The sequence below is a fragment of the Clostridium sp. 2218st1_F5_2218SCRN_220325 genome (genome assembly GCF_039062665.1).
GTDB lineage: Bacteria > Bacillota > Clostridia > Peptostreptococcales > Peptostreptococcaceae > Intestinibacter.
Genome location: NZ_JBCLNH010000024.1, coordinates 1 through 44,426, shown reverse-complemented (window position 1 = coordinate 44,426; position 44,426 = coordinate 1). Strand labels below are relative to the sequence as shown.

General features: G+C 27.9%; 44 protein-coding genes and 1 tRNA gene. 4 read left to right on the top strand and 41 right to left on the bottom strand.

Features of this window, described 5'->3' with window-relative positions; all coding sequences use genetic code 11:
• Nucleotides 1-229: 229 nt before the first annotated feature.
• From ABCM86_RS12855 to polA, 28 genes are all read right to left on the bottom strand, one after another.
• Nucleotides 230-1,342, bottom strand: a complete 1,113-nt coding sequence (locus ABCM86_RS12855; protein ID WP_295571572.1) for an FtsW/RodA/SpoVE family cell cycle protein — start codon at nt 1,340-1,342, stop codon at nt 230-232.
• 134 nt (nt 1,343-1,476) lie between these two features.
• Complete coding sequence (gene minE / locus ABCM86_RS12850) at nt 1,477-1,761, bottom strand: cell division topological specificity factor MinE (RefSeq protein WP_195931196.1); 285 nt, start codon at nt 1,759-1,761, stop codon at nt 1,477-1,479.
• Between the two features lie 13 nt (nt 1,762-1,774).
• Nucleotides 1,775-2,572 (bottom strand): septum site-determining protein MinD, encoded by a 798-nt coding sequence (gene minD / locus ABCM86_RS12845; RefSeq protein ID WP_195931198.1) that lies wholly within the window; start codon nt 2,570-2,572, stop codon nt 1,775-1,777.
• A gap of 27 nt (nt 2,573-2,599) precedes the next feature.
• Nucleotides 2,600-3,283, bottom strand: a complete 684-nt coding sequence (locus ABCM86_RS12840) for a septum site-determining protein MinC (RefSeq protein ID WP_195931200.1) — start codon at nt 3,281-3,283, stop codon at nt 2,600-2,602.
• A 63-nt stretch (nt 3,284-3,346) separates the two neighbouring features.
• Nucleotides 3,347-6,415 (bottom strand): penicillin-binding transpeptidase domain-containing protein, encoded by a 3,069-nt coding sequence (locus ABCM86_RS12835; RefSeq protein WP_295762302.1) that lies wholly within the window; start codon nt 6,413-6,415, stop codon nt 3,347-3,349.
• A gap of 10 nt (nt 6,416-6,425) precedes the next feature.
• Nucleotides 6,426-6,908 (bottom strand): rod shape-determining protein MreD, encoded by a 483-nt coding sequence (gene mreD, locus ABCM86_RS12830; protein WP_295733547.1) that lies wholly within the window; start codon nt 6,906-6,908, stop codon nt 6,426-6,428.
• Between the two features lie 13 nt (nt 6,909-6,921).
• Complete coding sequence (mreC, locus tag ABCM86_RS12825) at nt 6,922-7,806, bottom strand: rod shape-determining protein MreC (RefSeq protein WP_195931204.1); 885 nt, start codon at nt 7,804-7,806, stop codon at nt 6,922-6,924.
• Nucleotides 7,807-7,815: 9 nt separating this feature from the next.
• Nucleotides 7,816-8,826 (bottom strand): rod shape-determining protein, encoded by a 1,011-nt coding sequence (locus ABCM86_RS12820; RefSeq protein ID WP_195931209.1) that lies wholly within the window; start codon nt 8,824-8,826, stop codon nt 7,816-7,818.
• A gap of 88 nt (nt 8,827-8,914) precedes the next feature.
• Entirely contained in the window at nt 8,915-9,622 is a 708-nt protein-coding gene (gene radC / locus ABCM86_RS12815; protein ID WP_195931205.1) for a DNA repair protein RadC, read from the bottom strand.
• A complete protein-coding gene (locus ABCM86_RS12810) occupies nt 9,619-10,203 on the bottom strand; it encodes a Maf family protein (protein ID WP_195931207.1) in 585 nt (194 codons plus the stop codon). Before ABCM86_RS12810 ends, radC begins: the two co-directional genes overlap by 4 nt.
• Nucleotides 10,204-10,516: 313 nt before the next feature.
• Nucleotides 10,517-11,521 carry an RnfABCDGE type electron transport complex subunit B gene (locus ABCM86_RS12805; RefSeq protein WP_195931655.1) on the bottom strand — a complete coding sequence of 335 codons (1,005 nt, stop codon included), beginning with the start codon at nt 11,519-11,521 and terminating at the stop codon, nt 10,517-10,519.
• 19 nt (nt 11,522-11,540) lie between these two features.
• On the bottom strand, nt 11,541-12,116 hold the full coding sequence (rsxA, locus tag ABCM86_RS12800; protein WP_343004108.1) for an electron transport complex subunit RsxA: 576 nt from the start codon (nt 12,114-12,116) through the stop codon (nt 11,541-11,543).
• A gap of 19 nt (nt 12,117-12,135) precedes the next feature.
• A complete protein-coding gene (locus tag ABCM86_RS12795; RefSeq protein ID WP_007286595.1) occupies nt 12,136-12,729 on the bottom strand; it encodes an electron transport complex subunit E in 594 nt (197 codons plus the stop codon).
• A gap of 19 nt (nt 12,730-12,748) precedes the next feature.
• Nucleotides 12,749-13,324, bottom strand: coding sequence for an RnfABCDGE type electron transport complex subunit G (locus tag ABCM86_RS12790; protein WP_195931653.1), 576 nt, complete (start codon nt 13,322-13,324; stop codon nt 12,749-12,751).
• Nucleotides 13,324-14,307: an RnfABCDGE type electron transport complex subunit D gene (locus ABCM86_RS12785; protein ID WP_195931652.1), complete on the bottom strand. Its 984-nt coding sequence runs from the start codon at nt 14,305-14,307 to the stop codon at nt 13,324-13,326. The genes ABCM86_RS12790 and ABCM86_RS12785 overlap by 1 nt, the downstream gene beginning before the upstream one ends.
• A gap of 19 nt (nt 14,308-14,326) precedes the next feature.
• Complete coding sequence (gene rsxC, locus ABCM86_RS12780) at nt 14,327-15,685, bottom strand: electron transport complex subunit RsxC (RefSeq protein ID WP_195931651.1); 1,359 nt, start codon at nt 15,683-15,685, stop codon at nt 14,327-14,329.
• A 231-nt stretch (nt 15,686-15,916) separates the two neighbouring features.
• Nucleotides 15,917-16,879, bottom strand: coding sequence for a hypothetical protein (locus ABCM86_RS12775; protein WP_295677393.1), 963 nt, complete (start codon nt 16,877-16,879; stop codon nt 15,917-15,919).
• A gap of 70 nt (nt 16,880-16,949) precedes the next feature.
• Nucleotides 16,950-18,113 (bottom strand): SH3 domain-containing protein, encoded by a 1,164-nt coding sequence (locus tag ABCM86_RS12770; RefSeq protein ID WP_295677395.1) that lies wholly within the window; start codon nt 18,111-18,113, stop codon nt 16,950-16,952.
• Between the two features lie 37 nt (nt 18,114-18,150).
• Nucleotides 18,151-18,525, bottom strand: a complete 375-nt coding sequence (locus ABCM86_RS12765) for a VOC family protein (protein ID WP_195931787.1) — start codon at nt 18,523-18,525, stop codon at nt 18,151-18,153.
• A 48-nt stretch (nt 18,526-18,573) separates the two neighbouring features.
• Nucleotides 18,574-19,293, bottom strand: coding sequence for an endonuclease/exonuclease/phosphatase family protein (locus ABCM86_RS12760; RefSeq protein WP_295733544.1), 720 nt, complete (start codon nt 19,291-19,293; stop codon nt 18,574-18,576).
• Nucleotides 19,294-19,424: 131 nt separating this feature from the next.
• Nucleotides 19,425-20,030 carry a hypothetical protein gene (locus ABCM86_RS12755; protein WP_295677157.1) on the bottom strand — a complete coding sequence of 202 codons (606 nt, stop codon included), beginning with the start codon at nt 20,028-20,030 and terminating at the stop codon, nt 19,425-19,427.
• A 343-nt stretch (nt 20,031-20,373) separates the two neighbouring features.
• Nucleotides 20,374-21,222 (bottom strand): DegV family protein, encoded by an 849-nt coding sequence (locus ABCM86_RS12750; protein WP_195931882.1) that lies wholly within the window; start codon nt 21,220-21,222, stop codon nt 20,374-20,376.
• Nucleotides 21,223-21,451: 229 nt separating this feature from the next.
• Nucleotides 21,452-22,636, bottom strand: a complete 1,185-nt coding sequence (locus tag ABCM86_RS12745) for a M20 family metallopeptidase (protein ID WP_195929990.1) — start codon at nt 22,634-22,636, stop codon at nt 21,452-21,454.
• Nucleotides 22,637-22,893: 257 nt separating this feature from the next.
• The gene (locus ABCM86_RS12740; protein ID WP_195929991.1) at nt 22,894-23,106 is read right to left on the bottom strand and encodes a heavy-metal-associated domain-containing protein; all 213 of its coding nucleotides are present in this window, start codon (nt 23,104-23,106) and stop codon (nt 22,894-22,896) included.
• Between the two features lie 93 nt (nt 23,107-23,199).
• On the bottom strand, nt 23,200-25,008 hold the full coding sequence (locus ABCM86_RS12735) for an ABC transporter substrate-binding protein (RefSeq protein WP_295762289.1): 1,809 nt from the start codon (nt 25,006-25,008) through the stop codon (nt 23,200-23,202).
• 14 nt (nt 25,009-25,022) lie between these two features.
• Nucleotides 25,023-25,562, bottom strand: a complete 540-nt coding sequence (locus ABCM86_RS12730) for a lytic transglycosylase domain-containing protein (protein ID WP_195929993.1) — start codon at nt 25,560-25,562, stop codon at nt 25,023-25,025.
• Nucleotides 25,559-26,158 carry a dephospho-CoA kinase gene (gene coaE, locus ABCM86_RS12725; RefSeq protein WP_295778729.1) on the bottom strand — a complete coding sequence of 200 codons (600 nt, stop codon included), beginning with the start codon at nt 26,156-26,158 and terminating at the stop codon, nt 25,559-25,561. Before coaE ends, ABCM86_RS12730 begins: the two co-directional genes overlap by 4 nt.
• Before the next feature lie 8 nt (nt 26,159-26,166).
• The gene (gene polA, locus ABCM86_RS12720; RefSeq protein WP_343004109.1) at nt 26,167-28,818 is read right to left on the bottom strand and encodes a DNA polymerase I; all 2,652 of its coding nucleotides are present in this window, start codon (nt 28,816-28,818) and stop codon (nt 26,167-26,169) included.
• 280 nt (nt 28,819-29,098) lie between these two features.
• Between polA and ABCM86_RS12715 the strand changes: the two genes are divergently transcribed.
• Nucleotides 29,099-29,183 (top strand) — tRNA-Leu (locus tag ABCM86_RS12715).
• Nucleotides 29,184-29,262: 79 nt separating this feature from the next.
• Here the strand turns inward: ABCM86_RS12715 and ABCM86_RS12710 are convergent.
• The gene (locus tag ABCM86_RS12710; RefSeq protein WP_195930008.1) at nt 29,263-29,535 is read right to left on the bottom strand and encodes a hypothetical protein; all 273 of its coding nucleotides are present in this window, start codon (nt 29,533-29,535) and stop codon (nt 29,263-29,265) included.
• A gap of 88 nt (nt 29,536-29,623) precedes the next feature.
• The gene (locus ABCM86_RS12705) at nt 29,624-30,256 is read right to left on the bottom strand and encodes a DUF3786 domain-containing protein (RefSeq protein ID WP_343004106.1); all 633 of its coding nucleotides are present in this window, start codon (nt 30,254-30,256) and stop codon (nt 29,624-29,626) included.
• Nucleotides 30,257-30,479: 223 nt separating this feature from the next.
• Between ABCM86_RS12705 and ABCM86_RS12700 the strand changes: the two genes are divergently transcribed.
• Nucleotides 30,480-31,028 (top strand): hypothetical protein, encoded by a 549-nt coding sequence (locus ABCM86_RS12700; protein ID WP_007286613.1) that lies wholly within the window; start codon nt 30,480-30,482, stop codon nt 31,026-31,028.
• Between the two features lie 180 nt (nt 31,029-31,208).
• Here the strand turns inward: ABCM86_RS12700 and clpP are convergent, their stop codons facing one another.
• From clpP to ABCM86_RS12680, 4 genes are all read right to left on the bottom strand, one after another.
• Nucleotides 31,209-31,811, bottom strand: coding sequence for an ATP-dependent Clp endopeptidase proteolytic subunit ClpP (gene clpP, locus ABCM86_RS12695; RefSeq protein WP_343004105.1), 603 nt, complete (start codon nt 31,809-31,811; stop codon nt 31,209-31,211).
• Nucleotides 31,812-31,886: 75 nt separating this feature from the next.
• Nucleotides 31,887-32,789 carry an AraC family transcriptional regulator gene (locus ABCM86_RS12690; protein WP_195930010.1) on the bottom strand — a complete coding sequence of 301 codons (903 nt, stop codon included), beginning with the start codon at nt 32,787-32,789 and terminating at the stop codon, nt 31,887-31,889.
• A gap of 241 nt (nt 32,790-33,030) precedes the next feature.
• Complete coding sequence (locus tag ABCM86_RS12685; protein WP_195930808.1) at nt 33,031-33,285, bottom strand: hypothetical protein; 255 nt, start codon at nt 33,283-33,285, stop codon at nt 33,031-33,033.
• Between the two features lie 133 nt (nt 33,286-33,418).
• On the bottom strand, nt 33,419-34,444 hold the full coding sequence (locus ABCM86_RS12680) for an IS1595 family transposase (RefSeq protein WP_195930809.1): 1,026 nt from the start codon (nt 34,442-34,444) through the stop codon (nt 33,419-33,421).
• A 197-nt stretch (nt 34,445-34,641) separates the two neighbouring features.
• Between ABCM86_RS12680 and ABCM86_RS12675 the strand changes: the two genes are divergently transcribed.
• Complete coding sequence (locus tag ABCM86_RS12675; protein WP_022072611.1) at nt 34,642-34,965, top strand: hypothetical protein; 324 nt, start codon at nt 34,642-34,644, stop codon at nt 34,963-34,965.
• Nucleotides 34,966-35,039: 74 nt separating this feature from the next.
• Here the strand turns inward: ABCM86_RS12675 and ABCM86_RS12670 are convergent, their stop codons facing one another.
• The 7 genes from ABCM86_RS12670 to ABCM86_RS12640 all read right to left on the bottom strand — a co-directional run bounded on the left by ABCM86_RS12670 (nt 35,040) and on the right by ABCM86_RS12640 (nt 43,309).
• On the bottom strand, nt 35,040-36,053 hold the full coding sequence (locus ABCM86_RS12670; RefSeq protein ID WP_195931329.1) for a sensor histidine kinase: 1,014 nt from the start codon (nt 36,051-36,053) through the stop codon (nt 35,040-35,042).
• Complete coding sequence (locus ABCM86_RS12665) at nt 36,050-36,721, bottom strand: response regulator transcription factor (protein ID WP_343004104.1); 672 nt, start codon at nt 36,719-36,721, stop codon at nt 36,050-36,052. Before ABCM86_RS12665 ends, ABCM86_RS12670 begins: the two co-directional genes overlap by 4 nt.
• A 43-nt stretch (nt 36,722-36,764) precedes the next feature.
• Nucleotides 36,765-38,765 (bottom strand): ABC transporter permease, encoded by a 2,001-nt coding sequence (locus tag ABCM86_RS12660; protein ID WP_343004103.1) that lies wholly within the window; start codon nt 38,763-38,765, stop codon nt 36,765-36,767.
• Nucleotides 38,755-39,522, bottom strand: coding sequence for an ABC transporter ATP-binding protein (locus ABCM86_RS12655; RefSeq protein WP_024037551.1), 768 nt, complete (start codon nt 39,520-39,522; stop codon nt 38,755-38,757). Before ABCM86_RS12655 ends, ABCM86_RS12660 begins: the two co-directional genes overlap by 11 nt.
• A 206-nt stretch (nt 39,523-39,728) precedes the next feature.
• The gene (locus ABCM86_RS12650) at nt 39,729-40,430 is read right to left on the bottom strand and encodes an arginase (protein WP_343004102.1); all 702 of its coding nucleotides are present in this window, start codon (nt 40,428-40,430) and stop codon (nt 39,729-39,731) included.
• Nucleotides 40,431-40,562: 132 nt separating this feature from the next.
• The gene (gene mcrC, locus ABCM86_RS12645; RefSeq protein WP_343004101.1) at nt 40,563-41,615 is read right to left on the bottom strand and encodes a 5-methylcytosine-specific restriction endonuclease system specificity protein McrC; all 1,053 of its coding nucleotides are present in this window, start codon (nt 41,613-41,615) and stop codon (nt 40,563-40,565) included.
• 11 nt (nt 41,616-41,626) lie between these two features.
• Nucleotides 41,627-43,309 (bottom strand): AAA family ATPase, encoded by a 1,683-nt coding sequence (locus ABCM86_RS12640; RefSeq protein WP_343004100.1) that lies wholly within the window; start codon nt 43,307-43,309, stop codon nt 41,627-41,629.
• Between the two features lie 166 nt (nt 43,310-43,475).
• Here ABCM86_RS12640 and ABCM86_RS12635 point away from each other — a divergent pair, with 166 nt between their 5' ends.
• Complete coding sequence (locus ABCM86_RS12635) at nt 43,476-44,120, top strand: lactate utilization protein (protein WP_343004099.1); 645 nt, start codon at nt 43,476-43,478, stop codon at nt 44,118-44,120.
• Nucleotides 44,121-44,426: the final 306 nt, after the last annotated feature.

Here is a 44,426-nt window from a genome sequence, read left to right as displayed (position 1 = left end):
GTATACTATTTATCTTCTTATATATAATATTCATTTTTTATCTTTTAAATAAAAGTTTTTTATTCTAAATACTTTTAACTAGATTAATTATTTTAAAATTTATCTACAAAAATCATCTTCATTTATAATTTAAAATATGTATAATTTCCAATAAAAAAATCTATGGAAATTATATTTTATTTCCATAGATTTCTAGACATATATTTATTGAATTCTATTTTACTGTTTATTAGAAATTAATCTTTTTACGTCTCATACCAACATTCAAGACTATTCCTATAATCGCCAAGGATGTCATAACGGCACTACCACCATAACTTATAAACGACAGTGTTACCCCTGTTACTGGAATTAATCCCATCGTCATCCCTATATTTTGTATTATCTGGTATGAAAACATGCATACGACTCCAATTACTATAAAGGACCCATAAACATCTTTTGCCTCTCGTGCAATTTTTATCATTCTAAGCAGGAACATAGCGTATAAAACAACTAATACAGTTCCTCCTATTACACCTAATTCTTCAACTCCTACTGCAAATATGAAGTCACTATCTTGTATAGGTAAGAAGTCTTCTTGATTTTGAGTACCATTGTATAGCCCCTTACCAGTCATTCCACCAGAGCCTATTGCTATCATCGACTGCATAAGCTGGTAGTTTCCTTCTATAGATGTATCTTCTGGATCCATAAAACCTAAGATTCTATTTTTTTGGTATTGGTCCATACACATATACATTATAGGCAATAATATTAAAACAATTGTCCCAGCTTTTATAAGTATTTTTTTGTCTATACCTGCTGAGAATATCATCCCGAATACTATACAACAGAATATAATAGCTCCACCTAAGTCTGGTTCAACTATTATAAGACCGATAACTGGTATTGCATATAATACAACATCGAAAATTTCTTTTAAAGAGTTTAATTTTCCTCTGTATGTCTCTACTATTTTGGCATAACTCAGTATAAAAGTTATTTTTACTACTTCGATTACTTGTAAATCAAGTATACCTAAGTTGAAAGTAGATTTTGCTCCACCTCTACTGTCTCCAAATATTAAAACTAATGTCAATAAAGCTATACTAACAATATAAAGCTCTTTGTAGTATTTGCCCATTACATTGTAGTCTATCATTAAAATAAATATTATAATAACAGAGCCTATTCCAAACGCTAAACTCTGTACTATTAACCTTTTATATTGTCCCGTTTGATTTGCATGTGTAGCACTACTTAGTATTACTAAACCATAAGCAAATATGACCATTACTAGTAAAATTAGTTTCCAATCTATTTTCTTTATAAGCTTTATAGTATTTTTATAATCTATCAATTTCTCACCATCTTTCTAATATACTCTCAAAAACAAATTTAATGTTTAAAGGGATATACTTGCGTATATCCCCATAAAGAAAATCTCTATTTAAATTCTTTTAAAAGGTAGGTTTTCCCCCTCGTATTATAAATTTAAATTTTTCTCTCTTTTATATTTTTAAGTGGTATATTTGCAACTAAGGCTGATACTGGTTTATCATCTGTTTCGCTTCTCGTCTTAGACATTTTTATTTCTAAACCTTCTTCATCTATTTCTGCATAACTAGATATAACCTTTAATATATCATCTTTTATAGCTTCTAATAATTGTGGAGAACAATCTATTCTATCATGTACTAATACTAATTTTAGTCTTTCCTTTGCCACATTCTTACTTGTCTGCGAATTATTATTGAATGGCCTAAAAAAATCGAACATAATATCCTCCTATCTATTTGGCTGCTCCAAACATCTTTTTAAGTTTACTGAAGAACCCATCTTGAGTTTGAAGTTCCATAATTGGAACATCATGACCTAAGATTCTATCAGCTATATTTCTATAAGCCTTACCAGCTAATGATCTTTCATCTAAAATAGCAGGTTCACCTTTATTAGTTGAGATAATTATACTTTCATCATCTGGAACCATACCGATTAAATCTATCGATAATATTTCAACTATATCTTGCTTGTCCATCATATCTCCACGTTTAACCATGTCTTGTCTTATTCTATTTATTATAAGTTGAATATTATTGATTTCATTAGCTTGTAATAAACCTATTATTCTATCTGCATCTCTTACTGCTGAAACTTCAGGATTAGTTACTACTATAGCCCTATCTGCTCCAGCCACTGCATTTTTAAATCCTTGCTCTATCCCAGCAGGACAGTCAATTATTATATAATCAAAAGATTCTCTAAGCCTTTCACATAGCTCTGCCATTTGTTCTTCTGTTAATGCATTTTTATCTCTTGTTTGAGCTGCTGGCAATAGATATAAGTTTTCAAATCTTTTATCTTTTATTAAAGCTTGTTTTAATTTACAAGTACCTTCAACAACATCTACTATATCGTATACTATTCTATTTTCAAGACCCATAACTACGTCTAAATTTCTAAGTCCTATATCAGCATCTACTACTACTGTTTTTTTATTTTGAAAGCTTAATGCTGTACCTAAGTTGGCAACTGTAGTCGTTTTTCCGACTCCACCTTTACCTGATGTTATAACTATAACTTCACTCATTTTTCTACCCCCTATAGATTTCCTTCTTTATTTTACATTTTTAGGTAAGTAACTCTCTATTACTATTCGTCCTTCACTTACAAAGGCTATCTCCGGGCTGATTTCTTTAATTTCCTTGTTACTTTCATCATCATCAGGCGCCTCAGCTATATTATCGGCAATTTGTAAAATTTTTGGACATAGACAGTTACCAACTATATATGCTCTATCATTTCCATTGGCACCTGCATGAACAAATCCTTCAACTTTACCCATAACGGTTATGTTTCCTGCTGCTATAGCTCTCGCTCCAGCACTTATATTACCCATAATAACTATATCTCTTATAGAAGTTAATTGTGAACCCGGATTCATATCTTTCATGACAACTATATCACCATCGTATACTACTATTTCTCCAGATCTTAAGCTCTCCACATATTTAGTGTCAAATAATCCTAATTGTTTTTTCTCTTCATCTTCCGTAAATTCTATATCAAACCTAGATGTAAGTTCTTCTTTTATCATTATTATTTGAATATCACTTAAGTAATCACAATTAATTTCACAGATTTTGGCTCCATTAAAAAATCCTACATATTCTTCTAACCTGTTAATTATTGAATCTTTCACAACATCAAAAGGGGCTACTCTTTTTATATTTATAATTATACCTTTTTTATTGCCTTTAAATTCAACAAGTTCACTGGCTGAAACTTCTTTTAAAGACATAACAACCTCCAGAGTGATATCAATTTATTTACTATATTCTTCATAAATATATTAATCACCTTTTTATTTTTTTATTTGAACATTAAAATTTAGTTTGTTGTCACTACCTGTACTGTCGCTTATGTTTTCTTCAGAGTCAGAATTTTTATTGTCAGATGTAGAGTCACTATCTGAATCATTTTTATTTGAGTTATTCTTTTGACTCGAACTATCTGTTTGGTTATTAGATGAACCTAATAAGTAATATCCTATTACGTCTTTTATTGGTAAGAAAGCATAAGTACTTGTAGTACCTTGAGGTATTACTGCTGCTACGGCTATTTCTGGGTCATCTGCTGGTGCAAATGCTACTGCCCAAGCAAAATCTCCATATGTTTCTTTATACTTATCTATATCATCATCTGTAATAGAAGGATTTACTTTCTTTATAGCTCTTCTTAAATAAGCGGCATTTATTTTATCTGTATCAGCTAATTTTTCATTAACTCCATCTTTTAATTCTTTTTCTAACTCTGCTCTTGTCTCTTCATCTAAATCTTTGTCTTTTAATTGTTCTTTAATTTCTTTGATTTTATTTTTAGTTAATTCTGCTTCCCTATCTTTTCTTAATTGTTTATAAACTTTTAAGACTTCTTTTTCTTCAACGCCATAACTAGATAAATGATCCATTAAGTAGTTATATTCGTCAGCTGTAGGTATTTTATCTTTTCTCTCCGCCGTACCACTCTTTGCTGCTACTTCTATAGGGAAGTTTACGAAGTATTTAGCAGCAGTACCTTGGCTTGTAACTAATTTCATACCTTTTGTTAATTCTTTTAAATTGTCACTATTTTTAAAGTCAATTTTTTTAGATACTACTTCATTTTCATAAGTTATTTCATAGTCGCTATTTACAATTTTTTTAGTTAAAGTCAGATCTGTTAAATATCCTCCATTTGCAATAGCCATTACATATCTTACTACTTGAGATGGTGTATATGCATTTTCACCTTGTCCTATAGCTAAGTTTAAGTTGTCTGATAATGTCCATCTAGCAAATTTTAAGTATGTAAATAGTATAGAGTCAGTTAAGTCTTCTATTCTATCTTCTTTTACATTTAATTTAGCTAATCTAGACATAACTTCACCCCTACCTGGAGTAGGATCTTCATCTATCCAACTTACAATCTCATCTATTCTTTTATCCATTTCTTCATCGTCATTTTCATCGATATCAGTAAAACTATCGATTATATTTAGATTTAAATAAGATCTAAGTGAGATTTTAGTTGAATTTACTTTATCTTCTTCACTAGGTACTTTTCCGACTACTTCAGTTATTTCGTCTTCAAGACCTGTATGTTCATCTAAACCAAATAATTTCGCATATTCTAGTATCGTTTCGGAATTAACATCTGCACCTGGGTCTTTTCCACCTAGCCAGTTAGTTCCTGTACCTACTATACCGAAGTATACGTTACAAGATTCCTGTAATGCTTTATATAAATTTACTGCCCCATGGTTACTCTTTGATTTATTCCAAACGGCATCTGCGAAAGTCTGTCCATTTAATTTTATAACACCTGGGTCATTTATAGTATAATTTGGATCCAATCCATTTTCTAATGCAGCCATACCAGTTATCATTTTGAATGTTGAACCTGGCTGGAATACACCTTGTGCTACTAAATTTAGAAGTGGACTCGCCGCTAGTGTATCGTTTGGATTTTCAGGTTGTAGCTTTTCATAATCTTTTGATGATATACCTGTTACGAATAAATTCGGGTCGTAATCAGGATAACTAGCAGATGCTAATACTTCACCTGTTTTTACATCTACAGCGATGATAGCTCCTGTTTTAGCATTTTTAGCTCCACCACTTGTAGCTACATCTCCATATTCACTTTTATAAACTCCACCGTTATTTGCAACTTGTATCGTTTTTTCTAAACCTTCTTCAGCAACTTTTTGTAAATCCATATCTAGTGTTAAGTATACCGTATCTCCTGATACAGGCTCTTTAACTTCTAATTCATCTGTTATCTTACCAGTTGCATTTACTTTAACTTTTTTATATCCGTCGATACCTTTTAGGTGGTCTTCTTGAGTTGCCTCAATTCCTGTAAGACCTACAATATCATCTGATTTATATGATTTTTCTTTATTATTTAAATAATCATCTAATTGTGTAGATGGTATTTTACCTACATATCCAAGTACATGTGATGCTAATGCTCCATTTGGATAATGTCTAATAGGTTCGTTAGATATTGATATTCCTGGCATATTAGTTGTATTTTCCTCTACAAAAGCTACTGTCTCTTCTGATACATTTGATGCTAATGTAATTGGGTAATAAGTTCTATATCCTTGAGATTTTATAAGATTTCTTACAACAAGTATTTTTCTTGCATCTTGATCACTTAAACTCTCATCAATTCCATAGTATTGTCTTATTTTTTGGAATGCAACCTTTGCACTATCTGTACTTTTGACTTCTAGCTTTGTTCCATCATCTAGTTTTTTGACAAAACTCTTTAGCCAGTCGTTTTTATTTTTAATATCTGTAAACTCAAAACTCTTAACTAATATAGGAGGATAATATCCATTATTATTAAGCTTTTTTTGAAGTTCAGCTGGTTCTAAATCCCTATCTGATTTTTTTAATGTTCCATCTTCAATAAGACTATCTACTAGATAGTAGAATGTTTCTTTTGCATTAAGGTTTGATGGGATATTATTCTTTTCTTTATATTCTCTTACATTTTTATCATATGTATAAGAAAAGTTTCCATTTTTACTTATTGTAATAGGGAAATCATCTTCATAATCTTCGCCGTTTTCTATTAATTTATTTATTATTTTTAAAGCAACAGCGTTAGGATCATTTCCTTTAGCAGTTAATTGGTCACTTGATACCTCAACTACAAAGGAATTTGTATTTCCTGCTAAAAGCCTTCCGTATCTATCTCTAATCTCTCCTCTTGCAGCTTTTATTGTAACTTGTTTATAAGTTTTATTATCTGCAAGATTTGTATAGTATTCATGTTGTACTGTATTCATGTATAACATTTTTAATATGATTACTCCAAAGGCGCATAACAAGAAGATTTTTATAGCTTTAAATCTCTCAATAATTTTATTTTCTTCCATTAAATCACCACTATTCTTCTTCTAGTCTTAATATTGGTTTTTTAAATATTTTGTATACTAATATTCCCACTAAACTATTTAAAATTGGAACTATTAATATTTTTATAATTGATGTAAATGTACACACATTATACAGTACTCTCGCAAGTAAAAAACTAATTCCGCAATATATAAATGTTGTTCCTAAAATAATAGTAAATATCATTATAGGGCTTTCTTTATATACTTTGTCTTTTATATAACTTACCATATATGCTATTGCAAAAAATATTAATGCATTTGCTCCAAAAATACCACCTACACTAGAATCTAGTATAAGTCCTAAAATAGCTCCTATAATTCCACTTTCTAGTTCGTCTAAATAAAGTGAAATTATAACCAAATATATTAAAACTATATTTATAGTCATTCCAAAAACAGATAAATAATTAATAATACTATTTTGAAGTATTATTATAAAAAAACCCAATATACAAAGTAATACTTTTTTCATAATAGTTACCTCTCTAATTCATATTTCTTGGTTCTACTATTACTACATTGTCGATACTTTTGAAGTTTACGTTAGGTTTAACTACTACATATTTTAAAGATTTACTCTTATCTTCTGTAACCTTAGTAACTTCTCCTATAACGATATCTTTTGGATATAAACCAAGTCCAGATGTAACTACACTATCTCCTGGAAGTACATCATAATCTGAATCAAGCATATAACCTTGTAGGAGACCTTTATTTCTATTTACTTCTTCGTTTTTTATACCTGTCCCAGTTGTAATAATTCCCTTGCAATTAGAATCTCTAGATAATTTAAAACTAACTGATGATGTTGTGTCTAATAGAGTAATTACTTTTGAATAATTTGATGATACTTCAGTTACTATTCCGACTAAACCATAGCCATTCATAACTAAACTATTTTCTTTAACTCCATCTTCACTCCCTGCACTTACTACCATAGATGTGTACCAAAGACCGTCATTTTTACTTACAACTTTTGCTGATACTTGGTTTGCAATATATTTTTCATCTACGAATTTAAGTGATTTTTTTAGTTGTTCTAATGAGCTAGTATCTTCTAACTCACCTTTTAATTCTGTTATTTGTTTTTTTAGTTCTTCGTTTTCTTCTTCTAATTTTGTTACTTTTTTAGCATTAGATTTAAAGTTTAAAATATCAGAAAATCCACCCGTAAAGAATTGTACCCCTTTACTTACACCATTTTCTAATGTAGATGATACATTTAATATTATGTTTGAGTTAAAGGGACTCTTTCCTGAATTTGATCCAATCGATATGCCCACAATTCCAATTAAAGTGATAGCAACTACACCAGTTGCTATCACTTTAAAATTTATTTTACGTTTATTTTTGTCTCTTTTCAAACTCATCACCAGCTTCTATCTTCTTTTGTTTGCTACTAGAACTTTCTCAAATATTTCTTGATCTTCTACTGATTTTCCAGTTCCTATAGCTACACAATCAAGTGGATATTCAGCTATAAATACTGGCATACCAGTTTCTTCTTTTACTAATAAATCAAGTCCTTTTAATAAAGCTCCCCCTCCTGTTAACATTATTCCGTTTTCCATAAGGTCAGCAGCAAGCTCTGGTTTTGTTTTTTCTAGAGTTATTTTTATTCCGTTAACTATAGTATTGATAGGATCTTTTAATGCATCTCTTATCTCTGAAGAAGATATATCAATTTTCTTAGGAAGCCCTGTTACTAAATCTCTACCGCTTATTTGAGAAGTTACTTCTTCTCCATCTTTGTATGCTGAACCTATGTTTATTTTAACATCTTCAGCAGTTCTTTCACCTATTAATAGGTTGTATTCTTTTTTAACGTAATTAACTATAGCTTCATCTAATTTGTTACCACCTATTCTTATAGATTCAGCAGTATCTATTCCACCTAATGAGATTACAGCTATTTCAGAAGTACCACCACCGATATCAACTACCATGTTTCCTTCTGGCTCTTCGACTCTAAGACCTGCTCCTATTGCAGCTGCCATAGGTTCTTCTATTAAGAATACTTCTTTAGCTCCTGCTTGTTGTGCAGCCTCTTCGATTGCTTTTTTCTCTACTTCAGTAACACCATATGGTACACATATAGCTATTCTCGCACTAACTACACCTTTTTTAGCTGCAGATTTTTGTATGAAGTAAGTTAACATTGATTGTGTTATATCAAAATCAGCAATAACACCATCTTTCATCGGTCTTATTGCTTTTATGTTTCCTGGTGTTCTACCTATCATTCTTTTTGCTTCTTCACCAACTGCTAAAACATCTTTGCTGTCATCTCTTATTGCAACAACTGATGGTTCTCTAAGTACTATACCTTGACCTTTAATGTATACTAAAGTATTAGCAGTACCTAAGTCTATTCCCATATCTTTTGTCATTTTTCCGAATCCGAATAAAGATCCTTTTTGTTTTTTTTGTTTCTTTTCACTTGCCATTTTTAAACGCTCCCTTCAATCTTACACTATATCAAATCAACATATTTTCTTTAAAACTAAAATACAATCCATCACCTATAATTATATGGTCTATTACCTCAATGCCTATTATTTCTCCACATTTGACAAGTCTATTTGTAACAACTTTGTCTTCTATAGATGGTGTGGGACATCCTGATGGGTGATTATGTATGAGTATAATCTTATTGCTGCTTCTTCTTATCGCCGCTCTAAAAACTTCTCTTGGATGCACTAAAGATGAATTTAAGGTTCCAATCGAAATATCTACATCTGTTATTATTTCATTTTTTGTATTTAAAAGTACTATTTTAAATATTTCCTGTGATTCATATCTAAATATATCCATATAATATTTATAGATATCCCAAGGCTGATTTATTTTATATTTAGGCGGCTTATAACTGGATGCTCTTACACCTAATTCTATAGCTGCCTTTATTTGGCTTGCTTTTGTAAGTCCAATACCGTCTATACTACATAGCTCTTCTATACTTATATCATATAAATCTCTAATATTTATTAATTTTTCCTTAAATATTTGGTTAGAAAGCTCTATAGCATTATATTTTTTATTTCCAGTTCTAATTATAATAGCTAACAATTCTGCATCAGTTAATGATTTCACACCTTTTGTCAGCATCTTTTCTCTCGGTCTTTCTTCTATTAACATATTTTTTATGTTTAGACCTTTACCTAAAGTATCTTGCAGATGAATCATCCTCCATAAAATAGATTTATATCAAAGTGATTCTTTAGTAAATCGCTAAGTCTTGAAATAGGGAGTCCAACTATATTAAAATAATCACCTTGTATATTTTTAACTAATAAAGCTCCATATCCCTGTATTCCATATGCACCTGCTTTGTCTAAAGATTCATTTGTATTTATATAATCTTTAATAGAGTCCTCACTTAAATCTTTAAATGTAACGAAACTAACTACATAATCTTTTATAATTTTATTTTCTTTCAAGTTAATTAAACTGATTCCTGTTATAACTTTATGTGTTTTATTAGATAGTCTTTTTATCATTTGATATGCCTCATTTTGATCTTTTGGCTTACCTAAAACTTCGTTATCTAAAGCTACAATTGTATCTGCTCCTATAACTAATCTATCTGTATTTCTCTTTGCTACATCAAATGCTTTTTCATATGCAAGTCTAACTACCATATCTTCTGGAGATTCATTTTCCAAAATCACTTCTTCAATATCACTTTTTTGTATATCAAAATTAAGCTTAGTATTTTGCAAAATCTCTTTTCTCCTCGGTGAAGCTGATGCTAATATTACTTTCATTTGTTCACCTTCTTGTACTCAAATTTTGTACTAATTAAGTTTATCACTATATTATAAAAATTTCAATCTTAATGTATACTGTTTTCTTGTTTAAATCTTATATTTCGAGAAAAAATTTACTTTATTTAAATAAATACTAAATATTATTACAAATTTCTTATTTTTATTAAGGATTTTGTAATAATATTTATATTGATATTTTTATAATCTGAACATTTATATTGTACTTTAAAAATTCAATTTATATGCATAATAAAATAAAGGTATAGAAATCTATACCTTTATTCTATCCACATTTTATATTTTAATATCTTTAATTAACCAATTTAATTGATGCTTTCTTATCATCAACTAATTGCATTGCGCCTTTTTTACATTTTTTCATGCATAAATGGCATCCTTTGCATTTTTCAACATCGACTTTATGTGGTTTTTTCTTTTCTCCTTCTATAGCTCCAAATGGACAAGTTCTAGCACATGCTGTACATCCTATACATTTTTCTTCATCTATAGTTACTTTACGTCTGTCTGATAATTCTGCTTCTATAACTTTCTTTGGACAAACCTCTGCACATACTTTACATCCTATACATTTAGAATAATCTATTGTAGCTAAGTTGTTTTCTACTGTTATTGCTCCAACTGGACAAGATTTTTCACATTTTTTACATCCTATACATCCAGCCTTACATTTATCTTTTACATCTTTACCTTTATCTTTAGAGCTACAGTCAACTACGACTTCTTGTTTAGCTGGTTTTTTCTTTATTAATCCTTTTGGACATATATCTATACATTTTCCACAAAGAACACATTTTTCTTCATCTACTACTGCAACACCATCAACTACTGATAATGCACCAAATGCACAGACAGATACACAAGTTCCAAGTCCTAAACAACCAAAACTACATGATTTTGCTCCTCCAATTAATGCCGCTGCTGCTCTACAATCTTGTATCCCTTGATATTCATATTTGTTTGCTGCACTTGAACAACTACCTTTACACATAACATGTGCAACCTGTCTTTCCCCTGTTTCTGCTGCAACGCCCATTATTTCACCGATTTTTGCAGCTACTGCTGCTCCACCAACCGGACATGCATTGACAGGTGCTTCGCCTTTTACTATTGCAGCTGCTACACCACCACAACCTGGGTATCCACAACCACCACAGTTTGCTCCAGGAAGTACTTCAAGTATTTTGGCTTCTCTTTCATCAACTTCAACTGCAAATTTTTGTGCAGCAAAAGCTAATACAGCACCAAATATTAATCCCATGATTCCCAATAATATTACTGCTTTTAATATTTCCACAATACTTCACCCCCTGTTTTTATAATTTTATTAATCCTGTAAATCCTAAGAAAGCTATTGACATTAATGCTGCAGATATTAATGTTATAGGAAATCCTTGAAATGCTTCTGGAATATCTGCAAGTTCTAATCTTTCTCTGATTCCTGCGAATAAAACTATTGCTAATGTAAAACCTAACCCTGCACCAGTACCGTTTATTAATGTTTCTAATATATTGTAGTTTTTTTGAACATTAACAAGTGCTATACCTAAAACTGCACAGTTTGTAGTTATAAGAGGTAGATAAACACCTAATGCTTGATATAAAGATGGACTCATTTTTTTAAGTGCCATCTCAACAAACTGAACTATTGAAGCTATAACAAGTATAAATGCTATAGTTTGTAAATATTCAGTTCCTGTTTTAACTAATATCATTTGTATAAAATATGTTATTAAAGAAGCTAGGGCTAAAACGAATGTAACCGCAGCTCCCATACCTGATGCTGTATCTACTTTCTTAGAAACACCTAAGAAAGGACATATACCTAAGAATTGTGATGTTATAACGTTGTTAACAAGGACAATGCTTAGTAATAAAAGAATATAATTCATAATATTTCCCTCCTAAAAATTAAGCACTTTTCTTTGTAACTTTATTAAATATTGCCATCAAGATTCCTAATGTTAAGAATGCTCCTGGAGGTAATATGAATAATAAAGCTGGTTGATAAGAAGCTCCAAATAAGCTTACTCCAAATATTGCACCTGCTCCTAATATTTCTCTAACTGCTCCTAATATTGTAAGAGCTAAAGTAAATCCAAGCCCCATACCTAAACCATCTACTGCAGAAGCAACAGCTCCATTTTTAGATGCAAAACTTTCGGCACGAGCAAGTATTATACAGTTAACAACTATTAACGGAATATATAATCCAAGTGCTTTATCAAGTGATGGTATATATGCTTTTAAAAGCATTTGTACTATTGTAACGAAAGTAGCTATAACAACTACGAACGCTGGTATTCTTATTTTATCTGGTATTACTTTTCTAAGTAATGATATCGCTACATTTGAACAAGCTAAAACTACTGTTGTTGAAAGGCCCATCCCTAATCCATTTATTGCTGCACTTGTAACTGCTAAAGTAGGACACATCCCTATTACTTGTACAAAGGTTGGATTCTCGTCGATAATACCATTTTTAAAAACTTTTCCTAGATTCATCTTAAAATCCCCCTATCGATTATTTTAAAGAGTTATTGTAAACTTCGATTGCTGCATCTACACCGTTAGTTACTGCTGTAGAAGTTATAGTAGCTCCAGATATTGCTTTTATTTCAGTATCACCAGGAGTTCCATTTTTAAGAACTGAAAGTTCTTCAAGTGGTTTTCCTTTATATTGATCACTAAATTCTGGGTCAGTTGCTTTAGCACCAAGACCTGCTGTTTCTGAGTTACTTACAACATTTATACCTGATACTTGACCATTAGCAGAATCGATACCTACCATTAATTCTATTGTTCCACCATAACCAGATGGTAAAACTTTTAGAGTATATCCTACAGTATTTCCAGATGCATCTTTTGCTTCATATATTTCTGAAACTTTAACTCCTTTAGAGTTATCAGTCTTTGCATCTTTTACTTCTTCAAAATCTTGAGCAGATTCTAAAACTAATTTTCTAGCTTCTGCATTTGCTTGTTCATTTCTTTTTGCTATTGTATCTGCTGTTACGTTATTAGTAAATGCTAATAATAAAGCCGCTATTGCACTTATTATTAATAAGTTTAGTCCTAATTTAAACATATCTTTGCCCATTATTTAGCCACCTCCCCAAATACTCTGTTATTAACGTACTTGTCTATAAGTGGTGTCATAACGTTTGCTAATAATATTGAATATGAACATCCTTCTGGATATCCACCATATAATCTAATTACTGAACATATTATACCAGCAAGAACTGCATATATAATTTGTCCCTTTTTAGTCATTGGAGATGTTGTATAGTCAGTTAACATAAAGAAACCACCTAGCATAACACCACCTGCTAATATTTCACTTACTGCAAATTGAATATTAAATCCACCTAATAAGAAAGTTAATATAAATATTGTTGCTAGATAACATAGCGGCATAATATAACTTATAATTCCTTTATATATTAAATAAATACCACCTAGTAATAATAAGATTGCACATGTTTCACCAACGCATCCACCTATATTACCTACTAGTAAATCCATCATAGATATATTATTGTCTGCTAATCCTTGTAGACCTGCTGCCCCTGATTTTAAGAAGCTAAGTGGAGTTGCTGTTGTCACTGCATCTGCTGCAGATGTAGTACTTACCCAGTTAACTCCTGTTTGAGTCCATTTAGTCATTGGAACTGGGAATGATGCAAGTAAGAATGCTCTTGCTGCTAAAGCTGGGTTGACAAAGTTGTTACCTATTCCACCAAACATCATTTTTACAACTACTATTGCAAATACTCCTCCTAATAGACACATCCACCATGGAAGTGAAGCTGGAACGTTAAATGCTAATAATAATCCTGTTACTACTGCTGAAAAATCTCCAATAGTACTTTTTTGTTTAGTTATTTTTTCCCATATATATTCAGAACCGACTGTCCCTAATATACAGAAAAACATAACATATAATGCGCTTGCTCTAAAATACCACAATCCAGCAAGTGCTGCTGGTACAAGAGCGAATATGACTTGTTTCATTATATAAGAAGTATCTTCATTACTTCTAATATGAGGTGATGATGACACTATAAACTTATTTTCCATGTTTATTTCCCCCCGTTATTTATTTTGCTGCTTTTGCTTGAGCTTGTGCTTGTGCTTTTCTACGTTTTGCTTGAATTTGACGTTTAGCATTTCTTATTGATTCAACTAAAGGTCTTCTAGCTGGACATATAAACGAACATGAACCACATTCTATACAATCAAGTGCTCTATGTTCTTCTGCTTTATCAAAATCACCTTTAAGCGAGTTGGCACTTATATATAATGGTTGTAAAAATGCTGGACAGACTTCTGTACATCTACCACATCTTAAACAATTTGTTGGCTCAGGTAATCTAGCTTTTTCTTCTGATAAACATAATATACCTGAAGTACCTTTTGTACTTGCAGCCTGAGTAGTATATTGAGTGTTACCCATCATAGGCCCACCTAATATAACTTTACCTACTGTTATACCATCTTTAAATCCACCACATTGATCTATTATTTCACATATTGGTGTCCCGACTTTAGTTATTAAGTTTTTAGGTTCTTTTATTGCATCTCCTGTGATAGTAGTTATTCTTTCTACTAAAGGTAGTCCTGTTTTTATTGATTTGGCTATTTGTGCTGCCGTACCAACATTTGTAACTACTGCTCCTGCAGCTGCTGGTAATGCACCTGATGGGACTTCTCTTCCGCCTGTACATGCATATATAAGTTGTTTTTCTGCACCTTGTGGATATTTTATTTCTAAACCAACTACTTCTACTTCTGAATATCCTTCAGCCGCTTTAGTAACTGCTTCTATTGCATCTGGTTTATTTACTTCTATACCGATATATCCTTTATGCACATCTAATGCTTTCATAACTGCTCTTATACCAAATACTACATCTTCTGGATGTTCAACCATTAATCTGTGGTCAGCAGTTAAGTATGGTTCACATTCAGCACCATTTAATATAATAACGTCTATTTTTGAATCTGGTGGTGGAGATAATTTTACATGTGTTGGGAATGTTGCACCACCCATACCAACAATACCTGCATCTTGTATAATTTTTATAATTTCTTTTGGTTGTAGATCACTTAAATCTCCATGTGGTTTAACGCTTTCATGAAGTTCCTCTTTAAAGTCATTTTCTATTACAATACACTGTCCCATTCCACCTGGAACTTCATGCATTGCTATGTCTATAACTTTACCAGAAACTGATGAGTGAACATTTGCCGAAACGAAGCCACCTGCTTGCCCTATCATTTGACCTTTTTTAACCTCATCACCTTTTTCTACTATAGGTTTTGCTGGAGCACCTATATGTTGTTGAAGAGGAATGTAAACAATCTTTGGAGCCTCGGCCTTTGCTAGAGCCACTTTGTTTGTATACTCTTTGTTATATGGAGGATGTATCCCTCCTTTAAATGTTAAGAGTCTCATTGTATTTACCCCCTGTCTTTTTATATTTTTTATTGTTTTTATACATATAGTATACTATATTTATTGCTAAAATTTAACAATTGTTAATTATTTATCCCAATTATTAGCATTTTTTAAGTATTATATAAAAAGTGTATCTCATAAATAATATTTATTTTATATAATTATTTAAATTTTTATTTATGATATATTTTAATTTTAATTCAAAAAAAGGTTGAAAAATTCAACCTTTTAAGCAGCTTTAATTTCGTTTATAAACTCATAATACATTTGTATTGAAGATATTAATAAAGTCTCATATTTATATTCATTTTTTGTATCAATTTTATCTCCATACTTAGAAATATTATCTCTTATTTGTGAAGTATAAGACAATAAATTAGTCTTAAAGCTATCTAATTCTTTATAGTTTATTTTATTTACTTCATTTTCTAATTTATCTAAAATATTTTCTCTTTTTGTAAGTATTATTTTATATTCTCCACTATCTAAATTATCTTTATTTTTATTTAAATAATTTGATTCCTCTTCATAATTTTTTAATAATGAGTTCAAATTATCGGCAATATCTTTTATATAAGAATATTCTTCTGTATATTCCAAAGACAATACCGGTATTTCTAATTTTGTCAAGAATGCATCATCTACTATTTTCTTTGTTTTTTCTAAATTATTTCTTACATCATCTTCATTAAATGATATATATGCTTGTACTTTATTTGCGCCGTCTATTTTTATACTTGAATTTGGAATCTTATTTTCTTTTAATCTAGCTGTAATTTTATTTAAGTCTTTATTGTTATCAAAAGATCCCACTTGTATTAGATAAACATCAATTCCATCTACTACTGCTACTTCTGTATTTGTTGATGAGTTATCTGCTGTTGAACTTTTTTGTGATTTTTCTTCATTAGATTTATCAGTTACATTTTTTTGTGATGAGTTGTCTATTTTTTGAGTACTTGTCGATGCTAAGTTGAATATTTCAGATGCTGGGTCTTGCCAAAAATATAATTTATTTACTAAAGAAGATACGTTTTTAGATATATCGATATTTTTAAATACTTCGTCCAACTTAATTTTCTTATAACCATATCCGATTATTAAAGCCATACAAAGTATTATTGTTATATATTTTCTAGGGTGAAATCTTCGTCTTTTATTTAAACCTTTGTATATCTTTTTATTACTCATTAGTTAAGCCCCCTTAAATATTATTTATACAATTATATTTAAAGGGTTTGCTTTTTATGAATATATTTATTTAAAATCTTCTAGCTCCTAGTAATACTCGTCCATAATATCCACTTAAGCTAGATACAATGACTTTGTCTGGTTTAGATGCACTGCCACTTGCATGTATAAATGTGTTATTTCCAACATAAATACCTACATGACTCGTTCTTCCTGTACCGGTTGTTGCAAAGTATAGTAAATCTCCTGGAAGATAATTTCCTCTTGCTACTGCTGTTCCTATTTTTGCTTGTTCATAAGATACTCTTGGTATAGATTTACCTTCTGCATGTAGATATACATATCTAGTAAATCCTGAGCAATCAAAACTATTTGGACCATTAGCTCCCCAAACATACGGCTTTCCAAGCAATGAGTACGCTAAGTTTACAACAGCAGATCTATTACTATTATTTGATGATGTGTTACTATTATTTAAAGTTGTACCACTCGGCTTACTTACAGCTTCTGTAGTTATTTTTATATAGTCGCTATGTACCCATCCATCTGAACCATTTGATAAGGTAATTTTATACCATCCATTGGATTTTTCAGTTAATTTGACTACTTGTCCATAAATAAGTCTTGTCTTTATAGTATAATTTGTACCAGGTCCACTTCTTACATTTAAATTTGCATAACTTGTAACCTTTCCATTACATGGAGTAAAGTTGTTATATGTATTGCTGCTTTGATTGCTGTTTTGATTATTACTTATGGTAGATATGTATTTTCCACTTATCCATCCAGTAGTACCGTTTTCTAATTTTACATTATACCACCCATTGGATTTACTTATTAATGTAAGCTTTGTACCATAGGGCACGACTGTCTTTATAGTGTTATTAGTTCCTGCTCCTATTCTAATATTTACATAACTAGCAGTTACACTAACTTGTCCAGATACATTATTTGCTATATTATTTGATGATGAAGTGCTATTTATATATTTTGAACAAACCCATCCTTTTTCACCATTATCTAAGGTAACATGTGACCATTCTCCATTTGTTTCAATTATATTTAAAGAGGCCCCTTTATAAACTACTCCTTTTTTTGAATAATTTATCCCTGGGCCACTTCTTATATTTAATGCGCTTACATTGACTGTTGCATTAGAATCAGCATAAGATTTATTTACATTTAAAGATACAGCTACAGCCCCTACTCCTATCGCTACTAATACCTTATTCATAATCTTATTCCCCCGTATTATTTATTACTAAATTTTATTATCCTCTATTTGCTGGTAATATTTCTATCCAATAATTATCTGGATCACTTATGAAGTATATTCCCATTGCTTTATTTTCAAAACAAATGCATCCCATTTCTTTATGGTGTTCATATGCTTTATCAAAATCATCTACTTCTAAAGCTAGGTGGAATTCATTATCACCTAAATTATATGGTCTATCCCAATCTCTCAACCATGTAAGTTCTAAAGTGTGATTTGTCTTTCCATCAGATAAATATACAAGTATAAAACTTCCATCATCTGCAACTTTTCTTCTTGCTTCTTTAAGACCTAAAGCTTCTTCATAAAATTTAAGACTTTTTTCTAAATCTAATACGTTAAAATTATTGTGACAAAATGTAAAATTCATACATTACCTCCTCATTAAGTTAACTATTTCTTATTTATTATAACATAATTATATCAATATTTTAGCAACTATTGGATAATGATCTGACATATTTTTTATTAATACTTCATAAGACTCCACTTTTATATTGTTTGAGACAAACATATAATCGATTCTATCTAATCCAATAGAAAATGTTAGTATGTTTGATTTATTTAATTGTTCTGCTGCATCTATCATCATATCGTTGTTTAATGATAAATTTCCTTCGTTAAAGTCACCTAAAATGATAAAGTAGCTATTTTTTAGTTTTCTTAAATATTCTTCTAATTCTTTTATTTGTTTTTTTCTTTCTTTATCATTTAGTCCTAGGTGAACATTTATTATATGTACTTTTTTATTTTTTACTTTTATAGTAGTATCTAAAAATCCCCTCTGCTCCTTAGTGCTACTTAGGTAAATATGTTTTTCATCTATTATTTTATATTTTGAATAAGTTGCCAATCCATAATTAGTGTTGTTAGCAACAACATTTGCTCCAAAATGTAGATTCATATTTAATTCTTCTTTTAAACTGCTGACTTGAAATCCAATTTTAGATGACTCATTGACTTCTTGCAGACATATAATATCTGCATTGCTCTTTTTTAAAAAATTTATTGTATCAAATAATGTCGGCGCCATATTTTTATCAGTACCACTATGTATATTGTAACTAATAATTTTTATCTCTATCGTTTCTAAATTTTTCTCTTGACTAGTGCCAAGATAAGTAAAAATTAAGAACATAAATATTAAAAGAAAAATTTTTCTTAATTTAATATTAATCACATCCTTTTTTATTAAAAATTAAAGACGCTTTTTAGCGTCTTAATATATATTATTATTTATTATTTTTATATATTTATTTATATTTATTATTATTTATTTTTTTTAAGTTTTTGCTTTATTATATTGTTTATTATTTTTTTTCTTATATCTTCTGCTCCTTCATCTTCATCTATCTCAACATCTAAAAGCTTTGCTATTGACTTCATTTCTTCTCTTGTTTTTGATTTATAACTTTCAATTAAATCTTCCTTTACTATTTCAGGATTTACAATATAGTCTTTATCAGACTTTCTATAAATAATATACTTATGTGAATATAAATCTCTGTTATCATAAATATATTTTGATATAATTCTTAACATTTGATTATAAGAAAGTTTTTTATTTACATTTAGATTGAGATATTTTGCAAAATTATAAATTTCTTGTTTAGATCTGAAAAACTCTTGTTTTTTAATAAGTTTCGCTATTGATACGATATTTTCTTGATATGAACCATAAGTTAGTACTCTTAAATACAGATTTTCATTATTCTTTCTAGTTTGAACTCGTTGTATATTTTCATCTATTACTCTATCTACATTAGCTTCAAAAAATTTTTTTGCACCCCTTTGTGATACATAATTATCAAATTCTTTTTGTACCATATCGAGTATCAAATTTCTAAAATTATCTTTATATGTTCTAGATTCCATGATACCTCCACCTCATTTATTTTATTATATTCATAGGAATATAAAATGTGAGTTCATAAATATTGTTAAGATATTTACTTAATTATATGATTTTTATAAAAAAATATTAAATGTATGTATATTTTTTTATAATATGCCAATAATATAAGTGTAAAATCAAATATACTCAATCTCCCCCATTTAAGATCTCTATTTTAATAATAGAGGTCTTTTTTTACAATATATAATATTTTATGTCTTATATATTTGTTTTAAGTTTTATATAAAGACTTATTTTATAAAATATATATTCTTAATTAAAGCAAATTATAAAAAGGACGATAAATATCGTCCTTTTTATAATTTATTTTGTATAATAAGCCAGTCCGATACTTCCAGGTCCAACATGAAGTCCTATAACAGGTCCTATTGATTGCATTTTTACTTCTCTTCCCAACTTTTCTTCTAAAAGCTTTGCTAGTTTAGCACCTTCTTCTTCACAATTGATATAATGTACTATTACATCGCCAAGCCCTTTTTCTTCGATATCTTGTAAAAATGTTTCTACTAAAGTATCTACTGCTTTTTTTCTAGTTCTAACTTTTTTAAATACTGATGTTTCACCATCTTTTACGGTTAAGATAGGTTTTATTTGTAATATTCCACCTAATAAAGCCGATGCCCCTCCTATTCTTCCACCTTTTTTTAGATATGCTAAGGTTTCTGGAGTGAATAAGAAACGACTATTATTTATAATATAATTTGCTCTTTCTACAACTTCTTCTATAGATTTACCTTCACTTGCAGCACGAGCTGCTTCTATAACTGTAAATCCCATCTGCATACAGTTAGTAGTAGAGTCTATTATTTCTATATTAGCATTTGGATAGTCTTGTAATAATATGTTTTTCATCATGCATGCATTTGAATATGTACCACTCATTTTTGAAGATAAGAAAATACCTACTATAGAATCTCCATTATCTAGTATTTCCTTCATAGTATTTAACATTTCTTCTGGGATAGGTTGTGATGACTTTGGAATCTCACTAGCTTTATCCATTTCATCGTAAAAAGTTATATTATCTATATCTAATTCCCTTCTACTATCAAGATCCATTACAACATTTAGTGATATTACTTTTATATCGTATTTATCAATATATTCTTGTGGAATATATGATGTACTATCAGTAATAATTTTTATGCTCATATTTTCACTTCCTTTATAATTTGTACTAATCATATAAAATTTAAATTAACTTTTTAGATTTTATAATTTTAAGTAATATTTTTAGAATAGATTATATCTTTTAATTTATATATAACTCTACAGTAATTATATGTATTTATTATTACAAAAACCTGCAAAGTCTAATATAAAATTTGCAGGTTTTGTATTATTTTTAATAAGTATTTTATATTTTATTATTTAAATAAGCTTATTTGTGGTTTTTTAACCAGTTTATAGCTCCATATGTGTGAATTGCTGCTCCAGTTACAAGTACATCTTCATTGAATACTACTTTAGTGTTGTGCATTGGTTCACCATATAAAGGATTTTCGTTTTTAGCTCCTGCTCCTAATATTAAGTATAAACTTGGAACTTCATAAGAATAAGAAGCGAAGTCTTCAGAACCCATTCCGCCACCTTCAAATAAGAATACGCCTTGTTCACCTACTATGTCTTTTACATAACCAGTAACTTCGTTAGCTAAATCTTTGTCGTTTGCTAGTGGTGGTACAGAAGATAATTCTATTAATTCAGCTTCTCCTCTGAACATTTTAGCAGTAGAAGTAACTATTTCACCCATTCTTTTGAATACATATTCTCCTACTTCTTTGTCTAATGTTCTTATAGTACCTTCCATAATAACTTGACCTGGTATTATGTTTGGTGCATCTCCACCAACAAATTTACCTATTGTTATAACAACTGGTTGAGTAGCAACTATTTCTCTGTTAGTTATTTCTTGTATAGCAGAATATATTTGAGTAGCTATGAATATTGGGTCTACACCAGTTTCAGGCATAGCTCCATGGCATCCAGTTCCATTTACAACTATTCTGAATCTATTACATCCACCTATACTAGTACCTAATCCGCATACTACTAAGTTAGAAGGAGTTCCTGAGTTTACGTGCATTGCCATAGCAGCATCAACTTTAGGATTTTCTAAAACGCCTGCTTCTATCATTTTTTTAGCACCTGTAAATCCTTCTTCATCTGGTTGGAATACTAATTTTACTGTTCCTTCTATTTGGTCTTGGTTTTGTCTTAATAATTTAGCAGCTCCAAGTAACATAGCTGTATGCATATCATGTCCACAAGAGTGCATTGCTCCGTTTTTAGATGCGAAGTCACAATTTGGAGTTTCTTCCATTGGAAGTGCATCCATATCAGCTCTTAATAAGAATGTTTTTCCTGGTTTTGGACCTTCTATTGTAGCAACTATTCCACTTTCGCATATTTCTTTTGGTTCATAACCAAGTTCTCTTAATTTATCCATTACATATGCTTTTGTTTTAGGTAGTGTATCTCCAACTTCTGGATTTTCATGAATAGTTCTTCTATATTCTACTATGTCATTTTTTATAGCCTGTGCTTGTTCTAGTATATTGTTCATTATTACACCTCGTTTAATTTTTTCCTTTAATATATTTATTTCCTATTCTATTTCAAATTATGCTTTTATATTATTTATTACATTGAATTTATACCCACAAAAATTCCAATGAATCTAGTTTACTACTCTAATAAGAATTGAATATGTATTAATATAAAAAAACGACCTATTTAAGGCCATTTTTTTATAGTTTTTTGTAAAAAATCATAAAATTGATCTTTTAATTTTATTTTTAAACCCTTATAGATAATATGTATCTATTGTATTGCCTTTAATTCAAATCCTAAATCAGCTATTAAAGCTTTTAATTCATCTTCGTTAACTCCATCAGCCATATCTACTAAAGCATATTTGCCATCTAGATTAACTTCTTTTACGTCTATACCTTTTATGTCTTCTGTTAGTGCTGTTTTTACATGGTTAACGCAATGATTACAACTCATTCCTTCAATTAATAATTTTTTTTCCATTGTTTACACCTCCATATATACCCTGTATGGGTATATTATAGCATATAATATAAAAAAACTCTACTAATAATAATTTTCAATTTAAAAATAATATTAGTCCATTTTAATTTTATCTATACCAGAGTATACATCAAAATCATTAGAGTTTAATTCACCTTTTAGTCGTCCATTTAATACAACATAATCATTTAATATACCAAAACTTATAAAGATAGCTTTTTCTTTTACATATTTTTGTATAGTTTTATATATGCTTTTTATTTCTTCTTCTGAAGTTGCATTTTGAAGTTGTGTGATGTATTTATCTAATTTTTTATCGCTGTATCCAAGTTTGTTAAGTACATATGTAGCATCAGAAACAGCAGGTAATTCACATCCTATAAGAGCTAAGTCATAATCTTTTTCTTTTAATGCTTTTTGCATATCATCTTCAGTTAGATCTTTTATTTCTGTTTTTATTCCTATTGCTTCTAAATTATTGCTTATGATATTAGCTGCTTTTACTCTTTCAGTATTGTTTTTGTTTACTATTATTTTAAATGTAATGTCTTTTAACATTTCTTTTACTTCAGAGTGTGTTACATCTTTGAATGTTCTTTTTTCTTGTTTGTTAGTTTTGTCAGTTGATGTATTATTTTTAGCAGTTGTATCTTCAGAATTATTAGAAGTTTGCTCTGTATTATTTTTAATATTACCATCTGAAGCAACTTTATTCGTATCTTCTGATTTAGTGTTTTCAATAGAATTTACATCATTTTTATTGTTGTCTGTAGAATCTGCTGAATTTGTATCATTACTTTTGCTAGAAGCAGTGTTGTTATCTGTATTATCTAAAGATAATACTGCTTTCTTTAAATAATTTTGAGCATTTTCAGTATTATAAGATAGAGGTTTTAAGTCGCTATCATAGTATTCTGATGTAGAGTTTAAAGGGAAATTACTTAATTTCGCCCTATCAGAATAAGCATCTTTTATAATAGACTCTCTATCTACTGCAAATGAGATAGCTTTTCTTATATCTAGATTATTCAAGTACTTGTTGTCGTAGTTAAACAGTACATAGTCATAATTTCTTCCTTGATATTTATTTATTACAAAATTATCATTGTCTGTGAATTTACTTATACTACCTAATGTAACCTTACTTATATCACTATCTAAAGATAAAACCATTTCTGTTTGTGATTCAGTATCTGGAACCATTTTAACATATACTTCTTTTTTGTTATTATCTTTATTTAAATCATAATAGTCACTATTTAATTCTAAAATCATATAATCTCGGTCTTCGTATTTTTTTATTTTATAAGCACCTGAACCAACTAAATTATTTTTGGCTAATTTTAATTCATCAGTTTTTAATCCATCTAATTTATCTTTTGATACTATTGGAAAAATTAAAGTTTCTAATGAAAATGCATAGCTGTCTTTAAAGTTTATAGTTAGTTTTTTGCTTCCATGTACTGTTATTCCACTTATATTTGATACTAAACTATTATAAGCACTATCTTTATTTTCATTTATTAATTCATATGTATACTTAACATCTTTAGCTGTAAGACTTTCCCCATCATGCCATTTTATATTGTCTTTTAGGGTTATATCTATTTTTTTGTTGTTAGATGAAATACTATAAGACTCTACTAGTTTAGGTTGAATATTATAATTTTCATCTAATTCAAATAGGCTATCATACACTAAATCTAATACATAACTTACTGATTTATCCGTATTTAAAATAGGATTAATTGTACTCGCCCTTATCATTGTTAAGTTTATATATTCTGAAGTCTTTTTCGATGTCTTTACCTCATTGCTTTTTACATCAGTATCTGATTTACACCCTGTAACAAATACCATCGTAGCTAAAAGTAGACTTATTAATTTTACTACCTTCTTCATCTTATTGTACCTTTCTAGTTATAGATTTTTTTATACATTTCGTAATTATGTTTTACTTTTTCTACATAAGCAGATGTCTCTTTAAAAGGAATAGTATGTAAATTTTCTCCGTCTTGACTATATGCCTCATCAGCTAACCATTTCTTTACATTACCTGATCCCCCATTATAAGCTGCTATAACTAAATCTATATCTCCGAATTCTCTATATAGCTTATTTAAATACCAACATCCTATTCTTATATTATCTTCAGGTTCAAAAATATCTGCGTCTTTTATATCAAGTTCTTCCATGGCCCAATCTCTCGTTCCATCACCAATTTGCATAAGACCTTTTGCACCTCTTCTTGAAACTGCGTCCTTTTTAAATTTACTTTCTGCTTTTATTATGCTGTAAACTAAATCTTCATCTATATTATATTCTTTTGAATAAAATTCTACGTAATCTGAGTATTTTTTAGGATAAAGATATTTATATACTTCATCTTTTCCTATATATAAAGCTGCCCCCAATACTATTATAATAAATAGAATTAAGATTAATTTTTTTTTCACTCTCTTTCTCCTTGTAAAACGCTTATTAGCTCTAAAACTTTCTTTTGTAATTCTTCAAATGAATTTGAATTATCGATAATATAATCTGCAAACTTTACTTTTTCTTCTTGACTCATTTGAGAATTTATTCTACTAATCGCCTCTTCTTTTGTACAGTTATCCCTAGCTATAATTCTATTAATCTGTATCTCTTTTCTACAAGTTATTAAAATTAATTTTTGTATATATGGAATATAATCGTCTTCTATTAATAATGCAGCATCTATCACGACAATTTTTTCGCCTTGATTTTTATATTCCTCAACTTTAGATAGTATTTTCTGTTTTATTTTTGGATGAGTTAAATTATTTAGAAGAATTAATTTTTCGTCATCGTTAAATACGATATTTCCTAATGCTCTTCTATTTAAACTTCCATCTTGATTTCTAATACTCTTACCAAAAGTTGAAAATACTTCATTTAATAAGTTTTTATCGTCAAATATTTGCCTAGCTACTATATCGGCATCTACTACTTTTATGTTATTTTCCATAAAAATAGTAGATACACTACTTTTTCCACATCCAATATTTCCTGTAAGCCCCAATACTAACATATTTTCACCTACTTTGTTTCGTACCAAGAGTTACCTGTATTTAAATCTACATCTAATTTTACATCCATAGATTGTGCATTTTCCATTTCTTCTCTTACTATCTTTTCAGCTAATTCTAACTCTTCATCTACTGCTTCTACGATAAGCTCATCGTGTACTTGAAGTATAAGTTTAGATTTCATTTCATTTTCTTTTAATTTGTTGTATACATTTACCATAGCTACTTTTATTATATCTGCAGCACTACCTTGAATAGGTGCATTCATAGCAAATCTCTTACCTTGATTTCTTACAATAAAGTTGCTAGCTTTTATTTCTGGTATATATCTTCTTCTGTTTAGTATAGTTGTTGCATAACCTGTTTCTGTAGCAGTTTCTACTGCATTATCCATAAATTCTTTTATTTTTGGATATTTGCTGAAATAACTTTCAATATATGCTTTTGCAGTAGGTACTGGTATATTTAAATCTTGAGAAAGACCAAAATCAGTTTTACCGTAGATTATACCGAAGTTTATAGCCTTAGCTTCTATTCTTTGTTTACTTGTAACGTCTTTTATATCTACATCAAATATTTGAGATGCAGTTTTTGAATGTATATCTTCTCCATGTTTAAATGCATCTATCATATTTTCGTCGCCACTCATATGAGCTAAAACTCTAAGTTCAACTTGAGAATAATCGGCATCGACTAATTTACAATTATCATCTGCTACAAATACTTTTCTTATATCTCTACCCATTTCAGTTTTAACAGGTATGTTTTGCATATTAGGTTCAGTAGAAGAAATTCTTCCTGTAGTTGTTATAGTTTGGTTAAATGAAGAATGTATTCTTCCTGTTTTAGGATTTATTATTTTTAATAATCCTTCAACATAAGTTGAATTTAACTTAACAATTTGTCTATAGTCTGTTATTTTATCTATTATTTCATGTTTATCTCTTAGTTTTTCTAAAACTTCTGCATTTGTTGAATATCCTGTTTTAGTCTTTTTAATTACTGGAAGTCCTAATTTTTCAAATAATATTACACCTAATTGCTTTGGTGAATTTATATTAAAAGGCTCTCCTGCTAATTCAAATATTTCATTTTCTAATTCATTTATTATTGTTGTGAATTTTTCTTTTAATTCGTTTAGTTGATCTTTATCGACTTTCATTCCTATGTATTCCATAGAACCTAAAACTTCAACAAGAGGCATTTCAACATGATAGAATAAGCCATCCATTTCAGTTTCTTTTAGTTTTTCTTCCATTTTTGGATATACACAGGCTATTGTATTTATTATATCTGCTGTATATGCTGAAAGTTCATCAAAATCTATTTCATCGAATTTTTTCGCTTTTGCACCTTTTCCAAGTAAATCTTCTTTTGATTTTATTTTTCTAGTTAAATATTTCATGGCAATTGCACTACATTCATATGAAGTAGAAGATTTAGAGTCAATTAAATACTCTGCTATAGTTATATCAAAGTCCATAGCATTTAATTCTATTTCATAAGGTTTAAGTAGTATATAATCTTCTTTTAAGTCGTATCCATGTTTTTTAATTTCAGAGTCTGATAGTAGACTTTCTATTTTTGATAGTTCATCTTCATTTATATAGTATATTTCTTCTCCATCTAAACTTAAAAATACGTTTATGACTTTTTTATCTAGTATATTACCTTCTCTACCTATAACATCTATTATTACTTTTTTATTTTCTTTTGCTTTTTCAATAAAATCTTCTACGTTGTCTAGATGTTGTACTTTTAAATTTACTTCTTCTTTTATGCTAGTTTCCCCACCATCCATTTCAAGTAATTTTGAAATAAGACTTGTGAAACCAAATTCCTTGAATTTTTCTATAACATCGTCTTTATTATAATCACCATATTCTAAATCTTCTAATTTAATATCTAGTGGAACATTTGTTATTATAGTAGCTAATTCTTTACTCATTAAAGCTAGCTCTTTATTTTCTTCTATTTTCTTCTTTATACTTCCTTTTAATTCATCAGTATGTTCTATAAGATTTTCTATAGTTGAGTACTGTTTTAGAAGTTTTATTCCTGTTTTTTCACCTACACCTGGTACACCTGGTATATTATCAGATTTATCTCCCATAAGACCTTTTAAATCGATAAACTGTGTAGGTGTCATTTCATATCTTTCTACTACTGAATCGTAGTTGTATTCTTCAACTTCACCAACACCTTTTTTAGTTATTAAAGTTGTTGTTTTGTGTGATGCTAATTGTATCGCATCTTTATCTCCTGTAACTATGTAAACTTTGAAGTTGTTTTCTTCTCCTAATTTTGCAACTGTACCGATTATATCATCAGCTTCATATCCTGCAAGTTCCAATCTATTTATATTGAACTTATCTAATAATTCTTTTAAAGGTTCCAATTGTTGACCTAATTCATCAGGCATTTTTTTTCTACCAGCTTTGTAATCAGCATATTGTTTATGTCTGAAAGTTGGTGCCTTTTTATCAAATGCCACACTCATATGAGTCGGTTGATAATCTTCTATTATTTTAAACATCATACGCACGAATCCAAATATAGCGTTTGTTTTTAGTCCATCACTATTACTCATATCTGGCAATGCATAAAATGCTCTATTAATTATCGAGTTTCCATCTATAATTATTAATGTATTTTCCAAAATTTATCACTCCTACTGTTTATCTTATTTGCTCGTGTACCCTATCATTTAATCATAACATACTTATTCTAATCTATTAAGATTAAAATCTCAAAATCCATAAATATATTTCAGTTTATATTATATCCACTTTATTATTTACTTTTTTTACTTTTTTCATAAGTTTTTTTAAATCCTTATGATATTATAATTTTTATCAACCCATTCTTTTTTCCAATATATATAAATTGTGCTTGATTAATTCAATTTGTGTTGATATAATATAAAAGTAGCAAATTTATTGGCCGATGTGGCGGAATTGGCATACGCACACGACTCAAAATCGTGCGGAGAAATCCATACGGGTTCGACTCCCGTCATCGGCACCATTTTTCGTAAAATGAGTACTAAACGCATGAAAACCTAGGTTAATACCTAGGTTTTTCTTTTTATAGAAATAATTTATATTTATTGTAAATGAGAAATTATAAACTCAATATACTTCTCAAAATCACCTTCATCATCTGGTAAATTATTTTCTTCTACATATTCCATAGTTTTATCTAAAATAAATTTATACATATCTTTTTTATCTTCTTCATCTAACTCTACTTTTTCTTCAGTATCTGGATCTACTAAACAATCTATTAAGTTATTTGTGCAATCTTGTGCTAATTCTGTAATTTGTTCTATTTCACGAAGTTCTTCGTCTGTTATATTAAATTCATTTATATCTGTCATTTTTAAAAATTCCTTTCTTTCTTAACTGCCTTTGTAATATATCACAAACAAATTTATATAACAAGACTATTTATATTTATAACTTTGTCTATTTTTTACAATATAATTTTTTATATCTTTCATTTATAATTTTTATCATAAGCTCGCCAACTCCTACTGCATCTTCTATTGTAAGATAATAGTCTGCAGTTTTGTCGAGAAACATTTTGCCTGTTGGTGGAAATTCTTCATCTTCAAACCATATGCTTATTGTAACTGGATAATATGGATAAATATAAAATACGGCACTTAAATCTGCTTTTGAATCGATAAACTTTGCATCTAAAGATTTAAAAACTTCTATAACTTGTTTTTCATCTTTATTTTTTAAAAAACGTTCTAGTTCCACTTCAACAGTTTTGTCAAATCTTGCCCCTCTTATAAGTCCGTCTTTTAATTCTCCAAATTTAATTTGTTTTGATAAAATCGGTGTATTATCTGCCAAATCTAGATAATGAAGTAAAGTTAGTATCTGCCAGTCATCTCTTTTTTCTTTCATATCGTAAGTTGGATATTCTAATTCGAATATAGCATCTAAACTTTTGATTTTTAAAATTGATTTTTCTTCATCAAATTCTGCCCCTGAATTCTTCGCAATTTCTGTTGGATTTTTTCCCTCAAGACGTTTTTTCGCAGCTATGTACATTTCATTAAATGCTCTGTTTTCCTTTTTATTTTCCATAGTATTATCCCCCATATTATTTTTAAATTTTTAAGTAGTTATTAATATTTTAAATTATTATTGATTAGATTTCTATATTTTTGTTTATCTATCTTGCACACATCACTTCCCCATTATCGTTTTAAAATATTTATTTATTGTTTTTCAATAAATAAATATTGACATTCATAAAATACCTTGTTAATCTATAAAATATAGGACTAAAAAGGGGGTAAATTATAGAATGTCTAGGGTAAAAAAATTAGGATTATTTTTTATTTTATTATTTATTTTTATATGCGTCGCAATTGGTGTTCTCATATTAAAAATAGAATATTTTGATCCTTATAATTCAGTTAACTATAGTGAAATGATAGATACAGAAATTCCTAAAAACGCTAAAGTCTTGGATTATAAAGATACTCACGGGGGATTCTTAGGAGATGGCGATTTATATGCAGTTATACAATTTGATAAAAATGAAAAAAACTCATTTTTGAAAAATATAGAGAAAAATAAAAAGTGGAAGAAAACCCCTTTGCAAAAAGATTTAAAACTCATTATATATGGCGGAGAGTTAAAAAAAGATGGAAATTATTATGTGTACGAACCTTTACCTGATTACAATATTCCTAAAACAAAAAACGGAATTTATTATTTTAAAGATAGATTTGCTGAAAATTATCCTGAAGAGGCAGACACTAACATAAATGATAGAGCAGCATATAACATAACATTTGCCCTATTTGATTTGGACACAAATAAGCTTTATATTTATAAATTAGATACTTAACTCATAAAAACAAAATAGGATTAATACTTTAGTTTAAGTATTAATCCTATTTTACGTTATGTAAATTTTAAACAACTTTACTATGTAATAAAATTTTATTTACAAATAATAAATTTCATTTAGAAAGTCTATAACTTCTACTGTTGTAATATTAAAAGTATTTCCTATAAAATCAACAATTTATTTTATAGAATCACTTCTAGTTATAATCGAATCGATTAAGCCATAATCTAAGGCTTCTTGAGCACTCATAAAGTTATCTCTATCTGTGTCTCTATATATTTCTTCTATGCTTTTGCCTGTATTTTCAGCTAAAATTCTATTTAGTCTTTCTTTAGTTTTTAGTAAATTTTCGGCTACTATTTTTATATCTGTAGCTTGTCCTTGTATACCATTTCCACCTATTAGTGGTTGGTGAATCATAATTTGAGAATTTGGAAGTGCAAATCTCTTTCCTTTTGCTCCACCTGCTAATAAAAATGATCCAAAACTTGCTGCAAGACCTATACAGATTGTCGATACATCACATTTTATATATTGCATTGTATCATATATTGCAAATCCTGCGGTTACTGAACCGCCTGGAGAGTTTATATAAAGATAAATATCTTTGTCTGGATCTTCTGCCTCTAAAAATAAAAGTTGTGCTATTACAACACTTGCAGAAGCGTCTGTAACTTCTTCTCCTAAGAATATAATTCTATCACATAATAATCTAGAAAATATATCGTAACTTCTCTCCCCGTTTCCTGTTTGTTGTACTACATATGGTACTACACTCATATTCTCACCTCCTGTATATACTAATTATAGCAATCTTTTCAAATTTTTGTATCAATTTTACATTAATAAATATTTTTATTTACTTTTATTTCTATATTGGGTTGGTGTAATTCCTATAAATCGCTTGAAAATTTTTGAAAAATAGCTTGGACTATCAAATCCCACAGTATCACTTATAATCGTAATAGAATCCTTAGTTTCACTTAACATCTTAGCTGCTATAGATACTTTATATTTTAAAATATATTGAATTGGTGATATTCCAAGTGTATTTTTAAAACATCTTAAACATTCTCTTTCACTTAAATTTACAACTTTCGATATGTTATTTAATGTTATTTGTTTATTATAATTTTTATGTACAAATGAAAGTATATTTTTTATCCTCTCTGAGTTTAAATCATTTCTATTGTTTTTATTTAAATTTAAATCTTGTATATTTTTGAGCATAATATACCACATATGAGATAAATACTCTCTTACTAGAATTTCATATCCAAATTCAGATTTTTCAAATTGTAAAAAAGCATTTTTTATACAATTTGATGCTTCTTCTCCCCAAGAAGTATTTTTATAAAAAGCAATTCCACTTAAATTATTATTTTCAACAATTGGATTTACAAAATTTTGCTCAAATACACTTTGTATCACTCCAGAAATTAAATTCTTGTTAAACACAAGCGAATTTAATATACATTCTTCACTTGTTCCTGCTCTAATATAATGAAGTATATTTGAATTTATAAAAACACCATCACCTTCATTTAGTATAAAATCACTATTATCTAAGTATAAATGAATACTCCCACTTTTCACTCTTATTACCTCTATTTCTTCATGCCAATGCCATGAAATATCACCTGTCACAAATTTATTTACATCAGAATAACACGCCTTGCATGGAAACATAGGTGTCCCAAACAATTCTAATTGTTGGTTATTTTCATCTACTATAATCTCTATAATTTGTTGTTCCATAATATTTTCCCTTTTTTATTTTGTCGCTTTTATTATAGTATACGTCTTTATTATTATTGAACCAAGTTTTTTATAGCGATATTATTATTTTATATTAAGGCTATGTTTTAAATAAATGTTGATATTTTTATATTTTATCATAAAAAAGCAGGGGTATTAATTACCTCTGCTTTTTAGTTCGTATTTTATTAATATTGTTTCTCTATTTTATGTTCCCAACAATACTATTATTAATTTAAGTCTAAATACCTAACATAGTAGAAATTATTATATAAAGAGTAGTGATAAAAAGTAATACCTCTACGACTAAATAAGAACTTATTTTTCCAGTTTCTTTATAATGATTAATTGTATTTTTTGTTTCAGGTATAAATGCAATCAATAACCCTATAAGACTAATCGGATATTTTGTGTAAAAAAAACCTGAGATTATAAGAATTAGTCCCACTACAAAAAAAATATTAAATTTACCTTCACTTGAAAAAAACTTTTTCAATATGTCATCCCCCTCCTATGCTTTTATGCTATTTGTCATCTGTATGATTCTAAATGCACTGCTTCTTCACATTATATTAAAAATTGCGTAATTATTTTTCATTATACTATATTTCTGATTTCTTTATAACTATTTATATGAATTGTAGTGTTCTTAATTTGAAATCTTTTACTCTAGTGTAAGCATATACTACATTGCTTTGCACAATAAAATTCTTAGTTTTAATAGAATCTTTGTCACTTTCAAATATTCTTAGCCATTTAAACCAGTGCATATAGTTGGAAATATATTTACTTGCCACACCATTAAATCTACCCATCCATCTCTTTAAATTACTGTGTAAACTATTAATGTGTTGAATATGGTAAATATCTTCTTTATGCTTACCTGTTTTTATACGTTTATGGTTTAAATTGAAATCTGTAGCAAATCTAATGTAAGATTTGTGGCTATCTGTGCATAATATAGAATTCTCACCGATATGACCTTTATATAAATTTTCAAGCTCTTTATATGTCATTCTACCTTTGCATAATGGTTCTATTATTAAATTACCTTGTCTATCTAAGGCTGTGGCTATACATATCTGTTCTTTAGATATACCTCTCTTTTTAATAGATTTACCTCTTTTATGAGATTCTCTTGGCATATTAATAGTTTTTGTTCCTTTAAAACTTTCGGCAAAAAAGACTTCATCAGCCTCTATTAAGCCATCAACATGACCAGTTCCTAAAAAGGAACTTATGCAATCAAGAATTTTATGTCTCCAAAAGAAACTCGTCGCTATATTTATGCCTACAATTTTAGCAGATTTTCTTATTGATAAGCCCATAATCATACATTTTGCATATTTAAGCCACTTATCTAATGATTTTTTACTTCTATATACGGCAGAGTTTGTAAAATCAGTAAAAGTCCTTCTACAATCTTTACAGATATATCTTTGTTTACCATTATATTTACCATTTTTTGATATTAACTCAGAGCTACAGTGAGGACATACCTTTCCCTTAGAAAATCTAAACTCTTTGACATCTTCATAAATTTGTTCTACTTGAGAGTTTGATACAAGAAATTCTTCCAAATAAGATAGTAACTCTTCTACTTGATTCAATGGTAATGTTTGTATATCTGTTAATATAGACTTTATACTTGGCATTCTACAACCTCCTAAACATTAATATATCTATATTATAACCTAAATATATAAAAATATCTATTTTCAACACTAAATTAAAACATAGCCTATATTAAAGAAATCGCGATTTATAATTTTAAAAATACATGAATAGAGTTAACTTATTAAAATTTTATTATGCATACACAACAAAAATAAATTTTATGGAGGTATTTTACATGAAGGGAATAATATTTAATTTAAATAATAATATAAAAACCATAGATGGATATAATTTCATAATAAACATGTTGAAAAATCTAAATATCCCATGGATAGAGTTAAAAAATGATTCAATCTATGATTTTTATGAAACTCCAATCGATATCGAAAACTGTATCTTTATTTCAGATTCACAAGAAAACTTAAACTTAGCACAAAACTTAAATATTAAATATGCAATTAAATTAAATACAGATAAAAATAATTCAAAAGACAAACATGATATTAAAAATTTATATGATTTATATAATAAATATTTTAATACATTATTTTTAAACTAAGCTAAAAAATCTCTGACCTTATAAAGTCAGAGATTTTTATCTATACACTTCTTTGTTTTTTCAAAAATCTAATATCATTCTGTTATATTTTCTGTTGTTGGGAATATAATATTCACCTTTGTTCCATAATTCTCTTTTGAATCTATATACAATCCAAGCCCTAATTTTTCACATAGTTTCTTGCATAGATAAAGGCCTATACCCGTGCTCTTTCCGAATTTTCTTCCATTTTCTCCAGTAAATCCTTTTTCAAATACTCTGCCAATATCTTTTTCATTTATGCCAACACCATAATCTTTTATAGAAATTATTATTGAATTATTTTGTTTTTGGCTTTCTATCTCTATTTTATCATTATTTCCTTTTGAATATTTTATGGCATTTACTATTATCTGATTTAAAATAAATTCTATCCATTTTGAGTCACTATAAACTACTTGCTCTAAATCTTTAAGTTCCAAACTTATTCTTTTACTTATAAAATCACGTTGATTTCTCTTGATTACTTTTTTTACTAATGGCTCTAGTTCTACTTTTTTTATAATATAATCTTTGCCCACTTCATTACTTCGTGAGTAATAAAGTACTTGTTCTACAAAGTTGTCTATCTTATTAATTTGAGTATCTATTTTTCTAACAATATCGTTATTGTAGTTGTTTTCTATCACTAATTTACTAGATGCTATCGGAGTTTTTATTTCATGAATCCACATCTCTATATATTCTCTATATTCTTTTTGCATATCTTCATAATACTTAACATGCTCATGCATATCTCGGCTTACTTCTTTTAATATATCGTTTATTTGTTCTGCAATTAAAAAATTGGCTTCTTCCATAACTTCAGGCAATAAATACTTTTTATCTAAACTATCTAATATACTTTCCATATCATTAAAATATTTTTTATACTTTATGTACTCTATAAAAATATAAGTAAATAATGGCAAAAACCATATACAGAAAATAAATAAAATCATCATAAAACTTATATCTGCAATATACATAAAAATTGATATTACAATAAATATCATTAAATTTAGAGTTAAAAAAATCCCTTTATCTTTTAAATAATCAGCTATTCTCATCGCATTATATACCCTAGCCCTCTTCTAGTTTCTATAACATTTTTTATTCCTATTTCATCTAGTTTTTTTCTAAGTCTCGTTATGTTTACTGTCAAGGTACTGTCATCTACAAAAAAATCCGAATTCCATAGATGCTCCATCAAAATCTCTCTAGACACAATTTCCCCTTTATGATTTATTAAATAAGAAAGTATTTTCACCTCATTTTTTGTTAACTCTATATTTTTATCATTATAAATTACAGTAGCATTAGATAAGTTTAACTTAAAATCTTTATAAGTTAGTATGCTATTTGAGTTTGAATTCATCCCACTTCTTTTTAATAAAGCAGCAATTCTTGCGAGTAATATTTGAGTATTATATGGTTTTGTTACAAAATCATCTGCTCCCAAATTCATACTCATAAGTTCATCTACTTCACTATCTCTACTTGTAACTACTATTATAGGTACTTCAGATGTTTTCCTAATTTCCCTACATATAAAATAGCCATCAAAAACTGGTAGATTTATATCTAATAAAATTAAGTCTGCATTTTGTTTTAATATATAATCTACTATATTATTAAATTCTGTAGGTGCTTTTATCTCATATCCATATTTACTTAAAAATATTTGTAGCTCTTCTCTTATTATTTGATCATCTTCTACAATAATTATTTGTTGCATATTACCCTCCAATCATCGGAAAAATCCATATAAAGTAGATAAACTACTTTATATGGATTTTATTTTTAACTATATTTTTATATCCACTATAAGTTATATAGAAGTATATAATATATACTATCATAAATATTCCCGCTGTTATAAGTGATGAACCCATTATATCTGGTTTATTGTAAACAGATACAAAATCATTTGCAACTTTTATTCCAACAACTGAATGTATAAAAGCTAATATAACTGGAAGACTGAAGTATACTAAAGTTTGTATAAATATTGTTTTATTTATATCTTTTCCACTTGCTCCAAGTCTTTTTAATGATTTATATCTATCTATACTATCACTAGCTTCACTTAATTGTTGAAGTGCAAGCACTGCCATACTGCTTATTAAAAACACTATTCCTATATAAATACCTATAAATAATACTATTGTTGTCATTCCTTTATTTGATTCATAAATCTCAGTTCTACTTGCACCAAGTACAAATCCTATTTTATCATAATCTGTATCAGTAGTTTTATATGAATATATTTTATTAGTGAAATCAGATTCCCTTTTTTCTTTTCCTTCTCCAACAAAGTTTACATTTACATTGCTTGAAATTAAAGTCATATTGTCACATACATCATCGTTAACTATTACTGTGATCATATTATCTTTCATGAAATCTGTTTTTAAGTTTTCTTCTATAACTTTCTTATCTTTTATTTTATAAGATTTATTTTCTATTTTTATACTGTCATTATTTTTTACATAATTTTGTATAGCTTCTAATGTATTAGCATAATTCGATGTTATTAATACTTCATCTTTATTTAATTCTATGGCATTTTGATTATCCAATGCTCTAATTTTATTGTAATCAGAAAGTTTCATATAATTCATTAGACTTCTCATATTTGCATTTAAATTTAATGCTTCTGATATTGTTTTATTATCTGTATATAAATCATAATAAACTACTTTATCTTCTTTATTAAACTTTACACCTATATATTCAAGTGATTTTTGTATATCATTTGCTTTTTCACCTTCATCTATATAAAGATTTGCACTTGCATCATATGGTGTTGAATCTTTTAGTCCCGATTCTATTGCATTTTTAAAACTAAATCCTGTAGATAACATGCCTATTGTCATAAATAACATAAGGCATATAACTGACATAGAAATAAAGTTTGTATTTACCTTGCTGTTTATTTGTTTTACTATAAATATATTTAAGCCTTTAAAGTATATTTTTTTATTTTTCTTAACTATATATAAAATAAATCCTGATAAAGAGAAGAAAAATAAAAATGTACCTACTACTCCAAGTAATATTGATATTAAGAATTTTTTATCTTTTATTCCTAGTAATCCAACTTCTAAAATTAATTTATAAGCTGTAACTAGTGAAATAACACATAATATAAATGTAATTAAATATACTATATTGCTTTTGAATTTAACTTCTTCTGTTTTTCTTCCTACTGTTAACAAATCTATTATCTTATATTTTGAAATTACAAAAGAGTTAAATATCATAACTAATAAGAACATTATTCCAAAGTATAAAACTGTCTTTATCATTGCTTTTCCTGATATTACAAAAGAATAAGTCGACATTTTTAAACCGAATAATTTTACAACTAGTATTGACAATCCTTGTGAAAATATTAATCCTAATATTAAACCACTTATAAGTGAAAGTATCCCCACTATAATTGTCTCTAATATTAATATTTTAGATATTTTATTCTTTGACATTCCTAATGTCATATAAATTCCAAGTTCTTTATTTCTCTTTTTTACTAAAAAGTTATTTGCATAAAGTATAAGACTTCCTAAAATAAATGCTATAAATACAGATACATAAGATATTACTTTTGAAAGTATATCCACATAACATTCTCCTGAAGAGGTAAGCTCTGACATTGCTTTTTGCGATTCTACTGAGTTAAAAGTATAAAATATGCATACTGCTAACATCAAAGTAAAGAAATATATCGTATAATCTTTAAAACTTTTCTTTACATTTTTAAATGCTATCTTAGAATACATTATTATCATCTCCTCCTAACATCGTAATTACTTCCATTATTCTATTGAAAAATTCTTTTCTCGAATCATTTCCTCTAACTAATTCTGTAAATATTTTTCCATCTTTTATAAATAAGATTCTATGAGCATAACTTGCTGTAAATGCATCGTGAGTTACCATAAGTATAGTCGCGCTAAGCTCTTCATTTAAGCTTTCTAATCTTTCTAACAATAATCTAGCTGATTTTGAATCAAGAGCTCCTGTTGGCTCATCAGCAAGTATTAGTGATGGTTCTGTAACTATAGCTCTTGCAGATGCAACTCTTTGTTTTTGCCCACCTGACATCTGATAAGGATATTTATCTAGTACTTTTTCTATTTCTAGATATTTTGCTACTTCTTTTATTTTTGAATCTACTTTAGAAGTTTTTTCACCTTTTATAGTAAGTGCTAATGCTATATTTTCATATGCAGTTAATGTATCTAGTAAGTTAAAATCTTGGAATATAAATCCTAATTCATTTTGTCTAAATTTATCTAGTTTTTTTGATTTTAATCTTGTTATATCTTGATCATTTATAATTATATTTCCTGTTGTAACTTTATCTATTGTTGAAATACAGTTAAGAAGTGTTGTTTTACCACTACCACTCGGTCCCATAATTCCAACAAATTCCCCTTCTCCAACTTTAAAACTTATATTATCAATGGCTTTTGTTATATTTCCTTTATTTCCATAGTATTTTTCTATTTTTTCAACACTTAAAATATTTTTCATATTTATTCCTCCTAAATTCATCGTATCTTATATTTATTATTATAAGCAGTTTTCAATTTTTGAGATATTGATGTATATTTCATTAATGTTACATTTTTGTAGCATAACTATTTTTATAAAAAGAATTCCTATAATTTAATTATTTTCACACAAAAATAAGGGCTGTCATCTTGACAGTCCTACTTTATATAATATCTCTATAAATTTTAGCCATACAACATATAGTCGATTTGATCTGCTAGACTTATACTTGCAGGATTCCAATTTCTTTCTTTTATATCTATATTTTCGAATTCAAATCCTGATTCAAATACAAATGCTTTGAATTTATTGTCTAACCATGGTGCACTCCAACACCCAGAACGGCATATATGTATTATTTTGCAAGGTTCTTCACATTTTACTTCTTTCAAGCACAAATAATTTATATTATAAGCTTCGTTTATTTCTTTAAATTGGTCACTATGTTCATTTGTATAAGATCCATAAACTATATTGGCTTGTTTTATTTTACCTTCATAAAGTAATTTTCCAAGCCAATCTGCACAATTTACTTCAAACTTAAATGAATCAAGACCTTGATATCCAAGGTCAGAATGTGAATCAAACGAAATAACTGAATCAACTTTGTTGTCAATCGCAATTTTATATGCTGCTAAATGTGATTCGGTGAGCAGAACTTTTGTATCTTTTTTAAAATCTACGTTTTTCTTTAATATTGTCCAAAAATTATCCACCTCATCTCCTACATTCATACTCTTTGTAATATCTATTCCCCTTCTCTTTTCTTCATAGTATTTTTTATACCAATGCTTATTTATATTATTGTCATTTTCTATATATGAGCCATTCCAATGATTCATATAATTCATAAAATAATCCCAGTCTATAGTAATCAGTGAACTCATAATCTCTCCCCCAAGTCTTTTATTATAATTTATATACCTTTTTTATAGTATTTTCAACCCATTTTTTACCATAGAATTATTAAATTATAATTTCTGATTACTTTTGAGATATTTTTTATTCTGTTATAACTATTATGAATTTATTAAATCAGATGCTATTTTATTTAAACTTTGTGCTATAAACTTAAAGTCCTTATTTAAATCTAAAGTTCTCACCATTATCTTATTTCCGCTCATTATATATTCACTATTTGGTATTATATCTTCATTAGTTTTTGCATACAAAAGCATTCCCGATACTTTTCCATTTTTATTTATATCCTTATTTTTTACATAAGTGAATATCTGATATAAATTATTTGAGTGTATTGTTTTGCTGTTATATAGTTCTATTTTCTGCATAGATTGTGAATAGTATTTTGTGTCTATAATCAAAATATTTTCACCATGTGTTAGTGTTATATCACTTTTCATCTCTGGCAAAAACTTATCTAATTCATTGTCTAAGTTCCACTTTATTTTAGATGCTTTTGGTCTTAAACTTGGATAGTGTTTTTGATAATAAGAAAGTACAAATTTTTCATATATACTGCACATTTTCTTTTCACTTAAAGATTCCGCAACCTTATACTCTCCATCTTCTGTTGTCATAAGCAAATCATTTAGAATCAAATAACATATATTTATTATTCCACTATAATTTGCGTTATGTCTGTTGTATTTTATATCATTCCATCTTATTTCATTTACTTCTAAAGTATTTACATTAGAAAATAAAAGCACTAACTTTTTAAGATTCTTTTTATTTTGAGATGATATATCTTTTGATAGTACTAAAACATACATTGCAGTCTTAATTATACTGTTTAGATAATTATCCATAGATAATTTATCAAACTCACAATAAAGTTTGTTTTTATTGTTTGCCTTTAACTTTATAGATTTCTCTATATTTATTTTCCCAGTCAATACTGATAATTCGTCTTCTTCAGCTTTATATTCTTTTATAAGACCTCGTTTAACTTGTTTCGAAACAATTTTAAACAAAATAACTGCTAATATATCTCCTATATTGTCAAACACTTCAACATCTATATCTTTGTAGTCTTTTTGTATTAAATGAGTATATACATATGACAGCATATAATATATGTTTTTTATAAAAATACTTTTGTCTTTTATCATGCTACCACCATCTAATTAACTATATCTCTCAATATTTTTTCCCATTTTTCAAGCTTATCATAATCATCAAACCAGTACTCTTTTAAAAGTGGTATTATATCAAACTCAATAACTTCTTCAATATACATATCTATTTCATCTAAACTACATTCTTTAGATATTTCATCACTAAAAAAGTAACTATGACCTATACAGAATCCTTCACCCAATGAAAAATCTTCTTTTATTTCTTTATTTAATATTTTAATTTTTTCAACTAAATTTATAATTCTTTCGCTTTTAAAACTTTTGATATAATCCATAAATCTTTCATTTTCAAAAGCTGGTTTCAAATCAAAGAAACTAAATCTACGTCTAAGTGCATAATCTATCATGGCAATACCTCTATCTGCAGTATTCATAATCCCGATTATATAGATATTTTTAGGAACACTAAATTTCTCGTCACCATATGCTAACTTGATAGTTTGAGCTCTATAATTATTTTCTATAAGCATCATTAATTCTCCAAATATCTTGCTCAAATTTCCTCTATTGATCTCGTCTATAATAAAGAAATATTTATCATTTGGATTTTGTTCTGCTTTTTTACAGAAATTATAAAATACACCGTATTTAAGTGCAAATCCTTCTTTACTTGGTTTATATCCCATTATAAAATCTTCGTATGAGTAATTTTGATGAAATTGAACAAATTCTATCTTATCATCAGCTTTTTGTTCTAAAATAGAATATGCCAAGCGTTTAGATAAAAATGTCTTTCCTATTCCAGGCGCTCCAGTAAGTATAATATTTTTCTTTCTATCTAAAAGTCGAACTAAGAAATTATAATCCTTTTCTGTTATATAAACTTCATCTAAAAAATCTTGTTTTGTATAAATCTCATTACATTCTTTTATTACATCTTTTTCTTGATTTTTTTCATATTCTCTATAATTTTCTTTTATTAAATCTAAATTGGAATCATCTATATCGTTCATTTCTTCTTCAGATTCAAAATCTAAATTCAGTCTACTGCCAATATATATAATCTCCTCTACAATTAGATGTAGACCATTATCACCAAAATTTAAACCATTAAATCTACTAAATGCCCTTTGTACTAACTCTTCATCACTTTTAACAACTTCTAAAACCAAATCACACATATTGTAATAAGCTTCTAAAATTTCAAAACTTCCTCTTTTAGGGATATTATCATATCCTATTTTGCTTGCAAAAGCTTTAAATTTACCTTCTTTATAAATACAGTATTTTTCGGGAAATCTAAAGAATAAATATGTGCTTATAGCATTTAAGTATTGATAATGATTGCTCATATTCTCATTTCCATATTGTTTTAAAAGCATATCAGATGAATCCCTAAAAGAATCTATTCTTCTAGATAAACTTATCGTTTCATTAAATAAATTTACGAACATCTCTCTTACCATCTCTGGATCTTTTTGTGCAAAGTATAAAATCATATTCTTAGGAAAATAATTTCGAGACGCCAATAAGTTTTTACTCTTTGAAAATGAATTCGAAATCATTTCATAAAAATCTTTTGCGTTTATATCCCAATTTTGTTGAAATGTTTTTATTGTCTCTATTTTATAGATTTCATCTAGCGAAATATTTTTTACATTCTTTTTATAATAGGAAATTATATTTCTTAATTTATCTATATCAAGTTTATTTATATTAAAATCCAATTAAAATCACAACCTTTATATAATCTTATTATTTCTTATATATCTACAAATATATTAACATATTTATACATATTTCTAATAATTATGCTAAAATAATACCATACAAGTAAAGGACAAAAAAGTCTTAATTTCAATATTTTTAAAACAAAATTGGAGGGGATTAAAAATGGAAAGAAATAAACCAAAAGAGATTAGATATGATTTATTAGGAGCTAAAGTAGTAGAAAATCTTCAAAAAAGACATTTCGCTGCTTATTATTGTCAAACAAAAGAAGATGCTTTAAAAAAAGCTATCGAATTAATTCCAGAAGATGATGTTGTATCATGGGGTGGTTCTGTTTCAATAGATGAAATAGGCCTTTTAAATTATGTAAAAGAAAACCGCCAAGTTATAGATAGAGATAGTGCAAAATCTCCAGAAGAACGTGTTCACTTAATGAGACAATCTCTTTTATGTGATACTTTTTTAATGAGTACTAATTCTATGACTGAAGATGGCGTACTTGTAAACATAGATGGTAACGGAAACCGTGTTGCTGCTTTGTGCTACGGTCCAAAGAGTGTAGTTATGATAGTTGGAGTTAATAAGGTCTGTAAAACACTTGATGATGCTATAAGCAGAGCTAGAAATATAGCAGCGCCAATAAATATTCAACGTTTTAACGATTTAAAAACTCCTTGTTATTTAAAAGGGTCTTGTGCTAATTGCAAGTCTACTGAAAGTATATGCACTCAAGTTGTTATAACTAGAATAAGTAGACCTGTTTCAAAGATAAAAATAGTAGTTGTGGGAGAAGATTTAGGCTTTTAATATATTTATAGAAAATATTAAAATATAGCACGTAAAATAGTTAAACTCTAAAAACTATTATCAACATATAATTTATAATATTTCATCCATATAATAATATTATTTAATATTTTTGGATGAAATATTTTTTTTACATAATTATGATAGTTTTAACAATGAAATAAAAATAAACCGTTTAAGGATATTGGTATATTAAGTATAAAAATAAGTTGTTTTTGGTATTATAAATATTAAATCTAATATTATATATACTTTAATTTTTTATAAATTTTATAATATATTTTTCGACATTATTTTATTAAATAT

What these genes read in the sequence shown, in the direction of transcription:
- minE (WP_195931196.1), bottom strand. Translation starts at nt 1,761, where the DNA reads ATGTTCGATTTTTTTAGGCCATTCAATAATAATTCGCAGACAAGTAAG.
- minD (WP_195931198.1), bottom strand. Translation starts at nt 2,572, where the DNA reads ATGAGTGAAGTTATAGTTATAACATCAGGTAAAGGTGGAGTCGGAAAA.
- ABCM86_RS12840 (WP_195931200.1), bottom strand. Translation starts at nt 3,283, where the DNA reads ATGTCTTTAAAAGAAGTTTCAGCCAGTGAACTTGTTGAATTTAAAGGC.
- ABCM86_RS12835 (WP_295762302.1), bottom strand. Translation starts at nt 6,415, where the DNA reads ATGGAAGAAAATAAAATTATTGAGAGATTTAAAGCTATAAAAATCTTC.
- mreD (WP_295733547.1), bottom strand. Translation starts at nt 6,908, where the DNA reads ATGAAAAAAGTATTACTTTGTATATTGGGTTTTTTTATAATAATACTT.
- mreC (WP_195931204.1), bottom strand. Translation starts at nt 7,806, where the DNA reads ATGAGTTTGAAAAGAGACAAAAATAAACGTAAAATAAATTTTAAAGTG.
- ABCM86_RS12820 (WP_195931209.1), bottom strand. Translation starts at nt 8,826, where the DNA reads ATGACAAAAGATATGGGAATAGACTTAGGTACTGCTAATACTTTAGTA.
- radC (WP_195931205.1), bottom strand. Translation starts at nt 9,622, where the DNA reads ATGATTCATCTGCAAGATACTTTAGGTAAAGGTCTAAACATAAAAAAT.
- ABCM86_RS12810 (WP_195931207.1), bottom strand. Translation starts at nt 10,203, where the DNA reads ATGAAAGTAATATTAGCATCAGCTTCACCGAGGAGAAAAGAGATTTTG.
- rsxA (WP_343004108.1), bottom strand. Translation starts at nt 12,116, where the DNA reads ATGAATTATATTCTTTTATTACTAAGCATTGTCCTTGTTAACAACGTT.
- ABCM86_RS12795 (WP_007286595.1), bottom strand. Translation starts at nt 12,729, where the DNA reads ATGAATCTAGGAAAAGTTTTTAAAAATGGTATTATCGACGAGAATCCA.
- ABCM86_RS12790 (WP_195931653.1), bottom strand. Translation starts at nt 13,324, where the DNA reads ATGGGCAAAGATATGTTTAAATTAGGACTAAACTTATTAATAATAAGT.
- ABCM86_RS12785 (WP_195931652.1), bottom strand. Translation starts at nt 14,307, where the DNA reads ATGGAAAATAAGTTTATAGTGTCATCATCACCTCATATTAGAAGTAAT.
- rsxC (WP_195931651.1), bottom strand. Translation starts at nt 15,685, where the DNA reads ATGAGACTCTTAACATTTAAAGGAGGGATACATCCTCCATATAACAAA.
- ABCM86_RS12775 (WP_295677393.1), bottom strand. Translation starts at nt 16,879, where the DNA reads ATGAGTAATAAAAAGATATACAAAGGTTTAAATAAAAGACGAAGATTT.
- ABCM86_RS12770 (WP_295677395.1), bottom strand. Translation starts at nt 18,113, where the DNA reads ATGAATAAGGTATTAGTAGCGATAGGAGTAGGGGCTGTAGCTGTATCT.
- ABCM86_RS12765 (WP_195931787.1), bottom strand. Translation starts at nt 18,525, where the DNA reads ATGAATTTTACATTTTGTCACAATAATTTTAACGTATTAGATTTAGAA.
- ABCM86_RS12760 (WP_295733544.1), bottom strand. Translation starts at nt 19,293, where the DNA reads ATGTTCTTAATTTTTACTTATCTTGGCACTAGTCAAGAGAAAAATTTA.
- ABCM86_RS12755 (WP_295677157.1), bottom strand. Translation starts at nt 20,030, where the DNA reads ATGGAATCTAGAACATATAAAGATAATTTTAGAAATTTGATACTCGAT.
- ABCM86_RS12750 (WP_195931882.1), bottom strand. Translation starts at nt 21,222, where the DNA reads ATGAGCATAAAAATTATTACTGATAGTACATCATATATTCCACAAGAA.
- ABCM86_RS12745 (WP_195929990.1), bottom strand. Translation starts at nt 22,636, where the DNA reads ATGAACAATATACTAGAACAAGCACAGGCTATAAAAAATGACATAGTA.
- ABCM86_RS12740 (WP_195929991.1), bottom strand. Translation starts at nt 23,106, where the DNA reads ATGGAAAAAAAATTATTAATTGAAGGAATGAGTTGTAATCATTGCGTT.
- ABCM86_RS12735 (WP_295762289.1), bottom strand. Translation starts at nt 25,008, where the DNA reads ATGAAGAAGGTAGTAAAATTAATAAGTCTACTTTTAGCTACGATGGTA.
- coaE (WP_295778729.1), bottom strand. Translation starts at nt 26,158, where the DNA reads ATGTTAGTATTGGGGCTTACAGGAAATATTGGATGTGGAAAAAGTAGT.
- ABCM86_RS12710 (WP_195930008.1), bottom strand. Translation starts at nt 29,535, where the DNA reads ATGACAGATATAAATGAATTTAATATAACAGACGAAGAACTTCGTGAA.
- ABCM86_RS12705 (WP_343004106.1), bottom strand. Translation starts at nt 30,256, where the DNA reads ATGGAAAATAAAAAGGAAAACAGAGCATTTAATGAAATGTACATAGCT.
- ABCM86_RS12700 (WP_007286613.1), top strand. Translation starts at nt 30,480, where the DNA reads ATGTCTAGGGTAAAAAAATTAGGATTATTTTTTATTTTATTATTTATT.
- clpP (WP_343004105.1), bottom strand. Translation starts at nt 31,811, where the DNA reads ATGAGTGTAGTACCATATGTAGTACAACAAACAGGAAACGGGGAGAGA.
- ABCM86_RS12690 (WP_195930010.1), bottom strand. Translation starts at nt 32,789, where the DNA reads ATGGAACAACAAATTATAGAGATTATAGTAGATGAAAATAACCAACAA.
- ABCM86_RS12680 (WP_195930809.1), bottom strand. Translation starts at nt 34,444, where the DNA reads ATGCCAAGTATAAAGTCTATATTAACAGATATACAAACATTACCATTG.
- ABCM86_RS12675 (WP_022072611.1), top strand. Translation starts at nt 34,642, where the DNA reads ATGAAGGGAATAATATTTAATTTAAATAATAATATAAAAACCATAGAT.
- ABCM86_RS12670 (WP_195931329.1), bottom strand. Translation starts at nt 36,053, where the DNA reads ATGAGAATAGCTGATTATTTAAAAGATAAAGGGATTTTTTTAACTCTA.
- ABCM86_RS12665 (WP_343004104.1), bottom strand. Translation starts at nt 36,721, where the DNA reads ATGCAACAAATAATTATTGTAGAAGATGATCAAATAATAAGAGAAGAG.
- ABCM86_RS12660 (WP_343004103.1), bottom strand. Translation starts at nt 38,765, where the DNA reads ATGTATTCTAAGATAGCATTTAAAAATGTAAAGAAAAGTTTTAAAGAT.
- ABCM86_RS12655 (WP_024037551.1), bottom strand. Translation starts at nt 39,522, where the DNA reads ATGAAAAATATTTTAAGTGTTGAAAAAATAGAAAAATACTATGGAAAT.
- ABCM86_RS12650 (WP_343004102.1), bottom strand. Translation starts at nt 40,430, where the DNA reads ATGAGTTCACTGATTACTATAGACTGGGATTATTTTATGAATTATATG.
- mcrC (WP_343004101.1), bottom strand. Translation starts at nt 41,615, where the DNA reads ATGATAAAAGACAAAAGTATTTTTATAAAAAACATATATTATATGCTG.
- ABCM86_RS12635 (WP_343004099.1), top strand. Translation starts at nt 43,476, where the DNA reads ATGGAAAGAAATAAACCAAAAGAGATTAGATATGATTTATTAGGAGCT.